Source organism: Streptomyces sp. GbtcB7 (assembly GCF_019091445.1).
Lineage (GTDB): Bacteria > Actinomycetota > Actinomycetes > Streptomycetales > Streptomycetaceae > Streptomyces > Streptomyces mirabilis.
The window spans coordinates 170,556-217,563 of sequence record NZ_JAGXJM010000019.1 but is presented as its reverse complement, the minus strand read 5'-3'; the positions used below and the strand labels follow the sequence as shown (position 1 = coordinate 217,563).

Genomic DNA, 47,008 nt, shown 5'->3' with positions numbered 1-47,008 from the left:
TCCCGGCATCCCGGCACGCCCGGGCCACGCGGACAGCGATTTCGCCACGGTTGGCGATGAGCACCTTGCGCACGATGAACCTCCCCAGACTCCGCTCGGAGCCACAAGACTGTTCGAGTGCGCACTTCTCCTTCAATACGGTCCGTTGCAGAACTGGGTCAGAATCCGCAGACCCGGGGCAGCACTTACCGGAAGAGGAAAGGGGAAGGTCAGACCTCCGTCAAATAGCCGGACCCGGCGGACGGATCCGCCGGGTCCGGAAAGAAAAGGAATGCGCCATTCCGCGGAGAATTTCGAAGGACGTACGGGGGGGCGTTCGGAGGCGTTCCGGGACGGCGTTCGGGAGGGGTTCCGGAGCGGCGTTCGGGAGGGGTTCCGGAGGGGTTCCGGAGGGGTTCGGGAGGTGCTTCCCGCCGTCCCGCGGGGTTTCGCGGGACGGTCGACCACTTGGCCAGTTGAACACTTGACTTGTTGAACACTTGACCGGTTGAACACTGGCTGGTCGAGCTCTCGGGCTCGTCCCCGGTCAACCGTCCCGCAGGGCCTTGCGGTACCAGGGCGCCGCGAGGGGGAAATCGGTGTCGAAACCGGCGCCGGGTGCGCGACGCAGGTCGGACCAGAGCGGGGTGCTGTCGAAGACGTGGTCGGTGGTGAACATGTCGAGTCCGGACGGAGGTACGCCGTTCTCGGCCAGGACCGCCCGGGCTCGGTCGACGGTCAGTTCCCTGTCGGGCCAGTCGGCCCCGGTGCACTCGGCGACCGTGCGCAGGAGGGTGTCCACGGGGAGGGGCTCCGGGTGGGTGGCGTGGTAGACGGAGGCGGTCAGGTCGGCGGCGGGGGCGAGCGCGGTGGCCACCAGCAGCGCGGCCAGTTCGGGTACGGCGATCGCGGAGCTCCGGGCGGGCCAGCCCTCCACCGTGCCGGGCAGCACGCGCAGCATCCGGGACAGGCCGGGCACCACCCACCTGTCGCCCTCCCCGTACACCAGGTGCGGGCGCAGGACGACACCGCCGGCCGCGAGAACGGTGTCCTCGGCCGCGGCCCGGGTGCGGGACGTGGGCGAGCCCGGGTTGCGGCGCAGTTCTTCGGGCCGGTCGCCGCGGAAGGTGCCACGGCCGTAGACGGACGCGGTACTCAGCTGGACGATGCGCGCAACCCCCGCGCGGCGCGCTTCCTCGATGAGCGCCGCCGTGCCACGGGCGTTGACGGCCTCGTTGGCCTCGACGCCGCCGCCGATCTGCGAGGCGCAGTGGATCAGGACGTCGACGCCGTCACACACCCCGCGCAAGGACGCGGGGTCGGTCAGATCGGCCCCTACGACGCGAGCACCGTCATGGGCCGCAGGACCCTCATGGGGCGGGGGACCCTCCTGGGTCGGCGGACGGGAGCCGAGCAGGGGACTGCGATGGGACATGAGCCTCAAGTCGGCCCGGTGCCGGGCCGCTTCACGGGTGACGTGTCCGCCGACGAAGCCGGCGGCGCCGGTGATCAGGATGGTGGGCACGGGTCTGTCTCCTCGGGATGGGGACGCTCTCCCAGGCGTACGGAGGATGCGCGGTCTCAGCGGCCGCGCGGGCTCAGGACGAGCTCGGCGGTGAAGACCGTCTCAGCGTGCTGCGTACCGCGCACCCGCACCAGTACGCCGCCCTCCGTACCGTGCGGTTCGGCCTGCGGCTCGATCCAGCAGGGCGCGTCGAACTCGGCGTAGCGCGCGAAGTTGCTCTTGAGACCCAGCAGGAGGGCGTCCGGCATCCCGGTCGCCACGAGGGCGGCCTGCCGGGCGGCTTCCAGCAGGACCATGCCTGGTATGTGATCGACGGGGTGGTCGAAGAAGGTGGGGTGGGCGGTGTCGACGCGCAGTTCCCAGCGGTCGCCGGTGCCGGAGACCGATCCGGGCTCGGCGAGCAGCACGTGCCGGTCGTCGGAGTGGCCCACCGCGGCCGGGTCGATCGCGGGCGGCACGACGCGGTCGGTGGTGGTGGGCCGGCCGGCGCGCAGCCTGCGGTGGACGGCGGGACTGGTACAGCTGAACGCGGCGCCCGCGGTGGCCAGCGCCCTTCCGTCGCGCAGCACGGTGACGTCGTAGCGCATACCGCCGAGCACCCGGCCCCTGCGGACGATGTCGCGGCAGACCGTGCGCAGTTCGACCTCCGTGGGGACGGCGTCCGCGACGAGGAGTTCGGGGGAGGTGCTGAAGAACATGTCCCACATCAGGAACTGGTGCCCGAAGGGGACGCCGAACTCCGCGTGCGCGAGCAGGGAACCGATCTGGCGGACGGACTCGATCAGGAGCATCGGGTCCTGGTAGCCGCCGGTCTGGATGAAGAAGGAGTGGCTGCGCGGCCATTGGGCGCTGACCGCGAATTCGTCCGGGTCGGGTCCGGCTGGTTCGGCGGCGGCTTCCCAACCGGTCAGCAACACCTCCGAGACGGCGGCGCGATGGACGTACTCGCGCGGAACCGTCGTGGTCAGCCGCGGCGTCAGAGTGCGCGCGGCGGTCTGGACGGAGGCTTGGGCAGAGGCCTGGACAGAGGTCTGAACGGCGGGTTGAACGGCGTTTCGGGCAGCGGGTCGTGAGGCGGTTCGTGAGGCGCTGGTGCCCACCGTCGCGACGTCGTCTTCGACGGACACACGGGTGGAGGTGGTGTACGACATGTACGGCACTCCTGTCTGTTTCCGAGCAGGGGGCAGCAATCCGTACCGCCGGCAGCCACCCCCCGTGGCCGACGTTCTCTCGCTCACACAAGATACAGACATGTCTGTTCGGTTTTTCAAGTAAAGCTTTAGCATCCTTCGAGCGATGAGCCGCCGCTACGGGCCGGTACAGCACGATTGCGCCACCGGCGACGCCCGATCTTTCAAACCGTGCAGACCTGCATGGTTAGCGCCAAGGACACGCGCCGGACAAGGGGGTCCACCCCGACCGCAACCTGCCGGAAACATGACCTTGAAGCGCTGGATCTCTCCACATACACGCAGGTCAACGTGGGTAGATTGGAAAAGGTACGGACCGACGCGCGGGGGATTTCGAACGCGTTGACAATCAGACAAGTCTGTTTGCTATCGTCCTCATTGTGAGAGTTCAGCAGTCCGTTCCGTGATGACGAGACTGTGCCTCAGGAGGAGCAGATGAATCGGCAAGCCGTGGATCTACTCGACGCCCGATCGCAGCGCAATCTTCCGCACCGCCCCACGATTCCCCAGCCCGGGCGGGCCGTTGCCCCACAGACGGCCGCCGACCACCCCGGCCCCCCGGCCGGCGCACTGCGCGTCCTGGTCGTAGAGAACGATGTCAGGGCCGCCGACTCCCTCGTCCAGGGCCTGCTGCGGCAGGGGTACGCCGCGCAGAGCGTGGCCACCGGCACCAAGGCGCTCCAGGCGCACCGCGATGCCGATCTCCTACTGCTCGACCTGGACCTGCCCGACCTGGACGGGCTCGAGGTGTGCCGGGGCATCCGGGCGGTCTGCGACACCCCGGTCATCGCCGTCACCGCGCGCGGCTCCGAGCTCGACCGGGTGCTCGGACTGCAGGCCGGCTCGGACGACTACCTGGTCAAGCCGTACGGCTTCCGCGAGTTACTGGCCCGGATGGAGGCGGTGATGCGCCGGGTGCGTCAACAGCCCGCCGCCGCACAGGTCATCACCCACGGGCCGCTGCGCATCGACGTCGGCACCCGGGTGGCCACGCTGAACGGGAAGCCGGTGGACCTGACCCGCAAGGAGTTCGACCTGCTGCATCTACTGGCCTCGCAGCCCGGCACCGTCATGCCGCGACGCCAGCTCATGGCGCAGGTCTGGGACGACACCTGGTCGCACCGCGGGCGCACCATCGACACCCACGTCAGCAGCCTGCGCGGCAAGCTCGGTTCGAGCAGTTGGATCATCACCGTACGCGGTGTCGGTTTTCGGCTCGGCCACCCGTGAGCGGCACCCGCAGGCCGTACGAGGACCACGTAAGGGCCGCTTGAGGGCCGCTTGAAGACCACTCGAGGTCCACTTGAGAAGCGCTCGATGAACGGCCGAGGACCGACCGAAAATCGAGCCAAACCGGAAGCAAATACTCCCGCCTACTGGCGGCGTGCCGCCTTGCCGATACAATACAGACCAGTCGGTAAAATTCCAGTGGGCGAGAGCAAGGACCTGGTATGGCCACACAAGAGCGCGGGACGAGGTCGAGGCACTCGATCCTGGAGTCCGCGGCCCGCGTGTTCGACGAGCGCGGCTACGACGCGGCGAGCACCAACGACATCCTGGCCCGGACGGGCCTCACTCGAGGCGCGCTTTACCACCACTTCCCCTCCAAGGAAGCGATCGCCGTGGCCCTCGTGACCGCGCACAGCGAGGCGCTGGTGGTGCCGGACCAGGCAGTGAAGCTCCAGGCCGTCATCGACCTCACCCTGGAGTTCGCCCAGCGTCTCCAGCGCGATCCGGTGCTCCGGGCCAGCGTGCGGCTCGCCGTCGAGCAGACGTCGTTCTCGCGGCCGCCGCAGACGGCGTACGAGCAGTCCGGCGCCGCCATACTCGCCCTGCTGCGGCAGGCCGAGGAGCAGGGCGAGATCCTGCCGGGCGTGGACATCCAGGAGGCCACGTCGACCATCGTCGGCGCCTTCACCGGCCTGCAGTTGATGTCCCAGGTCTACAGCAACCGCGAGGATCTGCCGGAACGCATCGGTGCGTTCTGGCGCTTCATGCTGCCCGGCCTGGCCACGCCCGGCATGCTCGGCCGCCTCCGCACCATCCCGCCGCCGGCCCGCGAGACGGCCTGACCCCCGCCCGACACCCCACAACCAAATCCCACAACCGAGCCTCGCGCCCTGCCCACACCCTGCACCGCGCCCTGCTCCGCCCGCCGAACAGCACACGTCGCCCCGAACGCGAACTCCCGGGCGGGGCCGCCTCACCCGTGACGGACCCGAGCCCGACACCTCAACCGGGCCAAACCCCCCACCACGGGTCCCCTTCACATGCCACGGGTCCCCTTCGCATGCCGTCCCGTTCACGGCACGCCCCGCAACGGACCTCCGAAGGCAGAGGGCGCCTTCTCGCGCCGCCCCGAACACGGGCACCGCCCCACAACTGACGGACACCCAGGGCTCCGCCCACACCCGGGCTCCGGCCTCCTCCCGCCTCCCGGGCGGGCCGGTGTCCCCCCGGCTCCCGGGCAGGCCGGTGTCCCCCGGATCCTGGGCCGCGCACCCAAGCCCGGCCGAGTTCCGCGCGCCGACCCTCAGGCCAACTCCGCCCAGAACGCGCGGACTTGAGGAGACCCCAGAGGCCCGCCCTCACCCCCGCTTCGGAACTCAGCCCCCCTCGGACCCGCTCCTCACCCGTCGCTCCTCCTCCGCCAGCCCCTCCCCGGCCAACGAGAACAACGGGCGCAGCAACACCCACAGCCGCTTGGACGTCTTGGGGTCCCACCACTCCGCGTCCGTGTGCCCGAGCGACTCCAGCCCCGCGGCCACCACCACCGCCAGCTCGGCCAGATCCTCCGGCGCCGGCACGACGTCCCGGTGCGCGTCGGCCACCCGCCTGCGCACCAACGCCAGTACGTCGTCACGCAACCGAGGCGGCCCCGCCGACCCGTCCACCGCGAGCTGTATGCCGGCCCGGACCAGTTCCTCCGTACGCAACGCCTCGCACAGGGCGACCAGGAGGCGCTCCGGGGCATCCTCCACGGGCCCCTCGAAGGCCTCGTCCATCAGCGCGACGACCCGCTCGTGCGCCTGCTCGTACACCGCGGCCGTCAACTCCGCGGTGGAGGAGAAGTGGTGGTAAAGAGCCCCCCGGCTCACCCCGGCCCGGCGGCAGATGTTGACCAGTCCCGCATCGGAGAGCCGGCCGTTCGCTATCAGTTCCGCCGCGGCACGGACGAGAGCCTGACGGGTCTGTTCGGACCGGGTCTGCATCAGGCTGCACCTGCCTATTCCTGCTCTTGGCATGAAGGAGCGCGCGGGTGCCTCGAAGGCGCCAGCAACAACCGGAATCATACAACCATGCCTGTTTTAGTCGACAGCCCTGTGAACCCAGACCTCCATCCAATCCCCATAAATCCTGCAGCTCTTGCCCATGGACGGACTCTTGACGGCCGGACGATCCCGTGACCACACCCCATCCGGAACGCCCGTCCACTCTTGACAATCAGACAAGTCTGTTTGTTACGTTGGCGATGGCCACGTTGCCCCGGCACCCAAGCGTCACCCGAGCGTCGAGGAGTCCGATGAGCAGCACGACCACCCCTACCGCGCCCACCTCCACGACGGCGCCGACCTCACCGACCGGCCCGATCTCCCCTGTCACCGCGGCCATCCCCCTGGTCGGCAGTGGATTCGGCGAAGCCCTGCACGAGGGCCTGGTCCGCGCGGCGGCCCGGATGTCGTCCCGCCCGGGCCACTCCCCCCTCATGTCGTCCGCCACCACCCTGGGGTCCTGGGAGACCGGCGCCGTCCTGGACCGCTTCACCGCCCGCCTGCCCACCGCGCTCGCCCCCGCCGAGGCGGAAGTGCCCACCCTGCGCACCACGCTGACGGAGTTCGCCCGCACCGCCCTGGCCCGCGCCGCGGACACCACCTCCGCACCCACCCCCGCCCCCATCGCCCCGCCCGCCGCCTCCCCGCACCAGGTGGCCGCCGCGGTCGCCCTGCTCCTCGAGTGCGCCCTGCTGCACGTCCTGGAGAACGGCATCGCGCACCACGAGAGCGCGCTGCCCCGCGCGGTCGCGGTCGTCCGGCGCCTCGGCGAGGTCGTCCGGGAGGCAGGGGAGGGCATGTGGTCCGGCGACGACGGCCGCGGCGAGCGCCGCCGGCTGGCCCGGCAGCTGCACGACGAACTGGGCGGCGCCCTGTCCCTCGCCCGACTCAGCCTCGACGCCGCCGCGACCTGCGCCCCCGTCAGGACCGGCTCACCCACCCCTGGCTCTCCCGGCGCCGTCGCGGCCCACCTCGCCACCGCCCAAAGGGCACTGGCCGCGGCGGCCAGGGAGAACCAGGCGCTCATCGACGGCGTGCGTCACCGCGCCGACCTGCCGCCCCTGCGCGAGGCCCTGGAGGCCTTCCTCGCGGGCCCTCGTCCCATCGACGGCCGCCGTGTCCAGGCCTCCGTCGAGGTCATCGGTGACGAGTGGACCCTCTCCGAGCGGCACCGGGAGGAGACCTTCCTCGCCCTGCGCGAGGCCCTGCGCGACCGCCTGGCCCGCTCGGGCGCGCGCCGCGTGGACACCGTCGTGCGCATCACCAGGCGCTGGCTGTACGCGAAGGTGACCGACGACGGCCAAGGCCCCGCGGCGGGCTCCGCCGATTCCGCGCGGGCCCTGCGCTCCCTCACCGACCGCGTCGAGGACCTCGGCGGCCGGACCGGCATCACCCCGGGCACCCCCACCGGCACCCTGCTGGAGATCCATCTGCCCCTGCGCAGACACCCCTGAGCCCCGCCCGAGGAAAACTGAGAGACAGAACACACTCCGACCAGCGCCCCGGCCCGCCCCGAACCCGTACCGGAGACATGGAAAAGGGCCCATCGTCTTGACGATGAGCCCTTTTCGCTGGTGCGCGAGGGGGGAGTTGAACCCCCACGCCCTTGCGGGCACTGGAACCTGAATCCAGCGCGTCTGCCTATTCCGCCACCCGCGCATTGGGTGTGTCTTTGGTCTCTCACCAAGTGGTGTGAGCGCCTGTCGACATGCAGAAGATTAGCACGCTGTCCGGGGTGGAATCACATCCCTTTCCACGGCCACAGGCCCCGCCGGCACCGCACGTCTCAGGCCTAACCGGTTCACGTATCAACCTCGTACCGGTCCAGGCCATCTCCCCAGGAGCAGGACAGGGTGCACAGTCAGGTGCGGGACACTGGTCTCGGGCCGCCTCTACGATCCTTGGCAGGAGTAGTGCCGGGAAGTGTTCGAAGAGGAGCCCCGGAGGGAACTTCGGGAAGGGACTTCGGAAGGCGTCGACACCCGTCGACAGGGCCGACAGGGGGAACCAGCCGATTTCCCGACGCGTGGATACGATCAGTAAGCAGTACCAGCAGGACCAGGACGACTACGGCAGGCCGTACGACACGGCGGGCCGTACGCAGTACGACACGGACAGCAGGCAGAACCAGGACGGTTACGAAGGAGGAGGTGCCCCATGGGAGTCCTGAAGAAGTTCGAGCAGCGTCTCGAAGGTCTGGTCAACGGCACCTTCGCCAAGGTGTTCAAGTCCGAGGTCCAGCCCGTGGAGATCGCCGGAGCACTGCAGCGCGAGTGCGACAACAACGCCACGATCTGGAACCGCGACCGGACCGTCGTACCCAACGACTTCATCGTGGAGCTGAGCACGCCGGACTTCGAGCGCCTCAGCCCCTACTCCGGCCAGCTCGGCGACGAGCTCGCCGGGATGGTGCGCGACTACGCCAAGCAGCAGCGCTACACCTTCATGGGCCCCATCAAGGTCCATCTGGAGAAGGCGGACGACCTCGACACCGGTCTCTACCGGGTGCGCAGCCGTACACTCGCCTCCTCCACCGACCAGCAGGCCCCCGAGCGCGCCCCGGCGGGCCCGCCCTCCGGCCGGCCCGGTGGCTACGGCTATCCGGCTGCCGCCCCGAGCGCGGGTCCCACGGGCGCTCCCCCGATGCCGTCCGCGCCGCCGCCCGGCGTGCGCCCCGGCCCCACGCCGATGGGCTCGCGGCCCGGCGCGGCTCCGAGCCCGGCGGCCGGCGGCCGCATGCGGCACTGGATCGAGATCAACGGCGCCCGCCATCAGATCTCCCGCCCGACGCTGGTGCTGGGTCGCAGCACCGAAGCCGACGTGCGGATCGACGACCCCGGCGTATCCCGCCGGCACTGTGAGATCCGGACCGGAACGCCCTCGACGATCCAGGATCTCGGGTCCACCAACGGCATCGTGGTGGACGGGCAGCACACCACCCGCGCTACGCTCCGCGACGGCTCGCGGATCGTCGTGGGCAGCACCACCATCATTTACCGGCAAGCCGAAGGGTGAAGCGGGGGCAATGTCAGAGCTGACCCTCACGGTCATGCGGCTGGGTTTCCTGGCCGTACTGTGGCTGTTCGTGATCGTGGCCGTGCAGGTCATCCGCAGCGACCTGTTCGGAACGCGCGTCACACAGCGCGGCTCGCGCAGGGACGCCTCCAGGCCGCAGCAGGCCGCGCGCCAGGCCACACCACCTCCGCAGCGCCAGCAAGCGGCGCCGCCGAGCGGCGGCGGTGGCCGACAGCGCCGCGGCGCCCCCACCAAGCTGGTCGTCTCCGAAGGCACTCTCACGGGCACGACCGTCGCGCTGCAGGGGCAGACCATCACCCTGGGCCGCGCGCACGACAGCACCATCGTGCTGGACGACGACTACGCGTCCAGCCGCCATGCCAGGATCTACCCGGACCGGGACGGCCAGTGGATCGTCGAGGACCTCGGATCCACCAATGGCACGTATCTCGACCGGAGCCGACTGACGACTCCCACGCCCGTTCCGCTGGGCGCGCCGATCCGCATCGGCAAGACCGTCATCGAGCTGCGGAAGTAGTACGACAATGAGCGAGCGGAGCGAGCACGCAGCAGCGGTCCACACGACGGACCCCGGCGCGCTCCCGACCGGAGGGTGGGCACCGTGCGGATGTACCCGGAGCCGACGGGCGAGGTGCGCATGAGTCTGTCACTGCGCTTCGCCGCCGGATCGCACAAAGGCATGATCCGCGAGGGCAACGAGGACTCCGGTTACGCCGGTCCCCGCCTGCTCGCGATCGCCGACGGTATGGGCGGCCAGGCCGCCGGTGAGGTCGCCTCCTCCGAGGTGATCTCCACCATCGTCGCGCTCGACGACGACGTCCCGGGTTCCGACATCCTCACCTCGCTGGGCACCGCCGTACAGCGTGCCAACGACCAGCTGCGGATGATGGTCGAGGAGGACCCCCAGCTGGAGGGCATGGGGACCACCCTCACCGCACTCCTGTGGACCGGTCAGCGCCTCGGCCTCGTGCACGTCGGCGACTCGCGCGCGTACCTCCTGCGTGACGGCGTGCTCACGCAGATCACCCAGGACCACACGTGGGTGCAGCGCCTCGTCGACGAGGGCCGCATCACCGAAGAGGAAGCCACCACCCACCCGCAGCGCTCCCTCCTGATGCGCGCGCTGGGCAGCGGCGACCACGTCGAGCCGGACCTCTCCATCCGCGAAGTCCGCGCCGGCGACCGCTACTTGATCTGCTCCGACGGCCTGTCCGGCGTCGTCTCCCATCAGACGATGGAGGACACGCTCGCCAGCTACCAGGGCCCGCAGGAGACCGTCCAGAACCTCATCGAGCTCGCGCTGCGCGGCGGCGGCCCCGACAACATCACCGTCATCGTCGCCGACGTCCTCGACATCGACTCCGGCGACACCCTCGCCGCCCAGCTCTCCGACACCCCGGTCGTGGTCGGCGCGGTCGCCGAGAACCAGCACCAGCTGCACGACAACGGCGCCATGCAGACCCCCGCGGGCCGTGCCTCCAGCCTCGGCCGTCCGGTGCCCGGACAGGGCGGTGGCGGCGAGTTCGGCCCGCCCGGCAGCGGCGACACCACCGGTTACGTCTCCACGGGCGGCTACGGCGACTACTCCGACGAGGACTTCGTCAAGCCGAGCGCGGGACGCAAGTGGCTGAAGAGATCCCTCTACACCGCGCTGGCCCTCGCCGTCATCGGCGGCGGTCTGTACGGCGGCTACCGGTGGACGCAGACGCAGTACTACGTCGGCACCCAGGACCAGCACGTCGCGCTGTACCGCGGGATCAGCCAGGACCTGGCCTGGGTCTCGCTCTCGAAGGTGGAGAAGGATCACCCCGAGATCGAACTCAAGTACCTGCCGCCGTACCAGCAGAAGCAGGTCAAGGCGACGATCGCGGAGGGCGGCCTTCAGAACGCCCAGAAGAAGATCAGCGAGCTCGCCACACAGGCCTCCGCGTGCAAGAAGGACGCCGAGCGCCGCGCCGTCGACAGCCAGAACAGCGCGAAGACCGGCACGGGCCAGGCAGGTGGAACCACGGGAACCACAACCACCTCACTGACGTCCAAGGCCACGTCCAGCCCGTCCGCGACGCCGAAGCCATCGAGCTCGGCACCGTCTTCGAAACCGTCCACCTCCGCCGCACCCACTCCCACACCCGGCCCCAGCCTCTCCGACGAGGAGCAGAAGCTGGTCTCGCTGTGCGGTAAGCAGTAAGAAGCCGTGAGGGGCCCTGTCACACCATGAGCAGTAGTACGAACACGCCGACGCACCACACATCGACCATCGGTTCGATCGGCACACCGAGCCGCCGCAACACCGAGTTGGCGCTGCTGGTGTTCGCCGTCCTCATCCCGGTCTTCGCGTACGCCAACGTGGGCCTGGCCATCGATGAGAAGGTGCCGGCCGGCCTGCTGAGCTACGGCCTCGGCCTCGGCCTGATCGCGGGCGTCGCGCATCTCGGCGTCCGCAAGTTCGCGCCGTACGCCGACCCGCTGCTGCTGCCGCTGGCGACGCTGCTCAACGGCCTCGGCCTGGTGATGATCTGGCGCCTCGACCAGTCCAAGCTGCTCCAGTCGCTGCCCAACTTCGTCCAGGCGGCGCCCCGCCAGCTGATGTACACCGCGCTGGGCATCGGTCTGTTCGTCGCCGTGCTGATCTTCCTGAAGGACCACCGCGTCCTGCAGCGCTACACGTACATCTCCATGTTCGGCGCGCTGATCCTGCTCCTGCTGCCGCTGGTCCCCGGTCTCGGCGCCAACATCTACGGCGCCAAGATCTGGATCTCGATCCCCGGTCTGGGCACCCTCCAGCCCGGCGAGTTCGCGAAGATCATCCTCGCGGTCTTCTTCGCCGGCTACCTCATGGTGAAGCGCGACGCGCTGGCCCTCGCCAGCCGCCGTTTCATGGGCCTCTACCTGCCGCGCGGCCGCGACCTCGGCCCGATCCTGGTCGTCTGGTTCGTCTCCATCCTGATCCTGGTCTTCGAGACCGACCTCGGTACCTCGCTGCTGTTCTTCGGCATGTTCGTGATCATGCTGTACGTCGCCACGGAGCGGACCAGCTGGATCGTCTTCGGTCTGCTGATGTCGGCGGCCGGCGCGGTCGGCGTCGCCTCCTTCGAGCCGCACGTCCAGCAGCGCGTCCAGGCCTGGCTCGACCCCATGCACGAGTTCACGCTGAGCAGGCAGGGCGTCGCCGGCCACACCGAGCAGTCCATGCAGGCCCTGTGGGCCTTCGGCTCCGGCGGCACGCTCGGCACCGGATGGGGACAGGGCCACTCCGAACTCATCCGGTTCGCCGCCAACTCCGACTTCATCCTCGCCAGCTTCGGCGAGGAACTGGGCCTGGCCGGAATCATGGCGATCCTGGTCGTCTACGGCCTGATCGTGGAGCGCGGCATCCGTACGGCGCTCGCGGCCCGCGACCCGTTCGGCAAGCTCCTCGCCGTCGGCCTCTCCGGCGGCTTCGCGCTCCAGGTCTTCGTCGTCGCGGGCGGCGTCATGGGTCTGATCCCGCTCACCGGTATGACGATGCCGTTCGTGGCCTACGGAGGCTCCTCCGTCATCGCCAACTGGGCGCTGATGGGCATCCTCATCAGAATCAGCGACACCGCCCGCCGCCCGGCCCCCGCGCCCGCCCCCAGCCCCGACGCCGAGATGACCCAGGTGGTCCGCCCGTGAACAAGCCCCTGCGCCGGATCGCGATCTTCTGCGGGCTCCTCGTCCTCGCCCTGCTCATCCGCGACAACTACGTCCAGTACGTCCAGGCGGACAGCCTGCGGACCGACTCGAACAACCGTCGCGTCGCCATCGAGCGGTACGCCACTCCGCGCGGCGACATCGTCGTCGACGGCGACCCGATCACCGGGGCCACCAAGTCGACGAAGAACGGCATCAACGACTTCGAGTACAAGCGCACCTACAAGGACGGCCCCATGTGGGCGCCGGTCACCGGGTACGCCTCGCAGGCCTTCGACGCCTCCCAGCTGGAGAAGCTGGACGACGGCATCCTCACCGGCAACGACGACCGGCTCTTCTTCCGCAACACCCTCGACATGATCACGGGCAAGAAGAAGCAGGGCGGCAACGTCGTCACCACCCTCAACGCCGCCGCGCAGAAGGCCGCGTACCAGGGCCTGCTGAGCCGGGGCAAGGGCGCGGTCGCCGCGATCAACCCGCAGACCGGCGCGATCCTGGCGCTGGCCTCGACCCCGTCGTACGACCCCTCGACCTTCGCCGGAACCTCCGGGAGCGACGAGAAGGCCTGGAACAAGCTCCAGAAGAAGAACAACCCCGACGAGCCGATGCTCAACCGGGCGCTGCGCGAGACCTACCCGCCGGGCTCCACCTTCAAGGTGGTCACCGCGGCGGCGGCGCTGGAGAACGGTCTGTACAAGTCCGCGGACGAGAACACGGACTCGCCGCTGCCGTACACGCTGCCGAACACCTCGACCGAGCTGAAGAACGAGGGAAACATCCCCTGCAAGAACGCCACCATGCGCGTGGCGCTCAAGGTGTCCTGCAACACGGTCTTCGGCAAGATCGGCGCGGACCTCGGCAAGGACAAGATGCTCGCGGAGGCCGAGAAGTTCGGCTTCAACTCCGAGCAGCTCACGCCGGTGCGCTCCAACGCCTCCAACTTCCCCAAGACGATGGACAAGCCTCAGACCGCGCTCAGCTCCATCGGCCAGTTCGAGACCGCCGCGACCCCGCTGCAGATGGCCATGGTCGCCTCCGCCGTCGCCAACAACGGCACGCTCATGAAGCCGTACATGGTCGACAAGCTGCAGGCCCCGAGCCTGGACGTCATCTCGCAGACCGAACCGCAGAAGATGAGCGAGCCGCTCTCCAAGAGCAACGCCCAGATCCTTCAGTCCATGATGGAGACGGTCGTCAACGATCCGCAGGGCACCGGCAACAAGGCCCAGATCAGCGGCGTCACCGTGGGTGGCAAGACCGGTACCGCCCAGCACGGTGTCGCGAACAGCGAGAAGCCGTACGCGTGGTTCATCTCGTACGCCAAGCTCCCCGACGGCAGCTCGCCGGTCGCCGTGGCCGTGGTGGTCGAGGACGGCAGCGCCAACCGTGACGACATCACGGGCGGTGGTCTCGCCGCCCCCATCGCGAGGAGCGTGATGAAGGCAGTCATCGACAGCAAGAAGTGACCCCTGTCACGTCCCCTTCACATCGGTGCACGTTGCGATACCGGTCCTGTATCGGGTGACGGGCTTGGCCAGGTCACAGAAGCCGAGCCGGGTACGGTATGCCCGGACGGCACACCGCCGGACCACACATGCGTGCGGTCGGGACCGACGGAGAGGGCTGGTAGGTAGCTATGGAAGAGCCGCGTCGCCTCGGCGGCCGGTACGAGCTGGGCCAGGTGCTCGGTCGTGGTGGCATGGCGGAGGTACATCTCGCCCATGACACCCGGCTCGGCCGCACCGTGGCGGTGAAGACGCTGCGAGCCGACCTCGCACGCGATCCGTCGTTCCAGGCCCGGTTCCGCCGGGAGGCCCAGTCGGCCGCCTCGCTCAACCATCCCGCGATCGTCGCCGTGTACGACACGGGTGAGGACTACATCGAGGGCATCTCCATCCCGTACATCGTGATGGAGTACGTCGACGGGTCCACGCTGCGCGAGCTGCTGCACTCGGGCCGCAGACTGCTCCCCGAGCGGTCCATGGAGATGACCATCGGCATCCTCCAGGCCCTCGAGTACTCCCACCGCGCCGGGATCGTCCACCGCGACATCAAGCCGGCCAACGTCATGCTGACGCGCAACGGCCAGGTCAAGGTCATGGACTTCGGTATCGCCCGCGCCATGGGCGACTCCGGCATGACGATGACGCAGACCGCCGCGGTCATCGGCACCGCCCAGTACCTCTCCCCGGAGCAGGCGAAGGGCGAGCAGGTCGACGCGCGCTCGGACCTCTATTCGACCGGTTGCCTCCTCTACGAGCTGCTGACCGTGCGTCCGCCCTTCGTGGGCGACTCCCCGGTCGCGGTCGCGTACCAGCACGTACGCGAGGAGCCGCAGCCGCCGTCGGTCTTCGACCCCGAGATCACGCCCGAGATGGACGCGATCGTCCTGAAGGCACTGGTCAAGGACCCGGACTACCGCTATCAGTCCGCCGACGAGATGCGCCAGGACATCGAGGCCTGCCTCGACGGCCAGCCCGTCGCCGCCACGGCCGCCATGGGCTCCGTGGGCTACGGCGGCTACCCGGACGACCAGGCCACCACGGCGCTGCGCTCCGCGGACAACCAGGCCACGTCCATGCTGCCCCCGATGAACCCGGACGACGGCGGCTACGGCTACAACAACTACGACGACCGCCCGGCCCGCCGCCGCCAGCAGAAGAAATCGAACACCTCGACGATTTTGCTGGTCGTGGCGGGTGTGCTGGTCCTGGTCGGCGCGATCCTGATCGGGAAGTGGATCTTCAGTGGCGACGGGGTGAGCAACAACACCGTCGCTGTTCCCAACCTCGTCAGCCAGACAGTGAAGGACGCCACCCAGCTGGCCACCAACGCCGAGCTGAAGGTTTCGATCACCAAGAAATCCTGCGAGACCGAGAAGACGGGCAACGTCTGCTCCCAGGACCCGAAGCCAGGCGTGAAGGCCACCAAGGGCGACACCGTCAACCTGGTGGTGTCCACGGGGGCGCCGAAGGTCGTCGTGCCCGGCGTCACGGGCCAGAGCCTCGACGACGCCAAGGCGAAGCTTGAGGGCAGCGACTACAACTTCACGGTCAAGACGCAGACCCAGGTGTCCACGGAGGACCCGAACACCGTCCTGGACCAGAATCCGAAGCTCGGCGCGGAGGTGCAGAAGGGATCGACGATCACCCTCACCATCGCCAAGGCCGCCGAGAAAGCCACGGTCCCGGACGTCACCGGCAAGTCCTGTGACGAGGCCAAGGCCCAGATGGCGGCCAACAACCTGGTCGGCAGCTGCACCGAGGTCGACGTGACCGACCCGAACCAGGCCAACAAGGTCGTCTCGACCTCTCCGCAGGCGGGCAGCCCGGCCGACAAGAACTCCAACGTGACCATCCAGGTCGGCAAGGCGGCGACCCAGACACAGGTCCCGAACGTCGTCACCCAGACGGTCAAGCAGGCCAGGCAGACCCTGCAGCAGAACGGCTTCAACAACATCCAGTTCGCCGACGGCAGCGATCAGAGCGACAACGCGATCGTGATCAGCCAGAACCCCCAGCAGGGAACGCAGGCGGACCCGAACTCCACGGCGATCATCCTGACCACCCAGAACCTCGGCAACAACAACGGCGGCAACAACGGCGGCAACGGCTTCTTCGGCGGTCTCACCGGAGGCTGACGCAGCGGTTGGAACAGCGGTCGAACGAACTGTGCCCCGCCCGGGGAATCCTCCCGGGCGGGGCACAGTTCGTTCGGGTTCGGTCGAGTCGTTTGACCGGCCCGCCTCAGCCCAGTTCCTTCGGCGGCGTGCGCGCGCTGTCCACCTTCTGCACGCGCTCCAGCTCGCCCCACACGATGTAGCGGTACTCCGACGTGTACACCGGCGTGCAGGTCGTCAGGGTGATGTAGTGGCCCGGCTTCGTCTTGCCCGACTGCTTCGGGACCGACTGGAGGACCTTGACGTTGTACTTCGAGGTCTCCGGGAGGATCGAGAAGACCTTGTAGACGTACCAGTCGTCCTTGGTCTCGAAGACGATCGGGTCGCCCTTCTTTATCTTGTCGATGTTGTGGAACTTGGCGCCGTGGCCGTCGCGGTGGGCGGCGAGCGTGAAGTTGCCCGTCTTCTCAGTCATCGGCAGCGTCGCCTTGACGGGGTCCATGTAGTAGCCGGCGACGCCGTCGTTGAGGACCTCCGTGGAGGTGCCCTTCTCGACCAGCACCTCGCCGTTCTTCATCGACGGGACATGCAGGAAGCCGATGCCGTCCTTGGTGTCCAGGGCACCGGGACCGCTCTCGTCCTGGGCCCAGTTGTCGCGGACCTTGTCGCCCTGCTTGTCGGCCTTGCGGTCCGCGACGACGTTCGTCCACCACAGCGAGTAGACGACGAACAGGGCGAGCACCAGGCCCGCGGTGATGAGGAGTTCACCCAGGAAGCTGACCGCCATCGCGATCCGGCTCACTCCACGACGCTTCGGAGCGGCCGCCTCGGCGTCGGCCTCGGCCTCGGCGCGCTCGTCGTGGTCGGTCCTCGCTGCCACTGTGCATCTGCCCCGTCTGGTCTGTCTCAGGTTGTCTCACGTGCCGGTGCCCGACGGGGCTCCTACCCGAGGAGCGCGTCCGGCTTGCCCTTGCTGCGCGGGCGTTCCTCGACCATCTTGCCCCACACGATCATGCGGTAGGTGCTGGTGAATTCCGGCGTGCAGGTGGTCAGTGTGATGTAGCGGCCCGGCGCCGTGAAACCGGACCCCTGGGGGATCGGGTCCAGCACCTTCGTGTTCGACGGGGACGTCACCGGCAGGATCGACGTCATCTTGTAGACGAAGTAGTCGTCCTGGGTCTCGACCACGATGGAGTCGCCGGGCTTGAGCCGGTTGATGTACCGGAACGGTTCCCCGTGCGTGTTGCGGTGCCCCGCGAGACCGAAGTTGCCGGTCTTGGCGTCCGGCATCGCCGTCTTCAGGGCTCCCTCGCCGTAGTGACCCACCATTCCGCGGTCGAGGACCTTCGTCTTGCTGGTGCCCTCGGCGATCGGAGCGACCACGTCCAGCTTCGGGATGTGCAGGATGGCGAAACCCTGTCCCGGCTCGAACGTCCCCGGACTCCGCTTGCCGCTCGCCCAGTCCTCCTGGAGGTGGTGCGCGGCACTGCCCGCCTGCTGGTGCGCCCGCACGTTCGACCACCACAACTGGTAGGTCACGAACAGCAGCATCAGGACGCCGGTGGTGATGAACACCTCGCCGATCAACCGGCTGACGAGGACGGCCGCACCGGGCTTCTGCGCGCGCGCCGCCCGCCGGGCCTGAACACGGCTCAGCGGCGCCTCAGCGGCCTTCTGCGCCGACTCCACCGACTCCTGGGCACCCGGGGACTCCTGGGGCTCCTGAGCCCCTCCGTGGCGCCCGTGGCGCCGCGCCGCCTTGCGCCGCGCCGCACGACCCCCGGGAGCGGGCATCCCCTCGTTCGTGGCCCGACCCGCCAACTGCTCGGCCCTGCGCCGCGCCTCGGAGACCTCCGAGGCCCGCAGCGCCACGGTCGCGTCGTCCAGCTTCGGAGCCGCGCCGACCGGTTCGGCGTACACGGGCATGGGTCTGGTGAGCGGTGCGTCGTAGACGGGAGCAGGATCCTGCGCACCTCCCGGCGCCCCCTGCCAGTCCCGCGCGTAGCCCTCGGGGCCGTCCACGGCGTACTGGTGCTGCCCCTGCCCGGACCACTCCTGGCCCGGCAGCGGATCGGTGAGCGGATCCGCGAGCTGCTCGACCGCGGCCTCGAACGCGCCGGGTCCCCCGTACGGCTGCTGCCCGTACGAGGACCCGTCGTCTCCGGTGCCGCCGTAGGCGGCGCCGGACTCGCGCTCGGGGCGCAGGGCGGTCACGCCGTGGCCCTGCCCACCACCGGGGCGAGCCCCACCGACCTCGCCACGGCACCCTGGTCGCCGCACTCCACCAGCCAGTTGGCGAGCATCCGGTGACCGTGCTCGGTCAGCACCGACTCGGGATGGAACTGCACACCCTCGACCGGGAGTTCACGGTGGCGCAGCCCCATGATGATCCCGTCGTGGGTACGGGCGGTGACCACCAGCTCGGCCGGCACGGTCTCCGGCTCGGCGGCCAGCGAGTGGTAGCGGGTCGCGGTGAAGGGGGACGGCAGTCCGGCGAAGACACCTCTGCCCTCGTGCTCCACCAACGACGTCTTGCCGTGCAGCAGCTCGGGCGCCCGGTCCACGACACCGCCGTACGCCACCTGCATCGACTGCATGCCGAGGCAGACGCCGAAGACGGGGACACCCGTGTCCGCGCAGTGGCGGACCATGTCGACGCAGACGCCGGCCTGCTCGGGAGCGCCGGGGCCGGGTGACAGCAGTACGCCGTCGAATCCGTCCTGGGCGTGCGCGGTCGAGACCTCGTCGTTGCGCAGCACCTCGCACTCGGCGCCGAGCTGGTACAGGTACTGGACCAGGTTGAAGACGAAGCTGTCGTAGTTGTCGACGACGAGAATCCGCGCGCTCACTGGTTGTTCACCGTCACATCGTTGAAGGGGAGCAGCGGTTCGGCCCACGGGAAGACGTACTGGAAGAGTACGTAGACCACCGCGAGGACGAGCACGAGTGAGATCAGCGCCTTCACCCATGCGTTACCCGGCAAATGCCGCCAGATGAAGCCGTACATGCTGTCCCTTCCGTCGCATCACGGCACCAGAGCCACGCCCTACACCATCGGACCCACGCCGTACGGGACCAGACTAACGGCGTAGCGCCTGAGGTTTCCCGGCCTCCACGGGCTGCGTGGAATCCAGGTGGGCCCAGACGATCAGCCGATGGCTGTGTCCCCACTCCGGATCGCACGTGGTCAGCGTGAGATAGCGGCCTGGAGCCGTGTACCCGGACTTACGTGGCACAGGATCGATCACCTCAACGTCCGTGGGCACTGTTTTGTAGGGGCCTTTGTCGATCCGATACGTGAACCAGGTCGTCCCGTCGGTCAGCACCACCGCGTCCCCCCTGCGCAGCTGGGGAAAGTCCTTGAACGGGTCGCCGTACGTGCGCCGGTGGCCCGCGACAGCGAAGTTCCCCTCCTGCCCGAGCTGGGCCGTCCCCCGGTAATGCCCGAGCCCCTTCTGCAGGACGCTCGTGCCGGTGCCTTCGAGTACGGGCTTGTTCCACGTGAAACCAAGACGGGGGATGTACATCACCGCGAAGGGCTTGCCGTAGGCGTAGGGGCCCGGGGCCTTCGGGCTCTCGGTCGTTCTCGCCGTCGGCGTCTTCGGGTTCCCGGTTGCCGGGGTGGTCGGAGGCGCCTTCGACTGCTGCGCGACCGATCCCTTCGACCACTGCTTCTGGAGCTGGTCGATCTGGTGGTTCATCTCGCTGTCGGCCTTGACGCCCGTCCAGAACAGGACGTAGACCACGAAGAGCACGATGAGCGTGCCGATGGTGATGCACAGTTCGCTCACTGTCCGGACGAGCACTCGCACCGACACGGGACCCCCAGCGGCAGCTGCTTCAGCCACTACTCCACAGGTTTTGCGTAGTGGAGATCCACTGTGCCCGAGTACCCGGGAAGAGTCACCGTCCCGTTCTCCTCGACTTTCCAGCCGAGCCCGTAGACGTTGACGTACACCATGTAGTTCTGGATCGCCGGAGAGTCGGCGAGGGCCTTCTGGAGCTTCTGGGGGTCACCGATCGCGGTGATCTTGTACGGGGGCGAGTAGACCCGGCCCTGGAGGATCAGGGTGTTGCCGACACAGCGCACGGCGCTGGTGGAGATCAGCCGCTGGTCCATCACCTTGATGCCCTGGGCGCCACCCAGCCACAGGGCGTTCACCACGGCCTGGAGGTCCTGCTGGTGGATGACCAGGTAATCGGGCTGCGGCTCGGGGTAGCCGGGCAGCTTGGCCGTGGCGTTCGGCGGCGCGTCGTTGAGGGTGACCGTGACGGCCTTGCCCTTGAGCTTCTGGGTGCCGGTGTTCTTCTCCAGCGCGGCGAGCTTGGCGGTGTCGGCCTTGCTGCCGCCGTTCTCCCCCCCGGCGAGCGTGTCGACCTCGTCACGCAGGACGCCGTTGGACTCGTCCAGCGACGCGTTCTTGTGGCTGCGCTCCTGAATGAGGTCGGAGAGCTTCAGCAACGACGCGTCCGTGCGGATATTGGTGCCCTTGGCCGTGTTGAAGCTGGTGAAGAAAATCAGCCCGGCGAGCGCGAAGACGGCGACGGTGAGTACACGTACGGGCCGGAAACGGCGCGTAACGGCAGGACTGGAACCCGTCCCGGGGGAGTCGGCAGAATTGCTCAACGTACCCTTATCTCCTTCGGCGCCGCGGAAGCACTACGCTAACGGACGCCCGGGGGAGCGCTCAGTGTCCCCTTGTACGCTGCCCCGGAGCCCGCCCCAGTTCCCTGCGCGGCCACGCAGCGCATCGACAGGAGAGACCCTCGTGCCGAAGTCACGTATCCGCAAGAAGGCCGACTACACGCCGCCCCCGGCGAAGCAGGCGACCAACATCAAGCTGACCAGCCGCGGCTGGGTCGCACCGGTCATGCTGGCCATGTTCCTCATCGGCCTCGCCTGGATCGTCATCTTCTACGTGACGGACGGCTCGCTGCCCATCGACGCCCTCGGCAACTGGAACATCGTGGTCGGCTTCGGCTTCATCGCGGCGGGATTCGGCGTCTCCACGCAGTGGAAGTAGCTCTGCCCAGGGTTATCCACTGAGTTATCCACAAGAGTTTTCCACAGGTGGAAAACTAAGACGATCTGTGGATAACTCATCCGGGGTTGACGCCGGTGTGACTGACCTACCGGGATCCGCAAACCTGTTCGCCCCCTGTCCGACCTGCGAAAACTCGGGTCAGTGACAGGGGGCACAGCTGTTCCCACACAGCGTGCACAAGATCCGCCACGATCTGTGGACAACACCGCTCTCCCAGGCTTCTCAAGTGAGCCGAGCGGTGCCTCAGGTGAGCTGAGCCGTCCTGACCAGCGTCGCGACAACCACCGCGGCCAGGACCACGGCACACACCCCGTACTGGATCAGGGCCCGCCGCTCGCGCGGGGCGTGGACCATGGCGTAGCCGACGACGACACCGCCGACGAGTCCACCGATGTGGGCCTGCCAGGCGATGTTGCTCCACCCGAAGGTGAAGATCAGGTTGATCACCAGCAAGGCGATCACGGGGCGCATGTCGTAGTTGAGCCGGCGCATCAGGACGGCGGTCGCACCGAAGAGGCCGAAGATCGCGCCGGAGGCGCCCAGCGAGGGCTGGTTCGGCGCGGCCACGAGGTAGGTGAGCGCGCTGCCCGCGAGACCCGAGACGAAGTAGAGGGCGAGATAGCGGGCACGGCCGAGAGCCGCTTCCAGGGGGCCGCCGATCCACCACAGGCTGAGCATGTTGAACAGGATGTGGATATAGCTGCCGTGCAGGAACATCACCGTCAGCATGCGGTACCACTGGCCCTCCGCGACGCCCTCGACCGAGCCGAGCAGCGGAACGTACGCGCGGCCGATGAGGTCGAAGCTGTCGGTGAAGCGATCGCCCACCGACAGCTGGACCAGGAAGACGGCGAGGTTGAGCCCGATCAGGATCTTGGTGAGGAGCCGGGGGTCCGCGGTGACGGTGCCACCCGCGAGGGTGCGGGGCTGCGAGGCCGACGGCGCGTGGCCCGTACCGGAGCCGGCACGGACGCACTCGGGGCACTGGAAGCCCACGGAGGCACTGATCATGCACTCGGGGCAGATGGGGCGCTCGCAGCGGGTGCAGCGCACGCCGGTTTCACGATCCGGATGCCGGTAGCAGGTGGGCAGGGCCTGGGCGTCCTGATGCCCCTGGTCCTGCGGGCCCTGCGGGTTGCCTGGCGCCTGGTCCATGGGGTCCCCTCAATCCGGTCGTACGCAATGCACCGCCCCGCCCATCCTTACGGATGAGCGGGGCGTTTGGTTCCCTGCGGCAGCCCTCGGGTCCTTGGGTCTCAGCCTTCGCGGGGTTCAGCCTTCGCGGGGCGGGTCTCAGCCCTTGCGGGTCTCGACGACGACCGACTCGATGACGACGTCGTTGACCGGGCGGTCGGTGCGCGGGTTGGTCTGGGTGCTCGCGATGGCGTCCACGACCTTCTGGCTGGCCGCGTTGGTGACCTCGCCGAAGATGGTGTGCTTGCGGGTCAGCCAGGCCGTCGGGGAGACGGTGATGAAGAACTGCGAGCCGTTGGTACCGGGGCCGGCGTTGGCCATGGCCAGCAGGTACGGCTTGTCGAAGGCGAGCTCCGGGTGGAATTCGTCCTCGAACTGGTAACCGGGGCCGCCGGTGCCGTTGCCCAGCGGGTCACCGCCCTGGATCATGAATCCGCTGATCACCCGGTGGAAGACCGTGCCGTCGTAGAGCTTGTCGGTGGACTTCTCACCCGTCTCCGGGTTGATCCACTCACGCTCGCCCGTGGCAAGCTCGACGAAGTTCCGGACCGTCTTGGGCGCGTGGTTCGGCAGAAGCCGGACTTCGATGTCGCCTTGGTTGGTCTTCAGGGTGGCGTAAAGCTGCTCAGCCACGATCTGCCTTCCGTTGCCTTCTTTTGACCCCCCGATCCTCGCACGGACCGGGCCGCGCGTCGCTCGGCCACCACCTCCGAGCGAATATCCGGGGTCGCCCTTGCGGAAATCCCGTCGAGTCCTTGCGTGCACAGGACGCGAAGCGGCGATCCGTGGCATTGTCGGCGACAAGCTCCTGTTGCCCCGTATGCCCTATCTCGCATGCCTCGCGGCCCCTCGGGGGGCATGATCTCGAACAGGGCGGAAAGGTGAACCGTGCCCCCTTTGGGGTACTCGAACGCCCATGTACGCCACCGAGGAGGAGGAAAACCCGTGACCCGCATTGACAGCGTGCGCGCCGCGACCGGCTCGGCGAAGGACAGCGTGCTGCACGCCGCGGAAGTGGTGGCGCCTTACGCCGACACGGCCAAGGACCGGGCCTCGTACTACGCGAACGAGGCACTCGTACGGCTCGCGCCCAAGGTGTCGCTGGCCGCAGAACAGGCCCGCGTCCAGTACGGCGCCCATCTCGCGCCGCGCCTTGAACAGGCCCGTACGCATGTGCCGCCGAAGGTCGACCAGGCCGCCGTCCGTACCCGGCAGGCGGCCGTGCAGGCCGCCGAGTACACCAGGCCGAGGATCGAGCAGGCGGTGGCCGCGGCCCAGCCTGTACGTGAGGAGGCCGCGTCACGCGGTGTGGCGGCGATCGCCGCGCTGCGCGGACAGGTCTCGCCCCAGGAGATCCAGAAACTGGTCCGCAAGCACGAGCGGCACGCGAAGGCCGGCCGCGTCGCCAAGGGGCTGCTCGTTCTGGGGATTCTCGCGGGCGGCGCCTTCGTCGCCTGGAAGTGGTGGGACAAGCAGGCCAACCCCGACTGGCTGGTCGAGCCGCCCGCCGCGACGGAGGTGCCCGAGACGGGTCGTCTGTCCTCGGTCGACGGCACCGGCCTGTCCGACCTGGACCCCGAGGTCCAGGCCAAGCAGGCCGAGGAGGAGACGGACCGCGACGACCGCCGCTGACCCCGGACCAGGGAAACAAGCCCTGAGCAAGGGCAACAACATCGCCGTGGGGCAGGAGACTTGAGGGTCTCCTGCCCCACGGCGATGTTTCACGTGGAACCGGCGGAACCGGCCGAGCGGAACCGAACGGACGGACCCGTGGGCGCGGCACGGAAACAAGCCGATTTACGTCTTCCGCCACGATGACGTTTGCAACGACCGATGCTCACAACATCCGCACAGATCCTCTTCACCCTGCGCATTGCCATGATTACGCATATCTGCTTACAGCAGCTCACGCGAGGCTCCGACGGCGGCACGGACCGGCCGTCGCGCCATCTCGGCCACCGGTGAGGCGCCGTCGATGCCCGCACGCAGGCCGACCGTTTGCGCAAACAACTGCAACGACTGCGAAGCCGGCTGCGTGACTCAGGTCACCGAAAAACAAGAACCGGCCAGCCGCCGCGAAGGGCGTCTGACCGGTCCGGGATGTGGAGCCTAGGGGAGTCGAACCCCTGACATCTGCCATGCAAAGACAGCGCTCTACCAACTGAGCTAAGGCCCCGGAAGACAGGCGTCCGGCCGGTGGAATCGGATACCGGAGGGCGCCGCAGACCAGAGTACCGGGTCACCCCCGGGATCTCGCAAAAAGATTGGGGGTCCCCGTGGGCGACCACTCTCCGTAAGATGCTCGACGTGGTTCGCGACAGCGAACCGCCGTATTTGGGGAAGCGATGGGGAGACGCAATGGACGCCGCACAGCAGGAAGCAACCGCAAGAGCCCAAGAGCTGCAGCGGAACTGGTACGGAGAGCCGTTGGGGGCGCTCTTCCGTAGGCTCATCGAGGATCTGGGCCTCAACCAGGCGCGTCTTGCCGGGGTGCTGGGACTTTCCGCGCCCATGCTGTCGCAGCTGATGAGCGGTCAGCGTGCCAAGATCGGCAATCCCGCGGTGGTCCAGCGCGTGCAGCTGTTGCAGGACCTGGCGGGGCAGGTCGCGGACGGCAGCGTCAGCGCCGCCGAGGCGACCGAGCGCATGGACGAGATCAAGAAGTCGCAAGGGGGCTCGGTGCTCAGCAACACCACACAGTCGACGAACAGTTCAGGTGCGCCCACGGTGAAGCGGGTGGTGCGCGAGATCCAGTCGCTGCTGCGCTCCGTGGCAGCCGCGGGGGACATCATCGACGCGGCCGACACCCTCGCCCCGACCCACCCGGAACTGGCAGAGTTCCTCCGGGTGTACGGCGCCGGCCGCACCTCCGACGCGGTCGCGCACTACCAGTCGCACCAGAGCTGAGCCGGCGGCCCGGCCGCCGCACACCCGGCGCCGGGGGCTCAGGACGCCGTCCGGCTCCGCACCTCGGGCCGCCGGGCGTCTCAACGGGGGGCCCGCGCCGGACCGACCGCCGAAGGGGAGCGACGCACGACCATGGGTGAGGTCTTCGCCGGACGCTACGAACTGGTCGACCCGATCGGCCACGGGGGAGTCGGCGCGGTCTGGCGCTCCTGGGACCAGCGGCGGCGCCGTTATGTGGCCGCCAAGGTGCTCCAGCAGAGCGACGCGCACGCGCTGCTGCGCTTCGTGCGGGAGCAGGCGCTACGGATCGATCATCCACATGTGCTCGCGCCCGCCAGCTGGGCCGCCGACGACGACAAGGTCCTGTTCACCATGGACCTGGTGGCCGGGGGCTCCCTGGTCCACCTGGTCAACGACTACGGCCCGCTGCCGCCCCCGTTCGTCTGCACCCTGCTCGACCAACTCCTCTCGGGAGTCGCCGCGGTACACGCGGAGGGCGTCGTGCACCGTGACATCAAGCCCGCCAACATCCTGCTCGAAGCGACCGGTACGGCCCGTCCACGGCTGCGGCTGTCCGACTTCGGCATCGCGATGCGACTGGGTGAGCCACGGCTGACCGAGACCAACTACGTGGTGGGAACGCCCGGTTACTTCGCTCCCGAGCAGATGATGGGCGCCGAGCCGGACTTCCCCGCCGATCTGTTCGCCGTCGGGCTGGTCGCCCTCTACCTGCTCGAAGGGGCCAGACCCGATGCCAAGGCCCTGATCGAGTACTTCGCGGAGCACGGCACACCGACCGCTCCCCAGAGCATCCCCGAGCCGCTGTGGCAGGTCGTGGCCACGCTGTTGCAGCCGGACCCGCGGGCACGGTTCCGCACCGCGACCGGGGCACGCAAGGCGCTGGCCTCGGCCGCCGAGCTGCTGCCCGAGCCCGGCCCCGACGACGAGCTGGTCGAGGTCTTCGACCAACTCGGTCCGCTTCCCCCGGGGTTCGGCCCGGAAGGACCACTCAGGGCGACCACGCCAAGCGCCGCGGAGAACGCGGCTTCGTGGTCCGGCCCTGCCTCCGGCACCGGGACCGGGACCGGCCCCGACTCCGCGATCAACTCCAGCACCACTTCTGGCACGGCTTCCGGTGCTGCCTCCGGCTCCGGCACCGGTTCCGGCCCCCACGACTCGAGGCCGTGGCGTCACGATTCCGGGGCGCTGTCCCGGGAGCCCGTCTCCGGGGCCGCGTGGGCGGATCGTTCCTCCGGGGGCGTATGGCCTGCGTCCGACTCGGGTGGCGTACGACACGAGGCCGCCCCCGGCGCCGTACGACACGAGCCCGCGCCCGGCGCCGTACCCCCGCACCCCGCCCCCGGTTCCGTACCACCGCACCCCGCGCCCGACGCCACACCTCCGCAGCCGTCCACGATGTCGGACACCGGCAGCTTCCACCTGCCGCCACCGCAGCCACGGCCCCAGTCCTTGTGGCAGCACGATCAGCCCCCCACTCCCCCCACCTCGGTCGTGCTGCCGGTGCCGACCCCCACCCATGCCCTGCCGTTCGACCACACGCCCGTGCAGCCGCCCTCCCCCGTGCGGCCCGAGGAGCCGACCGCCGCGGCGCGTCAGCACGCGCAGCCCCGCCCCGGACCGCCCGCGAAGGTGGCCGTCCCGGTGCTGCTCCTCGCGCTGGCCTGTTTCGCGGTGGGCTTCTGGGCGCTGGCCCAGATCTGAGCTCCGGTGCCGTAAGCCCTGTCCCCTCTTGATGGGCCTACCAGCCGCGCGGCGTCGCCCGCCGTCGTGCGGCCACCGTCCACACCCCGAGCGCCAGCACCAGGACGGTCCCGGTGCCGATACCGCCCACGGCGACCAGCTTCATGGTGGTGCCGTCGTCGCTCCCGCCGCTTCCGGCAGACGCCGTCCCACCCGTGGTCGGCACGGAGTCACCGGTCGCGGAGTCGAACACGCCCCGCGGTACGGCCCGCCCCGCGTACGCCGGGCCGGTCTGCGCGGCGCCGTCCACCCGTACGCGCAGGGTCAGTCCGAACGGTCCGTCGCCGAACTTGTCGGCGACCTGCGCCGCGAGGTGTACGACGAGGTAGTACGAACCGGCGAACCGCATGCCGCTGATCCGGTCGTTGAAGGCATAGCGGTTGTCGTACTCGACGGGCGGCAGCGGATCCAGGGCGGCCGCCCGCTGGCTGCCGTCGTATCCCGCGCCCGCGTCGGTGACGAGTCCGCGCACGGGGTTGTAGAGGGACATGACGAGAGCCGTGCCCATGAATCCCTCGCCGCCGCTCGAACTGCCGAGTTCGGCGGTGGCGTAGAACTGCTGTCCCCAGTCGACCGGCACCTTGTAGAAGAGCGTCTGCCCGGGGCTGATCCCGTCCTTCCAGACTCCCTGTTCGAGGGCGCCGGCGGTGGTGAACCCCGCGCCGCCCCGGCGTGGCCGCGCGTCCCCCTGGAGGGCCTCGGGCGAGGCGGAGTTCCAGGCCTCGGGGGCACTGGTCGAACCCGCCTTCTTCAAGCGGGGTTCCGACACATAGCTCAGTTCGAGGTCCCAGGCGTCGGGGGAGGAGGGCGGGGAGGCCGAGGAGACGGGTGCCGCGGTGCGCTCGACGACCACGTAGTACGTTCCGGCCGTCTGGCAGGCGTACTTGCCGGGGCCGATCTCGCGCGACGCCCAGGCGGCGATGGGGTGGGGGCTCTGGGAGGCGCCGAAGTGGGCGGTCGTGGAGGAGGAGCAACTGCCGCTGTTGCCGTCCTGTACGGAGACCTTGACGCCGTCGGAGTAGGCGACCTTGGCGCCGCGCCTGGGGACGGCGGTGGCGGCGACGTACGCATTGGAGGTGGCGTCGAGCTCCAGGCGGTAGTAGAGCTTGCCGTCCTTACCGAGGGAACTGCGGTACGTCCCGCCGGGCTCCAGCCGTACGGCGTCCGTGGTGCCCGTGGCGCCCTGGACCGTCGTGGCGTCCTGGGCAAAGGCGTACGGCTTCGGCGTACCGGTCTCGGCGGCCGCGGCGGGCCGGCCGGGCAGGGCCGCTGTCGCGCACAAGACCGTTGCCACGATCGCGAGCGGCCGACCGCCGTGCCACCATGCCGTGCGCCGCCCCATCACACGCCACCCCTCGTCGTCACCCCGGACCGTGGCCCATCCTGCCCCGCCGGTCACGGAGCCACCCCCGCTATCCGCACAAGCGGCCGAAACGACCCGCCCGAAGGCCGATACCTTCGCTTACGCAATCGATTCGTTCACTGAAGCGAATCCAGGGCGAGTCGGGGCAATACAAAACCCCGACCGCGAGGGCGGCCGGGGTCTGATCTGAGACTGGTGTCGATTCTCACGAACCCGTGGGCACGGAGTCAGTCGCCTCCGTCCACAGATCCTGCTCGGCGCGATCCGCCTGGATCTGGCGGTACACGAGGAGCCCGCCGATGGCGGCCAGTGCGACCAGGAGAAGCTTCTTCACCGCGCGACCTCGTCTTTCGTTGACGTAGGGGACCTCTGGCGCCCGACTATACACACCGACCGATATCGATCGGTGACCTGCATCGGCCCCCAACTGCCGCACGGCTGAGAGCAGTAGGAGTGGATCCGGCCGCTCCGACCACGGTCGTATCGCAGGGTGATCACACCTCGCACACAGTGACTTTCGGCACCCTCTCGTACCTTTCAGGCGCTTTTCTGGCCTCTTGCGTCCATCCGAGTGGTGTTGATCTGAACATCGACGCGCCACGGGCGTCGGTCCACCACTTCGCAGCCCACATACACATCATGAGGAAAGTACGCAAATCGCCTGACCCGAAAGTGAGGGGCCATGACCCAGAACAAGGTCATGAAGCTGTGGACCGCCATCGTCACCGTCTTCGTCGCGCTGTGCACGGCGCTCGGTTTCATCACGACCACCGCGGCCGCGGCTGTACCGCAGGCCGAAGCGACGCGCAACAGCACGGTCTCCGCGACAGTGCCGACGATCTCTCCCTGGGCCGGTCCATACAGCCGGGCCCTGCCCCCCACGATGAAGCAACGCATCCGCGCCGAGGCCCACGGCTCCTCACCGAGCTGCCGGCACCGCCCGCCGACCGACGCCACCGAGGTCGACCCTGCCGACCTCGCGTCGCTCTACGCCTCTGAGGCCCCCACCGAGCCCGAAACCCGCCTGCAGCGCTGACCGGCGCGGCTCCGCCTCATCCCCCAGTCCCTCCCCCGACGTAGCGGCGAACTTGCGTACACCGCACTCACAGATCCGAAGGCCCGGCAGCTCGAAAGAGCTGCCGGGACTTCGCCATGTCCGGGACTTCGCCATGTCCGGCACCTCGCCGTGTCCGGCACCTCGCCGTGTCCGGCACCTCGCCGTGTCCGGCACACCAGCGCCGTTCGACAATCGTCAGGAGCGCCTCCCGGTGGCCTCGGATCTGGGCCCCTCCGGTAGCGTCCCGTGTCGTCTTCCCGGGACCACCAGGTCAGGAGGCAGTGCATGGCGCCAGTGATCTCGAACCGCGGGCCGTCGCGATCGGCGAACCCGGCCCAGCGGCTGGCGTTCTCCGTCCTGTTCGCGCTGATCGGGGCCGGGCTGGCTACGTTCGGGCTCTACCAGGCCGGCCACGCCGTGGGCCTGCTGGGCGAGCCCGGCACGCTCACGGTCGCGTCCTGCGCACGGGTCGGTCAGCCGAAATCCGAGATCCGGTGCACCGGCACCTTCCGGTCGGACGACGGCCGCTCCACGGACCCAGCGGCACGCTTCACCGTGAACCCGTCCTTGGCCTCGGGGCAGACCACCCGCCTGGACCGGGTCGACGTCGGCTCCTACGTACGGATCAGCCCGGCCCGCACCGAGAAGTACGCGGCATCGACGCTGTTCGGCATGGCGCTGTTCGCCTTCGCCGGGGCCGGATTCGCCTCCAGGGCGAACTCCACCGGCCGACCCGAACTCCGCGCGGGCCTCGTCAGCCGCGTAGGGCTCCGACTCGGTCAGGCGGGAATCGTCCTGCTGCTGGGTGCGGCACTCTGCGCAGTCATCGCTTTCCTGAGCCCACACTGATGTCAGCCACAGATGCCAAAAACCCCCGGGTGTGATCACCCGGGGGTTTTCTGGTTGGTGGGGCTAACAGGATTTGAACCTGTGGCCTCATCCTTATCAGGGATGCGCTCTAACCAACTGAGCTATAGCCCCGCCGCGCTTTGCGGTGTGTGTCCCGCGCGCTGACCTCTGAAGATTAGCGCACGACGCGGCCAGTCCCAAAATCGGTATCCCAGGCCTCCTGGCCGGGCCCGACGAGCTGCTGTTACTCGTCCTCGGCGAGGGTCAGTTCAATACCGCCGACGAAGCCCGCGGAGAGGTTGTAGATGAACGAGCCGAGCGTCGCGAGCGCCGTGGCGAGCACGACGTCGATGACCGCGATGATCGACGTGAACATCAGGACGTGCGGCAGGGAGAGGAACGACTGCAGGTCGAAGCCGTTCGACTCGTTCGAACCCGTCGCCTCGGAGATCGTGCCGCCGACCGTCGAGAAGACGCCCATCGCGTCCAGGACCATCCACAGCACCGCCGCCGCCACGATCGTGCAGATGCCGAGCGCGATGGAGAGCAGGAAGCTGACCTTCATCACCGACCAGGGGTCGGTCTTGGCCACCCGCAGCCGCGCCTTGCGGGTACGGGGCGCGGTGCGCGCTCCGGTCCGCGGCCGGCGTACGGCGCCGGACGGCGACGGCGTCTGAGCCGGGTACGCCTGCGGCGGGTGGTACGGCTGCGCGGGCTGCTGCGGCTGCCGTTCCCCCGGCAGCGCGGAGCCGGCCTCGGGTGCGGCCCCGGCAGGGGCCGCCGAAGCGGGCGAACCGGCCGAAGGAGCCCCCGGTGGGGGCGCCGAAGCGGGCGCCGCACCGGGCGCGGCCTTGGTCTTTGCCGGACCGGCCGCCGCCGGGCCCGCTCCGGCCGCGTACTGCTGGGCCTGCGGGCCTCGGGTGTCCGTCACAGTTCCCCCCTGGGATCCATGAGAGTCATGGGAGTCAGTCGTCTCCGCGGCGGAGCCACGGCCGCCGTCCGTATCCGTACCGGTCGATCCGGCGCCCGTGGCTCCGCTCACGATGACTCACTCCTCGCGCTACTCGGACGAGGACTGCTCGCCCTCGTCCGTACCGACGGCCTCGATGCCCTCGGCGGTCTCGTCCTCGGCGATCTCGCCGTCGACTTCCTCCGCCTCGCGACCGGCCTCGGCGTTACGAGCGATGCCGACCACGGCATCGCGCTTGCCCAGGTTGATCAGTTGGACACCCATGGTGTCACGGCCCGTCTCCCTGACCTCGTTGACTCGCGTGCGAATCACACCGCCGGACAGGGAGATGGCGAGGATCTCGTCCGTCTCCTCGACCACCAGCGCGCCGACGAGGGACCCGCGGTCCTCGACGATCTTGGCGGCCTTGATACCGAGGCCACCACGACCCTGAACGCGGTACTCGTCAACAGCGGTCCGCTTCGCGTACCCGCCGTCCGTAGCAGTGAACACGAACGTACCGGGTCGAACAACATTCATCGAGAGCAGCTCGTCGCCCTCGCGGAAACTCATCCCCTTGACGCCCGAGGTCGCACGGCCCATGGGCCGCAGGGCGTCGTCCGTCGCCGTGAACCTGATCGACTGCGCCTTCTTACTGATCAGCAGCAGATCGTCCTCGGCCGATACGAGTTCGGCTCCGATCAGTTCGTCGTCGGAACCGTCCTCCGTCTCGCGGAGATTGATCGCGATGACACCGCCGGAGCGCGGGGAATCGTAATCCTTCAGAGGCGTCTTCTTCACGAGGCCGCCCTTGGTGGCCAGCACCAGATAAGGCACCGCCTCGTAGTCACGGATCGCGAGGATCTCGGCGATCGCCTCGTCCGGCTGGAAGGCCAGCAGGTTCGCGACGTGCTGTCCACGCGCGTCACGCCCGGCGTCCGGGAGCTCGTACGCCTTCGCGCGGTAGACGCGGCCCTTGTTGGTGAAGAACAGCAGCCAGTGGTGCGTGGTCGACACGAAGAAGTGGTCGACGATGTCGTCCTGCTTCAGCTTCGCGCCGCGTACGCCCTTGCCGCCCCGCTTCTGGGAGCGGTAGTCCTCGGTCTTGGTCCGCTTGATGTAGCCGCCACGCGTGATGGTGACGACGATGTCCTCTTCGGCGATCAGGTCCTCGATGGACATGTCACCGTCGAAGGGCACCAGCTTGGAGCGACGGTCCTCGCCGAACTTGTCGACGATCGCCGTGAGTTCCTCGCTGATGATGGAGCGCTGGCGCTCCGGCGAGGCGAGGATCGCGTTGTACTCGGTGATCTTCGCCTGGAGCTCGTCGTGCTCCTGGATGATCTTCTGACGCTCCAGGGCTGCCAGTCGGCGCAGCTGCATCTCGAGGATGGCGTTCGCCTGGATCTCGTCGATCTCCAGGAGGCCCATCAGGCCCTCGCGCGCGATCTCGACGGTGTCACTGCGCCGGATCAGCGCGATGACCTCGTCGATGGCGTCCAGGGCCTTCAGGAGGCCACGCAGGATGTGCGCGCGCTCCTCGGCCTTGCGCAGCCTGAAGCGCGTACGACGGACGATGACCTCGATCTGGTGCGTCACCCAGTGGCGGATGAACGCGTCGAGCGACAGCGTGCGCGGAACGCCGTCCACCAGCGCCAGCATGTTGGCGCCGAAGTTCGACTGCAGATCGGTGTGCTTGTAGAGGTTGTTCAGGACGACCTTGGCGACCGCGTCGCGCTTCAGGACGATGACCAGCCGCTGGCCCGTACGGGACGAGGTCTCGTCACGGACGTCCGCGATGCCGCCGACCTTGCCGTCCTTCACCAGGTCGGCGATCTTCTGCGCGAGGTTGTCGGGGTTGGTCTGGTAGGGGAGCTCCGTGACCACCAGGCACTGGCGGTTCTGGATCTCCTCGACCTCGACGACCGCGCGCATCGTGATGGAGCCACGGCCCGTGCGGTACGCCTCCTCGATGCCCTTTCGGCCCACTACAAGGGCGCCGGTCGGGAAATCGGGGCCCTTGATGCGCTCGATCAGGGCGTCGAGCAGCTCCTCGTGGCTGGCCTCGGGGTTCTCGAGGTACCACTGGGCGCCGGCCGCGACCTCACGGAGGTTGTGCGGCGGGATGTTGGTGGCCATGCCGACCGCGATGCCCGCCGAGCCGTTGATCAGCAGGTTCGGGAACCGGGCCGGCAGAACCGTCGGCTCCTGGTTGCGGCCGTCGTAGTTGTCCGTGAAGTCGACGGTCTCCTCGTCGATGTCACGGACCATCTCCATGGACAGCGGCGCCATCTTGCACTCGGTGTAGCGCATGGCGGCCGCGGGGTCGTTGCCCGGAGAGCCGAAGTTGCCGTTGGAGTCCACCAGCGGCATCCGCATCGACCACGGCTGCGCGAGGCGGACCAGCGCGTCGTAGATCGAGGAGTCGCCGTGCGGGTGGTAGGTGCCCATGACGTCACCGACGACGCGGGCGCACTTGTAGAAGCCCTTCTCGGGCCGGTAGCCGCCGTCGTACATGGCGTACAGGACGCGGCGGTGGACGGGCTTGAGGCCGTCCCGGACATCGGGCAGCGCGCGCGACACGATGACGGACATCGCGTAGTCGAGATACGAGCGCTGCATCTCCGTCTCGAGCCCGACGGGCTCGACGCGCAGGGTGATCTCGCCGCCTTCTTCAGGCGTGCTCTGAGTGTTCTCGTCGGCCATTGCTGGTGAAGATCCTTTCTGCTGCGGTCAGCTGAGACCGACTCAGATGTCGAGGAAGCGGACGTCCTTGGCATTGCGCTGGATGAACGCGCGGCGGGCCTCGACGTCCTCGCCCATGAGGACCGAGAACAGGTCGTCGGCCTGGGCGGCGTCGTCGAGCGTGACCTGGCCGAGGACCCGGTGCTCCTGGTCCATGGTCGTGATCCGCAGCTCCTCGGCGTTCATCTCGCCGAGGCCCTTGAAGCGCTGGACCGAGTCGTCGCGGATGCGCTTGCCGGCCTGCTTGCCCAGCTCGATCAGCGCGTCGCGCTCACGGTCCGAGTACGCGTACTCGAAGTCATCCCGGCCCCACTTGATCTTGTACAGCGGGGGGCGCGACAGGAACACGTGCCCGGCCTCGACCAGCGGCCGCATGAAGCGGAACAGGAAGGTCAGCAGCAGGGTGTTGATGTGCTGGCCGTCGACGTCGGCGTCCGCCATCAGGATGATCTTGTGATAGCGGAGCTTCTCGATGTCGAAGTCCTCGTGGACCCCGGTGCCGAAGGCCGAGATCAGCGCCTGGATCTCCTGGTTCTGCAGGATCTTGTCGATCCGCGCCTTCTCGACGTTGAGGATCTTGCCTCGGATCGGGAGGATCGCCTGGTACTGCGGGTTGCGGCCGGACTTGGCCGAGCCACCGGCGGAGTCACCCTCGACGATGAAGATCTCGCACTTGGTGGGGTCGTTCGACTGGCAGTCGGACAGCTTGCCCGGCAGGGACGCCGTCTCAAGGAGGCCCTTGCGGCGGGTGAGGTCGCGGGCCTTGCGGGCCGCCACGCGCGCGGTGGCCGCCTGGATGGACTTGCGGACGATGTCCGCGGCCTCGTTCGGGTTGCGGTCCAGCCAGTCGTTGAGGTGCTCGTAGACGGCCTTCTGGACGAAGGTCTTCGCCTCCGTGTTGCCCAGCTTGGTCTTCGTCTGACCCTCGAACTGCGGCTCGCTCAGCTTGACCGAGATGATCGCGGTCAGACCCTCGCGGATGTCGTCACCGGTGAGGTTGTCGTCCTTCTCGCGCAGCAGCTTCTTGTCGCGCGCGTACTTGTTGATCAGCGAGGTCAGCGCCGCACGGAAGCCCTCCTCGTGCGTACCGCCCTCGTGGGTGTGGATGATGTTGGCGAAGGAGTACACGCCCTCGCTGTAGCCGCTGTTCCACTGCATCGCGACCTCGAGGGACAGGCTCTTGTCCTTGTCCTCGGCCTCGAGATCGATGACGGTGGGGTGCACCGCGTCTCCCTTGCGGGAGTTGAGGTACTTCACGAAGTCGACGATGCCGCCCTCGTAGTGGTACGTGACGGTCTTGACCTCGGCCTTCTCGTCCGCACCCGCCTCGTCCGCACCGGCCGTGGCCTTCGCCGACTCGCGCTCATCAGTGAGTTTGATCGTCAAACCCTTGTTGAGGAACGCCATCTCCTGGAAGCGCCGCGAGAGCGTCTCGAAGGAGTACTCGGTCGTCTCGAAGATGTCGCCGTCGGCCCAGAAGGTGACCGAGGTGCCGGTCTCGTCGGTGGCCTCGTGCTCGACGAGAGGGGCGGTCGGGACGCCCATCTTGTAGTCCTGCGTCCAGCGCCGTCCGTCGGTCTTGACCTCGACGGAGACCTTGCTCGACAGGGCGTTCACGACGGAGACGCCGACGCCGTGCAGACCACCGGAGACCGCGTAGCCGCCGCCGCCGAACTTACCGCCCGCGTGCAGGACCGTCAGCACGACCTCGAGGGCCGGCTTCCCTTCGGAGGGAACGATGCCCACGGGGATGCCGCGGCCGTTGTCCACGACACGCACGCCGCCGTCGGCGAGGATCGTGATGTCGATCGTGTCCGCGTGGCCGGCCAGCGCCTCGTCGACGGAGTTGTCGACGACCTCGTACACGAGGTGGTGCAGTCCGCGCTCGCCGGTCGAGCCGATGTACATACCGGGTCGCTTGCGAACCGCGTCCAGACCCTCGAGGACGGTGATGGCGCTGGCGTCGTACGAGGCTGTGACCTCGCCGTTCGAGGTCGTGGCCTCGGCGTTGTCGCCGGCGTCGGTGGACGGGGTGTTCTCGTTGGGGTTGCCGGAATCGGCCACGAAGCGCCCTTTCTGGCACAGCACAAGCCAAGCTCGTCGGCGGGTTGCCGGAGCGGCTGCGGCACGTTGCGTTGGTAAGCCTTGATCAGCGTTGCTCAGCTTTTCCCGGACGGTCCCCGCAAGCGGGGCGGGATTAGCTTCCAGTCTACCGGTAGCGCCGACAGTGATGGGGGTTTGCCGGTACCTGAGTCCGCATGTGCCGCCCTGAACCGGTCTCTCCCGACTCCCCATATGTGCACCCGGGCTCAAAGAGGCTTACAGCGGCACTCAGCGCTTCCGGGTGTCAACCCTTGGCTACCGCGGAGTCAGGTCGGTGTTCGCAACCGCGTGCACTCCCGCGCAGGGGCCGGTCGATGTGGCCTCTGTCACCCGTAGGTGTCGCCGGGACCTGTGCTTCCAGGGGCGCGCAAGGGGCCGAAGCGGCGCGCGGGACCATGGGGGCCCTGCACCTTGATCAGCCGCACCGTGCCGTGCCCGAGGTCCTGGTTCAGCCGCGCGACCACCTGCGGGGCGAGCAGCCGCAACTGGGTGGCCCAGGCGGTCGAGTCGCACTGCACGGTCAGCACCCGCTCGTCCTCGTCGTACTTCTGCGGGACGCAGTGCTTGGCCAGGTCCTCGCCGACGATCTGCGGCCAGCGGCCCATCACACCGCCCACCGCGGCCGGGGTCTCCCAACCGCGCTCGGTGAGCAGCCGGTTGATCGCGGCGCCGAGCGCCATCGGATCACGCCCGTCGGCGCGCGCGCCGGAGCGCAGGCCGCCGCGCCGCGCCTGCTTCTTCTGCTGCGCCGCGTCCCCCCGCGCGCGTGCCTGCTCCTTCGCGGCGCGCAACGCCACGCGCGCGAGGTCGACACCGGAGTGCTCGGGGGTCTTCTTGGAGGCCGTTTCCGGACCCTTCTCCGGAGCTCCCTCGGAGGCGGCCGATCCGCCGGGTGTGTTCTCCGTCATACCCGCTCCACCGTGCCCTCGGAGACGACATACCGCGTTCCCGTCAGTACGTCCGGTACGTCGTCGTCGACCGCGGCCGTCACGAGGACCTGCTCGCCGGGAGCGACGAGTTCGGCGAGGCGCTCTCTTCTGCGGCTGTCCAGCTCGGCGAAGACGTCGTCGAGGACCAGCACCGGTTCATTGCCCTCGGCCCTCAGGAGGTCGTACGAGGCCAGGCGCAGCGCCAGCGCGTACGACCAGGACTCGCCGTGGGAGGCGTATCCCTTGGCGGGCATCTGACCGAGTTTGAGAACCACATCGTCCCGATGGGGTCCTACGAGGGTCACGCCCCGCTCGATCTCCTGCTTGCGGACCTCGGCGAGCGCCGCCATCACCTGCTCGTACAGGTCCTCGCGGGTGTGCGCCTCGCCGGGCGCGGACGGCTTGTACTCCAGGGCGACGGGTCCGCCACCGGGGGCCAGCTGCTCGTACGCCTTGTCGGCCAGCGGCTGAATCGCGGCGACCAGGTCGAGCCGCTGGGCCAGCAGCTCGGCGCCCACGCGTGCGAGGTGCTGGTCCCACACGTCGAGCGTGGAGAGGTCCATGGTGCGGCCGCCGTGACGGCGGGCCAGCGCGGCCGACTTCAGGAGGGTGTTGCGCTGCTTGAGGACCCGCTCGTAGTCGGAGCGGACGCCCGCCATCCGTGGGGAGCGGGCGGTGATCAGCTCGTCCAGGAAGCGGCGCCGCTCACCGGGGTCGCCCTTGATCAGCGCGAGATCCTCGGGCGCGAACAGCACGGTCCGCACGATACCGAGCACATCACGGGGTCTGACCTGCGAGGACCTGTTGATGCGGGCACGGTTGGCCCTGCCGGGGTTCAGTTCGAGCTCGACGAGCTGCTGGCGCTCGCCCTGGCGGACATTGGCCCGGATGATCGCCCGGTCCGCGCCCATGCGCACCAGCGGCGCGTCGGAGGAGACGCGGTGGCTGCCGAGGGTCGCGAGATAGCCGACCGCCTCGACCAGATTCGTCTTGCCCTGTCCGTTGGGGCCCACGAACGCGGTGACGCCCGGGTCGAGCGGGACCTCGACCCGGGCGTACGAGCGGAAGTCGGCCAGCGACAGATGCGTCACGTGCATGGTCGTTCGCCGACCTCCCCCAGGGTTGTGGATCCACCGCCGCACGGCCTGTGGATCTGTGGATTACTTCGTCTCGACCGCGTGGCCGCCGAACTGGTTGCGCAGCGCCGCGACCATCTTCATCTGCGGCGAGTCCTCCTGCCGCGAGGCGAACCGCGCGAACAGCGACGCGGTGATCGCGGGCAGCGGCACCGCGTGGTCGATGGCCGCTTCCACGGTCCAGCGGCCCTCGCCGGAGTCCTGTGCGTAACCGCGCAGCTTCTCCAGGTGCTCGTCCTCGTCCAGGGCGTTCACCGCCAGGTCCAGCAGCCAGGAACGGATGACCGTGCCTTCCTGCCAGGAGCGGAAGACCTCGCGCACGTCGGTGACGGAGTGGACCTTCTCCAGGAGCTCCCAGCCCTCGGCGTAGGCCTGCATCATGGCGTACTCGATGCCGTTGTGGACCATCTTGGAGAAGTGGCCCGCTCCGACCTTGCCGGCGTGCACCGCGCCGAAGTCGCCCTCCGGCTTGAGTGCCTCGAAGATCGGCTGCACCTTGGCGATGTTCTCGGCGTCGCCGCCGTACATCAGCGCATAGCCGTTCTCCAGGCCCCAGACGCCGCCGGAGACGCCGCAGTCGACGAAACCGATGCCCTTGGCCGCCAGTTCCTCCGCGTGCTTCTCGTCGTCCGTCCAGCGGGAGTTGCCGCCGTCCACGACGACGTCCCCGGGCTCCAGGAACTCGCCGAGCTGGTCGACGGTGGACTGCGTGGCGGCGCCGGCCGGGACCATCACCCACACCACGCGCGGACCCTTGAGCTTGCCCACAAGGTCTTCCAGGCTGTGGACATCGGCGAGGTCCGGGTTGCGGTCGTATCCGATGACGGTGTGGCCTGCGCGGCGGATCCGCTCGCGCATGTTGCCGCCCATCTTGCCGAGGCCGACGAGACCGAGCTCCATCAGGTTGTTCCTTAGGTTTGCGACGTGGCGTGAGGGCACTTTCGTACCTGTGTCTGAGCCTAAACCCGGACGCTCACGCACACCTGTGGGCATAGCCGCTCAGGCGTTCAGCCCACTGCGGATGCGCCCGCCGGACCGATCGGCCGACCGTCCGGCGGGCTCACCTCACTCAGCCGCTCAGGCGCACCGGCATGATCAGGTACTTGTAGGCCTCGTCCGCCTCGGCGTCCACCGCGGGCTTGCCGCTCAGCAGCGCGGGCTTCGTGGACGTCGTGAAGGAGAGCTGCGCCACCGGCGAGTCGATGGCGCTGAGGCCGTCGAGCAGGAACGTCGGGTTGAAGGCGATCGAGACGTCGTCGCCCTCCAACTGTGCGTCGACCCTTTCCACAGCCTGTGCGTCGTCGCTGGAGCCCGCCTCCAGGATCAGCACGCCCTGCTCGAAGCTCAGACGCACCGGGGTGTTGCGCTCGGCGACCAGGGCCACACGCTTGACGGCCTCCACGAAGGGGGCGGTCTCGATCACCGCGATGGAGTTGAACTCCGTCGGGAACAGCGAGCGGTACTTCGGCAGGTCGCCCTCCAGCAGGCGGGTGGTCGTGCGCCGGCCCGCCCCCTCGAAGCCGATGAGGCCCTCGCCGGCGCCCGAGCCGGACAGCGCCAGGATCACGCTGTCGCCGCTCGTGAGGGCCTTGGCGGTGTCCAGGAGCGTCTTGGCGGGCACCAGGGCCACCGCGGACGCCTCGGGGTTCTCCGGCTTCCACATGAACTCGCGGACCGCGAAGCGGTAGCGGTCGGTGGAGGCCAGCGTGACCGTGTCGCCCTCGATCTCGATGCGCACACCGGTGAGCACGGGCAGCGTGTCGTCACGGCCCGCCGCGATGGCCACCTGGGCGGCCGCCGAGGCGAAGACCTCACCGGGGACGGTGCCGGTCGCCGACGGCATCTGCGGCAGCGCGGGGTACTCCTCCACAGGCAGGGTGTGGAGTGTGAATCGCGAGGAGCCGCAGACCACGGTCGCTCGTACACCGTCTGTGGAAATCTCCACCGGCCGGTTGGGGAGGGCGCGGCAGATGTCCGCGAGCAGGCGGCCGGAGACGAGGACCGTGCCCTCTTCGTCGATCTCCGCGTCCACAGAGACGCGTGCCGAGACCTCGTAGTCAAAGCTGGAGAGGCTCAGTGCGCCCTCCTCGGCCTTCAGAAGGAGGCCGGCGAGCACAGGCGCCGGCGGACGGGCCGGGAGGCTGCGTGCCGCCCAGGCCACTGCCTCCGCGAGTACGTCGCGTTCCACCCGGATCTTCACCGTTGCCGCCTCCGTCTGTTGCCGGCGCTCTCGCCCTGCTGGCCTTCGTCGTCTGACTCGGTGTCGTTCAGCCCTGTGACGGGCAGGACACCGGGGACCAGTCTGACGCACCGCGCTGACAGTCGGTGCCCCTCGGGGTCAAGTCGTGCCGAGCGGCACCAGAGCCTCCGAGAGCGAGTTGTGCACAGCCCCGTCTTCGAAACGATTCCCAGCCTCTATCTAGTTGGTCTTAGTAGTAGGGCCTGTGGAAACCGTGGATAACCTCGTTTTCGCAGGTCAGACGGGATTTTTTGTCCACTGACCCTGTGGGCGGAGGCGGTGGACAACCGGGGGTCTCTGTGGACGACGAAAAGTTCTGCACACTCGATGCACAGCCTCGGGCCACTTCTCCCCAGATCCGTCCCCAGCTTTACCCACGTTCCCCACAGGCCAATCCGGCACCTTGGTGTGACGCCTTTCACTCGACACGGTGATCGGGCGCGTCACGTTGCCGAACAGTGGACAGGGGTGTGGAGAAGCTGGGGATGGCTGGGGACAACCGGCTCCAGCCTGTGGGTCGTCGGTGGACAACTTCGTGCACACCCTGTGGATCTTTTCTTCGTCCACAGTCTGTGGAGAGTCTTCGTCCACGAATCCACAGGGGGCTGACCTGGTCTGATGGTCTTTCAACAGTGGCCCCTGTGGACACGATCGGGACAACTTCGCGGTCCCCAGGGTGTGGACGCCAGAAAGTCACCGAATCTGTGGAGAGTGGCCGTAACCCGGCTCGTATTCGAACAGCTGATGTCGTTCCGGTAGCGGTGAAACGAGGGCCGGCGGCCTCGGAACAGGCTCCAGAAGCCCTCGGAGCGCCCTTGGGGCCAGGTCTCAGGAGCTCGCAGGCCCCCTCGGAGCGAGGTCCAGAGCCTTCCGGAGTCCTCTCGGAGCGGGTGCCGGAGGCTCTGGGACGGCTGCCGGAGGCTCTGGGACGGCTGCCGGAATCCCTCGCGGCGCGCATGCGAGAACCGCGGGCCAGAACCGCGGGCCGCAGCTGCGGGCCAGAACAGCGGGCCAGAACGGCGAAAGGCGCCCTCGGGACCGTGTCCCGGGGCGCCCTCGGCGGCGTACCGCCGCGCCTGTCAGCCGTTCTTGATGCGGTTGGTGAGCTCGGTGACCTGGTTGTAGATGGAGCGGCGCTCGGCCATCAGCGCGCGGATCTTGCGGTCGGCGTGCATGACGGTCGTGTGGTCGCGGCCGCCGAACTGCGCGCCGATCTTCGGCAGCGAGAGATCGGTGAGCTCGCGGCACAGATACATGGCGATCTGCCGCGCGGTCACCAGGACGCGACTGCGTGAGGACCCGCACAGGTCGTCCACCGTGAGTCCGAAGTAGTCCGCGGTGGCCGCCATGATCGCGGTCGCGGTGATCTCCGGGGCGGAGTCCTCGCCGCCCGGGATCAGGTCCTTCAGGACGATCTCCGTCAGTCCGAGATCCACCGGCTGCCGGTTGAGCGACGCGAACGCCGTCACCCGGATCAGCGCGCCCTCCAGCTCACGGATGTTGCGCGAGATCCGGGACGCGATGAACTCGAGCACCTCCGGCGGAGCGTTGAGCTGCTCCTGCACCGCCTTCTTACGAAGGATGGCGATACGGGTCTCCAGCTCGGGCGGCTGGACGTCCGTGATCAGACCCCACTCGAAACGGTTCCGCAGCCGGTCCTCCAGGGTCACCAGCTGCTTGGGCGGCCGGTCGCTGGAGAGCACGATCTGCTTGTTCGCGTTGTGGAGCGTGTTGAAGGTGTGGAAGAACTCCTCCTGCGTCGACTCCTTGTCCGCCAGGAACTGGATGTCGTCGACCAACAGGATGTCCATCTCGCGGTACCGCTTGCGGAAGCTGTCGCCCTTGCCGTCGCGGATGGAGTTGATGAACTCGTTGGTGAACTCCTCGGAACTCACGTACCGCACCCGCGTGCCCGGGTAGAGGCTGCGCGCGTAGTGCCCGATCGCGTGCAGCAGGTGCGTCTTGCCGAGACCCGACTCCCCATAGATGAAGAGTGGGTTGTACGCCTTCGCCGGCGCCTCGGCGACGGCGACCGCGGCCGCGTGCGCGAAGCGGTTCGAGGCGCCGATGACGAACGTGTCGAAGAGGTACTTCGGGTTGAGGCGCGCGGTGGGCTCGCCCGGACCGGACGCCGGCGCGGGCTTCGCGCCCAGCGGGCCGGGAGCGCCGCTGGGGGACGGCAGCGAGGTGCCGCCGCGGTGCGGCGGCGCACCGCCCGAGGACGGCTCCTGGAGGTCGCGGCGGTCGGGACGCTCGTACTCGGAGCGCGGCTGGTCGTAGTCCTGGCGCTGCTGCTCGTAGGGCGGGCGCTCCATCGACTGCGGCCGGTAGTCCTGCGAGGGCGAGGCATACGGGTCGCGGTCGGGGAAGCCGAGGCGCTGCTGCTGCCAGCCGTAGTCGTCCTGGGTGTGCCGAGGCCAGGCGCCGGGCTCGGGGCGCTGGTAGTCCGGGTAGGCGGGGCGGGCGGTCGGCAGGTGGTCCGCGCGGGACTGGTCGGAGCGGCCGGGCGGCAGCTGGTCGCCGGGGGCGCCCGGGAGCTGGTCGGAGCGAACGCCTCGGTGATCACCCCGGTGGTCGTCGGCGCGGTGGCGGCCGTACCCCTCGTACCCGTCGCGGCGCTGTGCGTCATAGGGGTTGCGCTCGTCACGACCCGGGGAGTCGTAGCCGCCCCGGTCTTCGCGACCCTGGGAGTCGTAAGCGTGGCGCTCGTCACGGCCCTGGCCGCCGTAGCTGTTGCGGTCCTCGCCGACCTGGCCGCCGTAGGGGTTCCGCTCGTCGCCGCCCTGACCGTCGTACGCGTCACGGCCCTGGCCCGAGCCGGAGGGGAGCTCGGGCTCCTCGTACCGGGCCTGGGGGGCGGGCGGCGTCGGAGGCTGGGGTTCCCCGGCCGAGTCGTCGACGGTGATCGCGATGCGGATCGGACGGCCGCACTCGCGGCTCAGCGTGTCACTGACGATCGGCGCGAGACGTCCCTCGAGGACGCCCTTCGCGAATTCGTTCGGAACCGCGAGCAGCGCGGTGTCCGCGACCAGTGCCAGCGGCTGGCAGCGCTTGATCCAGTGCTCGTCCTTCGCCTCCACACCCTGACCGCGGCCCTCACCGAGGAGCTGTTCCAGTACTCGTGGCCACACTGCGGCAAGATCGGCAGGTACGTCAGCCACAGGGCACGCTCTCTCACGGGTCCCACGAACGTGTGGTTCTGGGAACAGGTTGGGAAGTCAGTCGGGTGGGGCGGTGGGAACAAATCCGCTGGGGCGGTGGGAAGGGAACGAATCGGAGTTCAGCCACGGTAGTCAGGGCGACCGCTGCGGTTCAAGTTGTTGTCCCCAGCCTGTGGATAGTGTCTCCTGCCAGGAGCCGGTTTGACCGGATGGCGTAGCCGCGCGTACCGTGACCAGGTCGAGTTGTCGATGGCTGCTGCCGCCTGCCTCCGATGGGCACAGGTCACGTCGAGTGATCGGGAAGCGGTGCACTCGGGCGTAATTACGAGCTACCTCGTGGGCGCACGGTGACAGCCAAGGCGGCACCCCGCCACCACCGATTCTTTCTGGAGCCCCCGAGTGAGCAAGCGCACCTTCCAGCCGAACAACCGTCGTCGCGCCAAGACCCACGGCTTCCGCCTGCGGATGCGCACCCGTGCCGGCCGCGCGATTCTCGCGAACCGCCGTGGCAAGGGTCGCGCCAGCCTGTCCGCCTGATAACAACAGGTCATGATGTCGTGCTGCCTACCGAGCATCGGCTGAGGCGGCGCGAGGACTTCGCGACCGCGGTACGCCGAGGACGCCGGGCCGGACGCCCGCTCCTCGTCGTCCATCTACGTAGCGGTGCAACGGACCCGCACGCGCCTGGGGAGAGCGCTCCCCCGACGCGTGCGGGTTTCGTCGTGAGCAAGGCCGTGGGTGGAGCGGTTGTCCGCAACAAGGTGAAGCGCAGACTTCGCCATTTGATGCGTGACCGAGTCGCCCAGTTGCCCCCCGGTAGCCTGGTAGTCGTACGAGCGCTGCCCGGTGCGGGCGACGCCGACCATGAACAGCTGGCCCGAGACCTGGATGCCGCCCTTCAGCGGCTGCTGGGAGGGGGCGCGCGATGAAGTACCCGCTGCTGGCTCTTATCAAGCTGTACCAGTGGACGATCAGCCCGCTGCTCGGGCCGGTGTGCAAGTACTACCCGTCGTGCTCCCACTACGGCTACCAGGCCATCGACCGGCACGGTGCGATCAAGGGAACGGCACTTACCGCCTGGCGCATCCTCCGGTGCAATCCGTGGTCGCTGGGCGGCGTGGACCATGTTCCGCCGCGCAAGCGTCCGCGGTGGCACGAAATGCTGCGTAACGCCTGGCGCGCACGCAAGGGCGGGAACTCCGCCGCCGAACCGGCCATTGAGGGTCATGGAATGTCCGACCATCCCTCGAGCCCGGCCGCCGAGACCCCGTCCCATGCTCAAGGAGCCTGATTAGTGGACACGATTGCCAGTCTTTTCAGCTTCATCACGACACCCGTTTCCTGGGTCATCGTCCAGTTCCACTCTGTGTACGGGACGATCTTCGGTCCCGATACGGGCTGGGCCTGGGGCCTGTCCATCGTGTCCCTGGTGATCCTGATCCGTATCTGCCTGATCCCGCTCTTCGTGAAGCAGATCAAGGCCACTCGGGCCATGCAGACACTGCAGCCCGAGATGAAGAAGATCCAGGAGCGCTACAAGAACGACAAGCAGCGCCAGTCCGAAGAGATGATGAAGCTGTACAAGGAGTCGGGTACCAACCCGCTCTCCTCGTGCCTTCCCATCCTGGCGCAGTCGCCGTTCTTCTTTGCTCTGTACCACGTGCTCAACGGCATCGCGACCGGCTCGACGATCGGCGTCATCAACGAATCGCTGCTGGCCAGCGCTCGTAAGGCGCACATCTTCGGCGCCCCGCTGGCCGCGAAGTTCACGGACGGACAGGCCAAGGTCGAGGCCCTCGGTGCCTCGCTGACCGATGTCCGGGTCGTCACCGCGATCATGATCGTGATGATGTCGGCGTCGCAGTTCTACACGCAGCGCCAGCTGATGACGAAGAACGTCGACACCACGGTGAAGACGCCCTTCATGCAGCAGCAGAAGATGCTGATGTACGTCTTTCCGGTCATGTTCGCCGTCTTCGGCATCAACTTCCCGGTCGGTGTCCTCGTCTACTGGCTGACCACCAACGTGTGGACCATGGGCCAGCAGATGTACGTCATCCGCAACAACCCGACCCCGGGTTCCAAGGCTCAGGCCGCGTACCTCGAGCGCCTGCAGAAGCACGTCACGCACCACGAGAAGACGCGCAGCCGTGGCGAGAAGGCCATCGTCAAGGCGATCGTCTCCAAGGGCCGCGACCGTAACGAGTTCGAGCGCAAGTTCATCAACAGCCTGACCAAGGTGGGCCTGGTGGCCCAGGCTGACGGCACTGTGGTGAAGGGTCAGGCCGAGGCGACTGTCGAGGCCGAGGACGGCACCACGACCACCACTGGTGGCGCTCCCAAGCGTCAGCAGCCGAAGCGCCAGTCCAAGTCCCAGCGTCAGTCGGGTACGGCGGCCGGTGGGGCGAAGGCGGCGGGCGAGCCCGAGCCGAAGACCTCGCTGACCAAGTCCGACGAGCCGCAGGACGCCAAGCCCGCCGCCAAGCCGGCAGGCGGCGGCAACAAGCCGGGCACCGGTACCCGCAGCAAAGCCCAGTCCGGACAGCGCAAGGGTCCGCAGCGGCCCAAGTCCCCGTCCAAGAAGTAAGAAGGAGTCCATCCCGTGACGGAAGGCACCACCTCCGCCGCCGCTGAGGGCGACACCCTGACCCGCCTTGAGCAGGAAGGCGAGATCGCGGCGGACTACCTCGAGGGTCTGCTGGACATCGCCGATCTCGACGGCGACATCGACATGGACGTCGAGGCCGACCGCGCCGCTGTCTCGATCATCAGCGACGCCAGCAGTCGTGACCTGCAGAAGCTGGTCGGTCGCGACGGCGAGGTGCTCGAGGCCCTCCAGGAGCTCACGCGCCTGGCCGTTCACCGGGAGACCGGGGACCGCAGCCGGCTGATGCTGGACATCGCGGGCTACCGCGCCAAGAAGCGCGAGGAGCTCTCCGAGCTGGGCGCCAAGGCCGCGGCCGAGGTGAAGAGCTCCGGCGAGCCGGTGAAGATGAAGCCGATGACGCCCTTCGAGCGCAAGGTCGTCCACGACGCGGTCAAGGCCGCGGGTCTGCGCAGTGAGTCCGAGGGCGAGGAGCCGCAGCGCTTCGTCGTCGTGCTTCCCGCCTGATCGGTACGAAGGTTTCTTCGGCCCCGTCTGTTGAGCAGGCGGGGCCGAACTTTGTCAGCCTGATAGTCCCTCGTAGTTCCTGGTAGTCCCTGATAGCCCTGGTGGTCAGCGCTCAGCGCGCTTATGCGGTACGGAAGGACGGTCCCCGTGACGGAGGCAGCGGAG

44 protein-coding genes and 3 tRNA genes (1 of these 47 running past the window's edge) are annotated in these 47,008 nt (G+C 68.5%); 22 read left to right on the top strand and 25 right to left on the bottom strand.

Translation table 11 applies throughout. The features are described 5' to 3' along the window. The 3 genes from KVT44_RS60630 to KVT44_RS29535 all read right to left on the bottom strand — a co-directional run. Nucleotides 1–73: biotin carboxylase N-terminal domain-containing protein (locus tag KVT44_RS60630; protein WP_308314144.1), on the bottom strand; the 73-nt coding region annotated here is incomplete at its 3' end. A 453-nt stretch (nt 74–526) separates the two neighbouring features. Further along, a complete protein-coding gene (locus KVT44_RS29540; protein ID WP_217569866.1) occupies nt 527–1,504 on the bottom strand; it encodes an NAD(P)-dependent oxidoreductase in 978 nt (325 codons plus the stop codon). Between the two features lie 56 nt (nt 1,505–1,560). Beyond that, nucleotides 1,561–2,655: a ScbA/BarX family gamma-butyrolactone biosynthesis protein gene (locus KVT44_RS29535; RefSeq protein WP_217569864.1), complete on the bottom strand. Its 1,095-nt coding sequence runs from the start codon at nt 2,653–2,655 to the stop codon at nt 1,561–1,563. A gap of 474 nt (nt 2,656–3,129) precedes the next feature. Between KVT44_RS29535 and KVT44_RS29530 the strand changes: the two genes are divergently transcribed. Then, a complete protein-coding gene (locus KVT44_RS29530; protein WP_168509673.1) occupies nt 3,130–3,924 on the top strand; it encodes a response regulator transcription factor in 795 nt (264 codons plus the stop codon). Nucleotides 3,925–4,145: 221 nt separating this feature from the next. Next, a complete protein-coding gene (locus KVT44_RS29525) occupies nt 4,146–4,766 on the top strand; it encodes a ScbR family autoregulator-binding transcription factor (protein ID WP_054236402.1) in 621 nt (206 codons plus the stop codon). 534 nt (nt 4,767–5,300) lie between these two features. Here KVT44_RS29525 and KVT44_RS29520 read toward each other — a convergent pair. Continuing rightward, nucleotides 5,301–5,906 carry a TetR/AcrR family transcriptional regulator gene (locus KVT44_RS29520; protein WP_217569862.1) on the bottom strand — a complete coding sequence of 202 codons (606 nt, stop codon included), beginning with the start codon at nt 5,904–5,906 and terminating at the stop codon, nt 5,301–5,303. A 311-nt stretch (nt 5,907–6,217) separates the two neighbouring features. On the opposite strand from KVT44_RS29520, the gene KVT44_RS29515 reads away from it, so the two are divergent. Continuing rightward, nucleotides 6,218–7,420 (top strand): sensor histidine kinase, encoded by a 1,203-nt coding sequence (locus tag KVT44_RS29515; RefSeq protein WP_217569860.1) that lies wholly within the window; start codon nt 6,218–6,220, stop codon nt 7,418–7,420. A 118-nt stretch (nt 7,421–7,538) separates the two neighbouring features. On the opposite strand, the gene KVT44_RS29510 is transcribed toward KVT44_RS29515, so the two are convergent. Continuing rightward, a tRNA-Leu gene (locus tag KVT44_RS29510) sits at nt 7,539–7,625 on the bottom strand. A gap of 367 nt (nt 7,626–7,992) precedes the next feature. Between KVT44_RS29510 and KVT44_RS29505 the strand changes: the two genes are divergently transcribed. The 7 genes from KVT44_RS29505 to pknB all read left to right on the top strand — a co-directional run bounded on the left by KVT44_RS29505 (nt 7,993) and on the right by pknB (nt 16,314). After that, the gene (locus KVT44_RS29505; protein WP_217569858.1) at nt 7,993–8,136 is read left to right on the top strand and encodes a hypothetical protein; all 144 of its coding nucleotides are present in this window, start codon (nt 7,993–7,995) and stop codon (nt 8,134–8,136) included. After that, complete coding sequence (locus KVT44_RS29500) at nt 8,124–8,981, top strand: DUF3662 and FHA domain-containing protein (protein ID WP_099921692.1); 858 nt, start codon at nt 8,124–8,126, stop codon at nt 8,979–8,981. Before KVT44_RS29505 ends, KVT44_RS29500 begins: the two co-directional genes overlap by 13 nt. Nucleotides 8,982–8,991: 10 nt before the next feature. Continuing rightward, the gene (locus KVT44_RS29495) at nt 8,992–9,519 is read left to right on the top strand and encodes an FHA domain-containing protein (protein ID WP_054236405.1); all 528 of its coding nucleotides are present in this window, start codon (nt 8,992–8,994) and stop codon (nt 9,517–9,519) included. A gap of 90 nt (nt 9,520–9,609) precedes the next feature. Continuing rightward, a complete protein-coding gene (locus tag KVT44_RS29490; RefSeq protein ID WP_099925529.1) occupies nt 9,610–11,190 on the top strand; it encodes a Stp1/IreP family PP2C-type Ser/Thr phosphatase in 1,581 nt (526 codons plus the stop codon). 26 nt (nt 11,191–11,216) lie between these two features. Continuing rightward, nucleotides 11,217–12,656 carry an FtsW/RodA/SpoVE family cell cycle protein gene (locus KVT44_RS29485; RefSeq protein ID WP_075032938.1) on the top strand — a complete coding sequence of 480 codons (1,440 nt, stop codon included), beginning with the start codon at nt 11,217–11,219 and terminating at the stop codon, nt 12,654–12,656. Further along, nucleotides 12,653–14,140: a penicillin-binding protein 2 gene (locus tag KVT44_RS29480; RefSeq protein ID WP_099921693.1), complete on the top strand. Its 1,488-nt coding sequence runs from the start codon at nt 12,653–12,655 to the stop codon at nt 14,138–14,140. The genes KVT44_RS29485 and KVT44_RS29480 overlap by 4 nt, the downstream gene beginning before the upstream one ends. A gap of 170 nt (nt 14,141–14,310) precedes the next feature. After that, a complete protein-coding gene (gene pknB / locus KVT44_RS29475) occupies nt 14,311–16,314 on the top strand; it encodes a Stk1 family PASTA domain-containing Ser/Thr kinase (RefSeq protein WP_217569856.1) in 2,004 nt (667 codons plus the stop codon). A 106-nt stretch (nt 16,315–16,420) separates the two neighbouring features. Here the strand turns inward: pknB and KVT44_RS29470 are convergent, their stop codons facing one another. The 6 genes from KVT44_RS29470 to KVT44_RS29445 form a co-directional block, all read right to left on the bottom strand. After that, nucleotides 16,421–17,173 (bottom strand): class E sortase, encoded by a 753-nt coding sequence (locus KVT44_RS29470; protein WP_308314142.1) that lies wholly within the window; start codon nt 17,171–17,173, stop codon nt 16,421–16,423. Nucleotides 17,174–17,235: 62 nt separating this feature from the next. Continuing rightward, nucleotides 17,236–18,507 (bottom strand): class E sortase, encoded by a 1,272-nt coding sequence (locus KVT44_RS29465; protein ID WP_217569854.1) that lies wholly within the window; start codon nt 18,505–18,507, stop codon nt 17,236–17,238. Continuing rightward, nucleotides 18,504–19,142: an aminodeoxychorismate/anthranilate synthase component II gene (locus KVT44_RS29460; protein ID WP_217569852.1), complete on the bottom strand. Its 639-nt coding sequence runs from the start codon at nt 19,140–19,142 to the stop codon at nt 18,504–18,506. Before KVT44_RS29460 ends, KVT44_RS29465 begins: the two co-directional genes overlap by 4 nt. Then, entirely contained in the window at nt 19,139–19,300 is a 162-nt protein-coding gene (locus KVT44_RS29455) for a hypothetical protein (protein ID WP_165854063.1), read from the bottom strand. Before KVT44_RS29455 ends, KVT44_RS29460 begins: the two co-directional genes overlap by 4 nt. Nucleotides 19,301–19,373: 73 nt before the next feature. After that, nucleotides 19,374–20,105 carry a class E sortase gene (locus tag KVT44_RS29450; protein WP_099925531.1) on the bottom strand — a complete coding sequence of 244 codons (732 nt, stop codon included), beginning with the start codon at nt 20,103–20,105 and terminating at the stop codon, nt 19,374–19,376. A gap of 35 nt (nt 20,106–20,140) precedes the next feature. Further along, the gene (locus KVT44_RS29445; protein ID WP_190174086.1) at nt 20,141–20,920 is read right to left on the bottom strand and encodes a DUF881 domain-containing protein; all 780 of its coding nucleotides are present in this window, start codon (nt 20,918–20,920) and stop codon (nt 20,141–20,143) included. A gap of 142 nt (nt 20,921–21,062) precedes the next feature. Here KVT44_RS29445 and crgA point away from each other — a divergent pair, with 142 nt between their 5' ends. Beyond that, the gene (crgA, locus tag KVT44_RS29440; RefSeq protein ID WP_054236413.1) at nt 21,063–21,317 is read left to right on the top strand and encodes a cell division protein CrgA; all 255 of its coding nucleotides are present in this window, start codon (nt 21,063–21,065) and stop codon (nt 21,315–21,317) included. A 264-nt stretch (nt 21,318–21,581) separates the two neighbouring features. Here the strand turns inward: crgA and KVT44_RS29435 are convergent, their stop codons facing one another. Both KVT44_RS29435 and KVT44_RS29430 read right to left on the bottom strand, forming a co-directional pair. After that, nucleotides 21,582–22,493, bottom strand: a complete 912-nt coding sequence (locus tag KVT44_RS29435) for a rhomboid family intramembrane serine protease (protein WP_190174087.1) — start codon at nt 22,491–22,493, stop codon at nt 21,582–21,584. A gap of 138 nt (nt 22,494–22,631) precedes the next feature. Further along, the gene (locus KVT44_RS29430; RefSeq protein ID WP_054236415.1) at nt 22,632–23,165 is read right to left on the bottom strand and encodes a peptidylprolyl isomerase; all 534 of its coding nucleotides are present in this window, start codon (nt 23,163–23,165) and stop codon (nt 22,632–22,634) included. A gap of 312 nt (nt 23,166–23,477) precedes the next feature. Between KVT44_RS29430 and KVT44_RS29425 the strand changes: the two genes are divergently transcribed. Next, entirely contained in the window at nt 23,478–24,164 is a 687-nt protein-coding gene (locus KVT44_RS29425) for a DUF5324 family protein (RefSeq protein ID WP_099921699.1), read from the top strand. 471 nt (nt 24,165–24,635) lie between these two features. Here KVT44_RS29425 and KVT44_RS29420 read toward each other — a convergent pair. Further along, nucleotides 24,636–24,708, bottom strand: a tRNA-Ala gene (locus tag KVT44_RS29420). Between the two features lie 182 nt (nt 24,709–24,890). Here KVT44_RS29420 and KVT44_RS29415 point away from each other — a divergent pair. Together KVT44_RS29415 and KVT44_RS29410 are read left to right on the top strand one after the other, a co-directional pair. After that, on the top strand, nt 24,891–25,439 hold the full coding sequence (locus KVT44_RS29415; RefSeq protein WP_099921700.1) for a helix-turn-helix domain-containing protein: 549 nt from the start codon (nt 24,891–24,893) through the stop codon (nt 25,437–25,439). A gap of 132 nt (nt 25,440–25,571) precedes the next feature. Then, the gene (locus KVT44_RS29410) at nt 25,572–27,161 is read left to right on the top strand and encodes a serine/threonine-protein kinase (protein ID WP_217569850.1); all 1,590 of its coding nucleotides are present in this window, start codon (nt 25,572–25,574) and stop codon (nt 27,159–27,161) included. A 37-nt stretch (nt 27,162–27,198) separates the two neighbouring features. Here KVT44_RS29410 and KVT44_RS29405 read toward each other — a convergent pair whose 3' ends face one another. Next, nucleotides 27,199–28,599 (bottom strand): hypothetical protein, encoded by a 1,401-nt coding sequence (locus tag KVT44_RS29405; RefSeq protein WP_308314141.1) that lies wholly within the window; start codon nt 28,597–28,599, stop codon nt 27,199–27,201. A 169-nt stretch (nt 28,600–28,768) separates the two neighbouring features. Then, on the bottom strand, nt 28,769–28,897 hold the full coding sequence (locus KVT44_RS29400) for a DLW-39 family protein (RefSeq protein ID WP_003999697.1): 129 nt from the start codon (nt 28,895–28,897) through the stop codon (nt 28,769–28,771). A 348-nt stretch (nt 28,898–29,245) separates the two neighbouring features. Between KVT44_RS29400 and KVT44_RS29395 the strand changes: the two genes are divergently transcribed. Beyond that, nucleotides 29,246–29,599, top strand: coding sequence for a DUF6344 domain-containing protein (locus KVT44_RS29395; protein ID WP_099921703.1), 354 nt, complete (start codon nt 29,246–29,248; stop codon nt 29,597–29,599). A 306-nt stretch (nt 29,600–29,905) separates the two neighbouring features. Further along, nucleotides 29,906–30,469 (top strand): hypothetical protein, encoded by a 564-nt coding sequence (locus KVT44_RS29390; RefSeq protein ID WP_217569848.1) that lies wholly within the window; start codon nt 29,906–29,908, stop codon nt 30,467–30,469. 55 nt (nt 30,470–30,524) lie between these two features. Here KVT44_RS29390 and KVT44_RS29385 read toward each other — a convergent pair. The 9 genes from KVT44_RS29385 to dnaA form a co-directional block, all read right to left on the bottom strand. After that, a tRNA-Ile gene (locus KVT44_RS29385) sits at nt 30,525–30,601 on the bottom strand. Between the two features lie 112 nt (nt 30,602–30,713). Beyond that, the gene (locus tag KVT44_RS29380; protein WP_217569846.1) at nt 30,714–31,511 is read right to left on the bottom strand and encodes a DUF3566 domain-containing protein; all 798 of its coding nucleotides are present in this window, start codon (nt 31,509–31,511) and stop codon (nt 30,714–30,716) included. 18 nt (nt 31,512–31,529) lie between these two features. Further along, the gene (gyrA, locus tag KVT44_RS29375; protein WP_099921706.1) at nt 31,530–34,124 is read right to left on the bottom strand and encodes a DNA gyrase subunit A; all 2,595 of its coding nucleotides are present in this window, start codon (nt 34,122–34,124) and stop codon (nt 31,530–31,532) included. A 42-nt stretch (nt 34,125–34,166) separates the two neighbouring features. Then, a complete protein-coding gene (gene gyrB / locus KVT44_RS29370; RefSeq protein ID WP_180294005.1) occupies nt 34,167–36,227 on the bottom strand; it encodes a DNA topoisomerase (ATP-hydrolyzing) subunit B in 2,061 nt (686 codons plus the stop codon). Nucleotides 36,228–36,592: 365 nt separating this feature from the next. Next, nucleotides 36,593–37,174: a DUF721 domain-containing protein gene (locus KVT44_RS29365; RefSeq protein WP_217569844.1), complete on the bottom strand. Its 582-nt coding sequence runs from the start codon at nt 37,172–37,174 to the stop codon at nt 36,593–36,595. Further along, complete coding sequence (recF, locus tag KVT44_RS29360; protein ID WP_217569842.1) at nt 37,171–38,292, bottom strand: DNA replication/repair protein RecF; 1,122 nt, start codon at nt 38,290–38,292, stop codon at nt 37,171–37,173. The genes KVT44_RS29365 and recF overlap by 4 nt, the downstream gene beginning before the upstream one ends. 63 nt (nt 38,293–38,355) lie before the next feature. Then, nucleotides 38,356–39,231 (bottom strand): phosphogluconate dehydrogenase (NAD(+)-dependent, decarboxylating), encoded by an 876-nt coding sequence (gene gnd, locus KVT44_RS29355; RefSeq protein WP_217569840.1) that lies wholly within the window; start codon nt 39,229–39,231, stop codon nt 38,356–38,358. A 169-nt stretch (nt 39,232–39,400) separates the two neighbouring features. Continuing rightward, the gene (gene dnaN / locus KVT44_RS29350; protein WP_099921710.1) at nt 39,401–40,531 is read right to left on the bottom strand and encodes a DNA polymerase III subunit beta; all 1,131 of its coding nucleotides are present in this window, start codon (nt 40,529–40,531) and stop codon (nt 39,401–39,403) included. Between the two features lie 1,118 nt (nt 40,532–41,649). Then, nucleotides 41,650–43,731 carry a chromosomal replication initiator protein DnaA gene (gene dnaA, locus KVT44_RS29345; protein WP_217569838.1) on the bottom strand — a complete coding sequence of 694 codons (2,082 nt, stop codon included), beginning with the start codon at nt 43,729–43,731 and terminating at the stop codon, nt 41,650–41,652. 399 nt (nt 43,732–44,130) lie between these two features. Between dnaA and rpmH the strand changes: the two genes are divergently transcribed. The 6 genes from rpmH to rsmG form a co-directional block, all read left to right on the top strand. Further along, nucleotides 44,131–44,268, top strand: a complete 138-nt coding sequence (gene rpmH, locus KVT44_RS29340) for a 50S ribosomal protein L34 (protein WP_006381191.1) — start codon at nt 44,131–44,133, stop codon at nt 44,266–44,268. 20 nt (nt 44,269–44,288) lie between these two features. Continuing rightward, complete coding sequence (rnpA, locus tag KVT44_RS29335) at nt 44,289–44,660, top strand: ribonuclease P protein component (protein WP_075031495.1); 372 nt, start codon at nt 44,289–44,291, stop codon at nt 44,658–44,660. Further along, a complete protein-coding gene (gene yidD / locus KVT44_RS29330; RefSeq protein WP_054236429.1) occupies nt 44,657–45,022 on the top strand; it encodes a membrane protein insertion efficiency factor YidD in 366 nt (121 codons plus the stop codon). The genes rnpA and yidD overlap by 4 nt, the downstream gene beginning before the upstream one ends. A gap of 3 nt (nt 45,023–45,025) precedes the next feature. Then, a complete protein-coding gene (gene yidC, locus KVT44_RS29325; RefSeq protein WP_099921713.1) occupies nt 45,026–46,318 on the top strand; it encodes a membrane protein insertase YidC in 1,293 nt (430 codons plus the stop codon). Nucleotides 46,319–46,333: 15 nt separating this feature from the next. Beyond that, nucleotides 46,334–46,843 (top strand): R3H domain-containing nucleic acid-binding protein, encoded by a 510-nt coding sequence (locus tag KVT44_RS29320; RefSeq protein WP_060901646.1) that lies wholly within the window; start codon nt 46,334–46,336, stop codon nt 46,841–46,843. A 147-nt stretch (nt 46,844–46,990) separates the two neighbouring features. Further along, on the top strand, nt 46,991–47,008 hold the start of the coding sequence (gene rsmG / locus KVT44_RS29315; RefSeq protein WP_097285442.1) for a 16S rRNA (guanine(527)-N(7))-methyltransferase RsmG. It continues 699 nt past the right edge of the window; only the first 18 of its 717 coding nucleotides appear in the window; its start codon is at nt 46,991–46,993; the stop codon falls past the right edge of the window.

Bases quoted from the DNA above. Each gene is read 5' to 3' on its own strand.
- KVT44_RS29535 (WP_217569864.1), bottom strand. From the start codon at position 2,655: ATGTCGTACACCACCTCCACCCGTGTGTCCGTCGAAGACGACGTCGCG.
- KVT44_RS29530 (WP_168509673.1), top strand. From the start codon at position 3,130: ATGAATCGGCAAGCCGTGGATCTACTCGACGCCCGATCGCAGCGCAAT.
- KVT44_RS29525 (WP_054236402.1), top strand. From the start codon at position 4,146: ATGGCCACACAAGAGCGCGGGACGAGGTCGAGGCACTCGATCCTGGAG.
- KVT44_RS29520 (WP_217569862.1), bottom strand. From the start codon at position 5,906: ATGCAGACCCGGTCCGAACAGACCCGTCAGGCTCTCGTCCGTGCCGCG.
- KVT44_RS29515 (WP_217569860.1), top strand. From the start codon at position 6,218: ATGAGCAGCACGACCACCCCTACCGCGCCCACCTCCACGACGGCGCCG.
- KVT44_RS29500 (WP_099921692.1), top strand. From the start codon at position 8,124: ATGGGAGTCCTGAAGAAGTTCGAGCAGCGTCTCGAAGGTCTGGTCAAC.
- KVT44_RS29495 (WP_054236405.1), top strand. From the start codon at position 8,992: ATGTCAGAGCTGACCCTCACGGTCATGCGGCTGGGTTTCCTGGCCGTA.
- KVT44_RS29490 (WP_099925529.1), top strand. From the start codon at position 9,610: ATGTACCCGGAGCCGACGGGCGAGGTGCGCATGAGTCTGTCACTGCGC.
- KVT44_RS29485 (WP_075032938.1), top strand. From the start codon at position 11,217: ATGAGCAGTAGTACGAACACGCCGACGCACCACACATCGACCATCGGT.
- pknB (WP_217569856.1), top strand. From the start codon at position 14,311: ATGGAAGAGCCGCGTCGCCTCGGCGGCCGGTACGAGCTGGGCCAGGTG.
- KVT44_RS29455 (WP_165854063.1), bottom strand. From the start codon at position 19,300: ATGTACGGCTTCATCTGGCGGCATTTGCCGGGTAACGCATGGGTGAAG.
- KVT44_RS29435 (WP_190174087.1), bottom strand. From the start codon at position 22,493: ATGGACCAGGCGCCAGGCAACCCGCAGGGCCCGCAGGACCAGGGGCAT.
- KVT44_RS29415 (WP_099921700.1), top strand. From the start codon at position 24,891: ATGGACGCCGCACAGCAGGAAGCAACCGCAAGAGCCCAAGAGCTGCAG.
- KVT44_RS29410 (WP_217569850.1), top strand. From the start codon at position 25,572: ATGGGTGAGGTCTTCGCCGGACGCTACGAACTGGTCGACCCGATCGGC.
- KVT44_RS29395 (WP_099921703.1), top strand. From the start codon at position 29,246: ATGACCCAGAACAAGGTCATGAAGCTGTGGACCGCCATCGTCACCGTC.
- KVT44_RS29390 (WP_217569848.1), top strand. From the start codon at position 29,906: ATGGCGCCAGTGATCTCGAACCGCGGGCCGTCGCGATCGGCGAACCCG.
- gyrA (WP_099921706.1), bottom strand. From the start codon at position 34,124: ATGGCCGACGAGAACACTCAGAGCACGCCTGAAGAAGGCGGCGAGATC.
- KVT44_RS29365 (WP_217569844.1), bottom strand. From the start codon at position 37,174: ATGACGGAGAACACACCCGGCGGATCGGCCGCCTCCGAGGGAGCTCCG.
- recF (WP_217569842.1), bottom strand. From the start codon at position 38,292: ATGCACGTGACGCATCTGTCGCTGGCCGACTTCCGCTCGTACGCCCGG.
- gnd (WP_217569840.1), bottom strand. From the start codon at position 39,231: ATGGAGCTCGGTCTCGTCGGCCTCGGCAAGATGGGCGGCAACATGCGC.
- yidD (WP_054236429.1), top strand. From the start codon at position 44,657: ATGAAGTACCCGCTGCTGGCTCTTATCAAGCTGTACCAGTGGACGATC.